Source organism: Clostridium sediminicola (genome assembly GCF_050402865.1).
GTDB classification, from domain to species: domain Bacteria; phylum Bacillota; class Clostridia; order Clostridiales; family Clostridiaceae; genus Clostridium_AF; species Clostridium_AF sediminicola.
Map to the genome: position 1 here is coordinate 1 of NZ_BAABMF010000025.1, position 52,655 is coordinate 52,655.

Consider the following 52,655-nt stretch of genomic DNA (forward strand, 5'->3'; position numbering starts at 1 on the left):
TCTTCAGTGAAAGTGATTTTACTCATTTAAATTCAACCTCTCTTTCTTCTAAATAAAGTATACAAAAAAATACCTATAGAATAAACACCTTTTCTTAGTGTCCATTCTATAGGTACCATTTTAATTTGAGCATACCTTAATTATTGTATCACTTCTATTTCAATTTCCACAATTGGTTGTGGATTTGTTTGTCGAAAGAACCCATCTAAATATACTCTAACTTTTCCAACTTTTTTTGGATAAAATACTGCTACTCTATCAGGGTTTATATTGCAGTCTCCAAAAAGCTTTTCTATCTTTTCTGCGTCCAATGTCTCAACTAGCTCATCATCAAAAAGAATTGTTCCCATATCATCGGGTTGTACATCCCAAAAAACTCTATGAATTTCACTTAATTCTTCTGGAACTTCTAATGCCAATGGAACTTCATCTCCAACATGAATGGCCTTATTTTCTACAACAACCTCGCCTGTCAAATTAGTGTGGTCACATCCGATGAAGATTAAAGAAGATAAGAAAATCATAAAAATTATAACTATTGTTTTCCTAGTTGACAACTATAATCACCTCAACTAATAATTTATTTTTTTTCCGGTTCATAATAAAATTGGGGCTGAATTATATCATTAACAATTTGGAGATTTTCTATGAAATTAGTAATTTCTCTCCCATACATATCATAAGAATCTCCTCTGTTTTTATAAAAAATCTTAACAATTTTATCATATACTCCAAAAGTAACCGAATATACTAGATAAAGTCTAAAAGTTTCTTCTCCAACATAGGGAAATTCATTTGTCTTAAATGTATTAACAATGTATTTTTTAAAACCATAAAACTTCGCAGTAGTAGTAACTCCTAGCTCTGAACGTCTATTAACCGCTTTTGAAAGCAATTTAACTACTAAACCACAAATAAATATTTTAATAATTGATATTGACCAAGGCTGGCTAATAAGTAACCCCAATACTGAAATACCCATAAGAACTATACCAACAGTATTTCCTAGCTTCTCTCCCTTTTCTCCTGAGGTATCTAAATAACCCATTTTATTTGAATCCCAGATTATACATCTTGCCCAGGACGGAGGACTACACTTTACCTCTTCAGAGTATTGTGAATATGAATTGGCTAAATCTTTATCCACATATTCTCCGTTTCCAAGTTTATTAAATATCCAAGTCAACAACTCTTTTTCATGATCCCATAAAGTTTCATGGAGGTCTTTGTTTAGAATCAAAGACCTTTTATCTTTGTCAATTTTTATATACTCTCTTCTAACTAAATCCATGATATTGGCAAGCATATTCTCTAGGTGAACTTTATATATTAAATCATTCCCTTTTCCTCTTTTCTTAAAATTATGAAGCAATCCTGCAACAGCTGGGGTACAGTCTACAGGAATTTTATCCAAAGTTTTTTCTTTGAATTGAGATTTAGCCTCAATCTTATATCTTATAAAAAGATATATTATGAATAAAGTAGCTAAAACAACTATAATATTACCACTAAAATGGTAAATCTTGCCCATAGAAAATTTAATATTCTGCGGAGTATAATAAGCTATTGATCCTAATGCATAAACAAATAGCCCCATAATAAGACCACATGCTGTAAGTATTGCGATAACAATTAAAATGCCTTGTACAATACTAAATCCCTGATAATTATTACTCTCCTTTTTATCTTCAATTTTAGGAATAGGAAAAAGTTTCATTACACCAGTTTTTTCATCTAAGATTTCTCTTACATACTCATTCTTATCACACATTTGATTACCTCTTAACTTTCTTATAGCAATTATAGTAAACAAAAATTTCTATACTTCTTTCCCACAAAAAATACAAAATTTATTATCTCCATTAACTTCTTTACCGCAGTGTTTACAGAAATTCTTCTTTATCTTTTCAATTTTATTTCCACAGCTTGGGCAGAAATTATCATCATTATTCACAACTTGACCACATTTATTGCATTGTAATGTGGATTCTTCTTTTATTTCTTCTATTAATCCTTCTTTAGGTTGTTCACTTTCAGTCTTCACCTGTTCATTTGTTACATTGCCCATTTGGTATTGGCGAATTTCTTCTCTTTTTTCCTCATCTATCTGCGGTGGCTCTGGTGCTGTTATACTAACTACATACTCTTCATTTTGTTTTTTATATCCAGGTATATTTCTTCTAATCCATTCATTATTCAAGTCATCAAACCATAACCAATTACCCGTTTCCTCGTCTAACATCCACTTACCTGTATTTTCATCTTGAACTAAAAGTTCATTTCTAACTTTATTTAAATATTCTGTTTCGTCTATAACACCGTTCTCATAAGCTCTTTTTGCATACCAATACTCTTTTTCTACCTGTTCAAAGTTCATAGAAATACCCCCTTTTTATTAGTTATAAGTTCAAGGATGATTTTCTTGCAGAAAACCTTAAAAAATTAAATTTATCTACAGTTCCTTTGCATAGACCTCAATATGACTACCAAAGATATCTAATATCTTTTCTACAGAATATCCACTCTTTTTCAATGTGTTTTCCATATACTCTATAGACTTATGCCCCTTAATTACTTCATCAGTTAGCTTTTGGAATTGATCAAGGACTTTTGGTGGTGCTTTTAAGTTTGGCTTTTTAATTTTTGCGATATCTTCCATTGGTTTTAATAATGTATTGTATTGTTTATTATATTGTTTTAGTCCTTCTAGCTTACTACTATTAATATCTAAAGCTTTAGCTCCACTCTTTGTTAGATGGTCAGATTTTTCACTCCACCATTCTAACACCTTATGTTTAGCAGTTTTTCCAAAGGCTTGTGGGTCTTTTATATCTAAAGGATTATCGTAATAATATTTCTTATTGCTCTTGATGCCAACTGCCTTATCAACATCATCAGCAAATCCTCCAGCTGCATCTTTTCCCATTGGTTCAATGTCATTTTTAGCTCTTAAATCTTCTGGGCTTATACCTTTTCCGTATTTGTTTCCTATTGTTTCATTGATTGAATCTGTAAGTAGAGGTTTCATATCTTTAGCTTTCATAATCTCTGTTCTAACGCGCCCATTATTATCAATAAAGGTAACCTTTTTACCTACATCCCAGTCAGATCCAACCTTTGCATCCTTTGTTGGGTTTGAACGTCCTGTATCTTCTATTTCAATTACCTTTGAAACATTAGATTTTTTATTATATAAATCTTCTATTTTATTATTTAGCTTGCTGTTTACTGGCTTTTTAACCATATTATCATAAACATCTTCAACTTTGATTTTCATGCTATCAGGATATACTGATTTACCATCTATTTTCTTATTTATCTCAGCAATAGCATACTTGTCTGTCTTAATATCATATACTGCTTTATCAATTGCTTTAGGGTCTCCACTTTCAATTGCATCATGGAGTTTATTTATCTTTTTATTAGCTTGTGAAAATCCTTTTTGGTTAGTCATAGAGTCATTGAAGTCTGCGATATCACCAGCTTTGCCCTTATTATTGGACGCATTATTAATATCTCCCTTAGCTTTTCCTTTACCAATTTTTTTAGATATTCTTCCTGCAGCAAATTTTAATACCTCGGCGTAAACCATATCTTTAATTGCTGCCTTTGCGGCATCAAATACATCCATATCTCTTCTACAGATATTCATTGTTAAGTTATATATGAATAACATTGTGTAAGCTGCTAATTTTAATTTTGGATTTTTCTTAAAGAATTTTTCTAAAACCTTAATCATATTTTCTCGACTTATGGCTTCTTCTCCAATACCTTCAATGATGTCCATTAAGTCGCCATAGAAATACTTATCGTACCATTCACTTAAATCTAAGCCATCTCTATAAGAAACTAAAGCTGATACTATGGCGTCATGACTTTCTCCAACAACCATTCCTAAATATGGACTTCCTGTAACCATTGTACCTGCTATATCTGTAGCCATTCTACCTAGCCAATGAGCAACATTTAAAGTATCTTCAATGTATCCAGCCCATCTTTCAAGGTCTTCATATCCTTTTCCGCCTTCAGCTTCCCAAAGAGTTAGTCCAATTTTCCATATTTTCTTACGAAGCTCATATAGTCCTCTAGCTCCCATTACCTTTGATTTACTTTCTAGAATACTATTCATCTTTGGTTGATATTCATTTGGAATGAGTTTAATAGTATCTCTGCAGTTTTTTAATTCCTTTTGCCAACTTGGACTTCCTGGTCCCATAGATAATACATCTAACACTAATGGTATTTCAAGATTATAAGTTTTATCTTTATTTGATGCACTTACTCTTAATTTCCCTCTATAATTTGAACCATTTCCAGGTATTGCTCTAGTGGTCATAATATCATAGGAGTATGTAGATAAAGTTCTATTTTTATAACCATCAAAATTATCCCAATCACCTTTTCCAAATTGAATTTTCGATGCATCAAATGCATTTTCAGCAAGCTTCTCATCAGTAATAATTTTGGGTTCAATCTTTATACTTGATAGAAGATCATAATCCGTTTTCAGTTCTCCATACTCTGCAGTAACTGCACCTATTTTTATCTTAGATTTTGAAATTCCATCTGCAATTATATTTAGTGCTTGTTCATTTACTACTATTAATCCTTCCCTTGCAATTGTTACTGCTAACTTTTTCTGGAGTAGTTTATTAGTTTTCTCATTAAAAGCTTTTACAATTACAGTATTAGAAACAGACGTTCCTGATCCTTCAGGAAGAATTTCTGGTGATATTTTTAATCCACATTTATCCGCTTCAATATCAATACAATCCACATGCTTTATCCCCATTTCCAGAGATGTTTCAATCTCTGTTGAAAACTTCCACTCTATCTTTTCCATGGATTTAACTCTTACATTTATAGGATAATGTTGATTTTGGTTATCCGCTATTACAATTGATTTTGGTTCTAAAAGTAATTTCATTTCATCTTTTTCTACCTTAAGAATTACTCTCTTAGCAGTAACCTTTGAAGAATCACTATTGACTACCAACGGAATCTCTATTGGGAAGGTAATTCCACTATCGCCTTTATAAAATTTTGAATCCGCTAAATAGGTGAAAGAAATATAATATAGCTTTTCCATTCCACTATTGTGATTTTCTTCTTCAATATAAACATAATCAGAACCAATTGCATCCCCACTAGGAGCTACAGATATAGTTCTAGCTACTTCTGATTTTTCACTTTCCTCAGCATTACCAATTATGGAAACGCTAAGAGTTACACTTTTTCTAGTGTTACCAGCTATTAAAGGTCCACCATGAATTTTAGCCTCTAAACTTAACGTGCTCTCATCTTCTTCACCATCCGGATTATCTACATTATTGCCATTTAGACCACTAGTTCCACCTAATCCAGAAAGACCAGAAGATAAACCAAGTAATCCTAGAATAGATAATAAACTACCTATAAAGGGAAGCATTCCATCTACTAATGGGTTTGTCCCTCCTCCACCTATATTAGTTCCAGATGTATTTCCTCCAGTGGTATCAGGGTTCTCTATACCACCTGTATTCCTATTTCCAACAGTTCTAATAGAAACTCTATAATCTACTGAAACCTGTTCCAACACCTTAAACTCATCCTCAAGATTTAAATAATCTGTAAATACATATTTATCAGTCTTGTACCAGTCTTCTTTCGGAATCCACTCCCCAATACATGGGTCATTCTTTGAATTATAATACAATTCATCAGTATCTGTTTTGAGAAGTTCTATTTGATGAAAAGAAGCATCATAGCCATCATTTGGGAAAAGTACATATGAAAAAATGTCCCCTCTCAATTTATCAACTTTTTCATTAAATATCCCATTAAATACATTTACATGTACTTTTTGAAATTCATTAGGATATGTAGAATAAAAATATACGGTACTAAACATAGTATACTTAGGAAAATCAATTTTTACTTTCCTAACTGATTTTTCCAAACATAGATAACCTAGTTCAAATAATTTACTGAAATCCTCTACTGAATTTACGCCTAACTCAGACCCATCTCCCATAAATTCATTATTCTCTACAGTAAAACTTAAATCAGAATTTTTCTCAGGATGTGAAAAATGATACTCTTCTCTATAAATTAAATATTGGTTCTTTTCAATTTCTTCTTTGGAAAGCTCAAAATCGTATTTCTTGTAGCCTTCTCTATCTTTAATTGTACTAATATTCTCTTCAACATTTCCAAAAGCCTTTGCAGAAATCACAGGTAAAATCAATAATAAAATAAATAATATAGCAAATAATCTTTTCATTATATCTCCTCTCCATTCTTCTTTTTCCTCTTGAAAATGCCAATAATATTAATAATTATAAATAAAATAATTAAAGTTAATCCAAAAGTACCCGCCATTAAATTTCCATTAAATAACCCGTACAGCATAAATCCAAAAGTTGAACCACTCATTAATGAACTTATAGAATTATCACCTTTATTTTTGGACACCGCTCTTATTAATTTTCCAACCACTATATTAAGTACAAAAGCTAATTTACTCTTCTTTATTTCCATTGAAGAAGAAAATAAAGTTAGTGCAGCCATTAAACTAAAAGATGCACTTCCAGTAACACCACTAAAAACTAATGCTATTATAATTCCTACAATATACACCAATTTGGATTCATTCTTCGAAAAAGAAATCATACTTCCAACCACAGGCTTTATTTTATTTAATTGAAATAAATTTTGTTTTTCTCTAATCTTTGAAAAAATATTTACTGCAAACGCACCTGCCAGTGACCAAAATAAAGTGCCACCAAGTCTATTGCCTGATATAGTAAGAGTTGAACTTAGATATGGTCCTAAACCACTGTTTTGAAATTTACTTAAAAGAATAAAATTAAGAATAAAAATCATAATAGAAACTAATAAAGCTTTGATTATGTTCTTTTTAAAATCTTTCTTTAAGCCTTTAATAGTTAAACTAATAACTTGACCCATGTATATACCCCCCTTTTTACATTTGATTCTTTTTTCCAGCTGAAAATTATAAAGCTTAATGTTTCGCCATCACTTTTTGTCCCAACTCTTAAATTCATTTCATTAGGCAATTCATAAGCAGACTCTCTACTATTAATATTTTCAATTTTATTAAAACCACGATCTTTTATCGAATCCTCAAATTTATATACAAACTCATCTTTGCTTATATATAAAGAATCTTCATAATCTGGATTACCCACAATTGTATTTTGAGTACTCATTTTGTAAATAGCCAAAATCACTAAAAGAACAGCTATTATTGAAACTAAAATTATTTTAAATACATTAACTTTTTTTCTTTTCACTTAATTACTCCTTGAATGCACGTATCTCAGAGATACATGTATCATCATAAGTACTACCTTTATAAACATCAACAATAGTAAGCTTTATGAAACTTGTAGTAACCGAATCTACTGGAAGTATGCTTGTATATTCAAACGTATCAGAAAATTGGACATTCATATGACTACCATCAGAGAACTCCAGTAATACATTGAAAGGTCTATTATTTTTAAGATATGTTTCCTTCGACTTCTTATATCCATTATGAAATTCAATTCCATCAATAGTAACTTCACCATCGAAATTCAATTGAATCCATTCTCCACTACCATTACCATTTGCTGCTTCTACCCAAGCTGTTTCTTTATTTTGGTCTTCAACATTTTCCGGAAAATAGTGAGAACTATCTGTGGCATCAAGGTAGGATGATGCATCTATAGAACGAGGTTCATAATATTTTGAAATAGAAAGTATGTCACCTTTATTAGAATTGTCATCTTCAGGATTTGAGTTATCCTCTATGTCATCAGGATTGTTAGAACCATTATTACTTTGACTATCATATTCTTTATCATTAACATCTTTTATATCATCTTTTATATCATCTTTTATATCATCTTTTTTAGTGTCATTAACATCATTACCATTTTTGTCTCTACCCATCATAGAGAACATTGCACCTATCAACAAAACTACTACTATAAAAGCACTCGCTATTGCAATTAGAATAGATTTATTGCTACTTTTCTTTGCTCTAACATTACTCTTTCTCTTGTTTTCTACAGTTTTGGACTTTCTTATATCTTGTGAATGTTCTTTATAGCTAATATTATCTTTTTCAGAACTTTCTTTGTGATTTGTTATCTCTTCTTCAAATCTATAACCACAACCACCACAGAATTTACCATCTCCATTTCTTTTTTTACCACATTTTGGACAAAACATCCAATCCCCCCTTATCAAGTTTAAAACCTATCAGTGCCCCTTTGTTTGTGAATCCTATTTTCAGCATTATTTTCATTATAATTATATAATACTACATTTTTTTCCTTTTTTCCTCAGTTTTTTTAATAAGTCTATAAAAATTCAATAATTCCTTACTTTAGTTTAAAATCTAAAGCTCTTGATAGTTCCTCAATATCTCCATTAAAAGCAAAACAAGATACTTTATCATTATTTTCAAAAACTAAGTAAAATGGCAACTCATTTTCTGGAATTAGTATGAATACTTCTTTTATATTAGCATTCAACACATCTGTTTCTACCTGTACAGATGAATTAAAAGGTATTTTAATTGCATATCCGTCATCTGTTATAGGGTCAAGATTTCCGTAAAAATTTTCAATATTCATCACCCAATTTGAAATCATATCATTTATCTCTGGAGTTAATTGAACCACTTTTACTACCTTATCTTGTTTTGGGTTAAAAATTTCTACATATTTATAATTTGGTGCACAAATAGCCTTTGGGTATATAAACATAATAATTAGTACTGTTATAATCCAAATTTTTTTCTTCATATAAATCACCTCAACGCTAGTATACCCAAATAATTTCTTCATATTGAATTTTCATAAAGAAAAAGATTCCTTTCTCAACAGATCATGGTCAATTTGAATATTTTATGTTCATATCAATTCATGAAGATAAAAATCACATGGAAGAATTTAAATAAATTATAGTTTATATAGTGAAATTAATTTCTCTCAAAAGAAAATTATAAATATAACTAAAAAACCTCCCGTCGTGTGTTTCACGACGGGAGGTTTTTTTATGTTAAACTGTGGAATCCTAAACAAAATTAAGTATTAAATAAATAAAATAAATCCCTGCAAGAAAAAGTCCTTGTGGTTTTGTAATGACCCCTTTTTTATTTTTAGCAAAAATTCTAAAAGCAATTAATACTATTAACATTGTAGGTATCTGCAATATATAAAAGTTTCTAGGAACAATTAACCCTCTTCGTGTTACCGCAGCTGCACTCCCAACAACAAATAAAACATTTAAAATGTCAGCACCAATAATATTTCCTACTGCTAATTCTCCATGCCCTTTTCTAACTGATGTTATCGCTGTTACTAGTTCTGGTAAACTAGTACCAAATGCTACTAATGTTGCAGCAATAACACTTTGTGGAATACCAACACGAGCAGCTGTAACTCCTACTGTAGGTATCAATATTTTAGATGAAGCAATAACCATTACAACGCCAAGTGATAATTTAATAATCTGTAAAAATACTGAATTCTTTTCTTCTTCCAAATCCATAGCTAATGCCTCATTAGATTTTCTTGTACCATTTATTAACATAAATATATAAAAAATCAATAGTGCAATAAAAATCAAACCTGTCCACTGTGTAATTACTCCATGTGGTCCTTTTGATAAAAACGGTAAACTAACAAAAGCCAATAGTACTCCAGCAAGTAATTGAATACGCCCTTGACGATTAATAGTATTTTTATCTATAGGCAATGTTCCTATAAGTGCGGCGATACCAATAATCAACCCTGTATCTGCAATAATAGATCCTATTGCATTTCCTAAAGCTAAATCTGGATTACCATTGATTGCAGCAAAAACCGACACTGTAGCCTCAGGCAATGTAGTACCTAAACTGACAATTGTAGCTCCTATAATCATTTTAGGAACACCCCAATGTATAGAAAGACTTACAGCTTCGTCTACTAAAATATCAGCTCCTTTACTAAGTGTAACAAGGCTAATCACAAAAATGCATAATAAAATAACTAATGAGAACTGACTAAGGGTAGAGTAAATTAATTCATCCATATTATTATCCTTTCAATCACTATTTTAAAAAGGGAAAATAGCTCCCTATACCATGGGAATTATATAGTTTTTGATGTTCTTTGTCAAGAAGCAACATTATCAATATACACCATTATATCCTTTACATCATAACTAGATAAAACCTCCCATTAAATTGAGAGGTTTTCAGCTACTTATTAATATTTAAAACTTTCCATTACTATAGATAGCATAAGCTGTTACTTCTGAAGCATTAACATCATCCAATGTAAACCCAGCAATCCTGTTTCCAACCTTAAATTCTTTTGATACAGGTTCTCTTCCATTATCAGGATCATCCTCAAAAACAGTATCTTCATTAATTATTATCCACTGTTCACCAACTTTAATTTTGCTACCATCTTCACTTATTTCTGTTATTTCTCCGCTAATATTTACAGCAACCTTTGCCATTGGTCTTCTTTCATCTATATTTTCTGGTAAAGCTTCCTTTATATCTTCTTCGTTCTTTTCAGGAATACTAGATTCGATTTCATTATCTTGACTATTCTTAGTAACTATTTCTTCATGATCTTTTGTTGGTTCATTATCAATTATACTTTCATTGTTTGATATTAACTGATTTTTATCTCTATCTAAAATTTCTGTTTCTTTAACTTCGTCCCCTTTTTCATTTAAAGCTACCTCTGGTTGTTGTGATATAGGTGATTTATCATTTTGTAAGAAATCAAAAACTCCTATAAATCCTAAAATCAAAACAAAACCAAAGGTTACTAATGCTAACCCAGCTTTATAAGAATGAAAATTTCTAGCTCTTCCACTTTTCTTTCCATGTAATTCTTCCTTCATCATTTGTGAAGTTTTCTTTACTATTTCATCACTAGGTTTGATATTTTCAAAAGCATCTTTATAGTCTTTTTTATTATTCATAAATAAAATCTCCTTTCAAATTTTCTCCGAGTAATTTTCTTCCTCTATGTAAGTTAGTCTTTATAGTAGCTTCCTTTTTATTAAATAATGCTGCTATTTCTTTAACTAAATAACCTTCATAGTAGTATAAATGTATCACCGTTCTATATTTCTTTGGCAATGCCATTACTGCATCATATAACTGGCTCTTTTCAAATTCATCTTTATTATCAACAATTTCACTATTGAGCTCTGCTCTTTTTTTAAAGTGGGAAGAAAGAAAAATATTCTTGCTACAATTTATTGTGACACGTATTAGCCAAGCTTTTAAATGTTTCTTATTTTCAAATTCTGGCCTCTTCCTTATTAATCTTAAAAAAACTTCCTGAAAAACATCTTCTGCGTGATAACGATCTTTTGTTTGTGAATATGCCACTTTATAAACTGTATCTGAGTATTCTTTTAATATTTCATCCACTTCATCGTCCGTACGTAACGATATATGCATCAAATATCTCCTCCTTTCACTTCTAATACTTTTACCTTGCCCAAAAGGTTTCATACAAATCATAAAAAATTAGCCTATGTTTTGAAACAGTTTTGTATTAATTAAAAAGTTCACACTTGTAATTTATAATTATTGTCCCAAAATCAACAACTACTTAAAAAGTAAAAAATACAAGACTCCCCTGGAATCTTGTATTTTAAACGTAATCATTAAGCTACAATAGTAATTATATTTTCTTCACCTGCTTCAACTTTTTTACCAGCTTCAAATGATACTCTTTCATTTTCTGAAAGGTTTGTAAATACTACTGGCGTTATTATTGAAGGTACCTTACTTTGTATTTTATCTATATCTACTTTCATTATAGTCTGGCCTGCTTCTACCCTATCACCTTGTTTTATAAGAGATTTAAATCCTTCTCCCTCAAGATTAACAGTATCTACTCCAATATGAATCAATATCTCTCGTCCATTATCACCTTGAATGCCTATTGCATGCTTAGTTGGAAATAATGTTACTATTTCACCATTCACAGGCGATACTATTTCTCCATTCTCTGGTTTTATAGCAAACCCATCTCCCATTATTTTCTGAGAAAAAACCTGGTCAGGTACATCTTTTAAATCTAATAACTCTCCATTCAAAGGTGATACAAATAAGTTCTTGTCTCCCTTGTCATTAATTACATCTTTATTTTTCTGCTTCTTAGCTCCAAATAGCTTTTTAAACATAATCAATCCTCCTTCCTTTTTCCATAGACGAATACTTTTTATCTCCTATAATTGTCCGTATTTTCTTTAAACGAGATAATATAAGGACACTTTTTACGTAGTAAAAGCTTTAATCAAATCTAAAGATTTTCTGAAAGAAAATCATCCATTACTGTTAACTGTAGCCTGTGAACTAAATATCTATCCTACAAAGTAGTTTATCTATTTAAGCGTTATTATAGGTTCTCCTAGCAAAATCTACAAATCTAAATTTGTCTGGTCTATGTCTTGATTCAGTATACTGAAATAATCTTGCATCCTTTAAATAAACATAATTTTTAACAACTACAATCATATTAAAATGTCCTAAATCCAGATATTTTTCATCTTCTTCTGTAGCCATTTCTACTGTGATTTCTTTTCTTGCAAAACTTATTTCAATACCTAATTCTTTTTCAAAATATTCATATATTGAATCTTCACAAATATCTTTAGTTAATAAAGATACCATTTCTTTATTAAAAAAATCTTTATCCAATATAATTTTTTCTTTTCCGATTTCTCTAACTCTAATAACCTTCCAAATATCATCATCTTTTTTAACATCAAGCTCTTTTATCAGAAATTCATTAGGTTTTATTAATTCAAACTCCTTCACAATTGTTCTAGATTGTTTACCCATTTCCTTAGACAATTCCTTAAAACTCACTAATCCTGAAACAGGAAAATCCAATTTGTTAATATCCAAAACAAATGAACCCTTGCCTTTTACCTTTTGAATATAACCATTTTGCTCAAGTAAATTCAATGCTTTTCGTATTGTATCCCTAGATACATCATATTGAAGCATTAGTTTGCTCTCTGATGGTAGCTTTGTATTCGATTTTATTGTCTTATTTGCAATTTTGTTTACAATTTCATTGTATATAGCTAAGTATTTACTCATCAATATTCATCACCACATGTATTCTGTCATTTCTAATATTATATCACAAATTGATATACAATTGATTCATATGGCCTTAATGTAATTCTATTAAAACAATTTGGTGAATCATTATAGTTTGAAATTAAAATTTTGCTATTATATTCATGGAAATTAAATTCCCCAGGTAATACAAATTCTGTTTCCCTTCCATAAAAATTATTTATTACAAGTAATTTTTCTTCATTATAGTTCCTTATATATGCAAAAATGTTCTCATGATCCTCTAATATATGCTGAAAATCTCCATAAGCAACAACATCAAATTCTTTTCTAAGCTTTATTAACTTCTGATAATGATAAAAAACTGAATTGGTATCCTTTAATGCCTCTTCAGCATTTATTTCTTTATAATTTTCACTTACAGATATCCACGGTGTTCCATCTGTGAACCCTGCTTTTGCAGAGCTATTCCATTGCATTGGTGTACGTGAATTATCTCTGGATTTAGATTGTAAAATTTTAATTATTTCTTCGTCATTTATACCCTGTTCTTTTAAAATATTATAATAATTTATTGATTCAATATCCTTATATTGCTTAATATCATTGAAATATGGATTTGTTGATCCAAACTCTTCCCCTTGATATATATAAGGTGTTCCCCTTAGCATGTGTATTGCTGTTGCTAACATTTTTGTTGATTCCTTATGATATTTTTTATCATCACCAAAACGTGATACAACACGGGGCTGGTCATGGTTACACCAAAATGCAGCACTCCATCCATTACCATTTTGCATCCCACTCTGCCAAGTACTTAATATTTCTTTTAGTTTCATAAAATCAAAATCCATTAAAGACCACTTTTCTTTATCCTTATAATCAACCTTTAAGTGATGAAAGTTGAATACCATAGATAATTCTTTCTCATCTGGATTTGAATACTTAATACAATTATCTACAGTTGTTGAGGACATCTCACCTACAGTAATAATATCTTTATACTTCCCAAAGGTTTGACTATTTAGTTCTTTCAAATACTCATGTATACGAGGTCCATCTGTATAGAAACGACGACCATCTCCCTCATAATCATCTTCATATTTATCTGGCTTTGAAATAAGATTAATAACATCTAATCTAAATCCCTTTACACCTTTTTCTATCCAAAAATTAACTATGTCGAATATTTCTTTTTTAACCTCATGATTCTCCCAGTTCAAATCAGCTTGAGTTGTATCAAATAAATGTAGATAATGTTCATCTAATTCTTCAATATATTCCCAAGCAGAACCACCAAATTTTGATATCCAATTTGTCGGTGCTCTTTGAGATTTTGTTTTCTTGAATATATAATAATTTTTATATCTTTCATCACCATTTAATGCATTTTTGAACCAAGTATGCTCTGTTGATGTATGATTAAATACCATATCAAGCATAACATCAATTCCACGTTTATTAGCCTCATGAACCATTTCTTGAAAATCTTTCATCGTCCCAAAACGTGGATCTATATTACAATAATCCGCTACATCATATCCATTATCATTTTGTGGAGAAACATAAAAAGGAGTTAGCCAAATATAATCTATACCTAATGTCTTTAAATAATCTAGCTTTTCTGTAACACCCTTTAAATCCCCAAGTCCATCTCCATTAGAATCCTTAAATGATTTTGGGTATATCTGATAGACTACACTTTTCTTAAAATCCTTCATCCATTCATCACCTCTAAATTATTGAAAGAAAAGAGAGAAATTTTATATCTCCCTTAGAGTTTCTAAACTACTTTTTTACTGCTATTTTCTTTTTTGCGAAAATTATTGTTAAGACAAAAGGTACAACTATAGCAATTAGCATAGCAATGGCAAATACCCAAATATACTTTGGTTGAATTGATAGTATACCAGGTAATCCTCCAACCCCTATTGAATTAGCCATAACACCTGAACCAACTGAAACAACTCCTGCTATAGCAGAACCTATCATTGCTGCTAAAAATGGGTACACATATCTTAAATTTATACCAAACATAGCTGGTTCAGTTACCCCTAAATAACAAGATATTGCTGCTGGAATAGACACTTGCTTTTCTTCTTCGTTATCTTTATTCAAATAAATAATTGCAAGTACTGCAGATCCCTGAGCTATATTTGATAAAGCAATCATTGGCCATAGGTTTGTTCCACCGAACTCACTCATCAATTGAAGGTCAATAGCATTAGTCATATGATGCAATCCAGTTATTACGAGTGGTGCATAACTAAATCCAAATACCGCAGCAAATAACCAACCAAATGCTGATGTTAATCCTGCATATACTACATCAGATATAAATGAACCAATTGTCCACCCTAAAGGACCTAAAACAATATGTGCTAGTAACACCGTTGGTACTAACGAAAGGAATGGAACCACTATCATTGAGATATACTCTGGCACTACCTTACGTAATTGAATTTCTAAATACGAAAATACAAATCCTGCAAGTACTGCTGGTATTACCTGTGCTTGATATCCAATCATCTTGATTTGAGCAAATCCAAAGTTCCAAACTGGAGCCTCAGCACCACCTGCAACTGCATAGGCGTTTAACAATTGCGGAGAAACTAATGTAATACCTAGTACTATACCTAGTATTTGTGTTGCTCCCATTTTCTTAGAAATTGACCAAGTAATCCCTACAGGTAAAAAGAAAAATATTGCTTCACCAATTAACCAAAGAAAATGATGAGTACCTGCCCAAAATTGAGAAACCTCTGTTAGCGTTTTTGTTCCCTCTTCTAATAACTTTATATCACCGATTATATTACGAAATCCAAGAATTAAGCCTCCAACAACAATAGCAGGAATAAGTGGTGTAAATATTTCTGCTAAGTGAGAAATCATTCTTTGAAGTATATTCATATTTTGTCTAGCAGTGTTTTTTGCTGCGTTCTTGCTTATTCCCTCTATCCCAGCTACTTTTGTGAATTCATTGTAAAAAGACGGAACTTCATTTCCTATTATTACTTGAAATTGTCCTGCCTGAGTAAATACACCCTTTACATGTTTTAATGCTCTTATCTTCTCAACGTCTGCTTTTTTAGTGTCATTCAATACAAAACGCATACGCGTTACGCAATGTGAAACCGCTGCAATATTCTCTTTTCCACCAATATACTCTAGTAATTGGCTAACATCGTTAGTGAATTTAGACATTATTAAATCCCCCCTAATTTTTGAAAACATAAAAACAGATTAAAAGTTAGCAATTTGTTGAACTTGTACGTACATGTTGTTTGTGTTTTAATTATAACCTGTACGTATAGGATTGTCAATGTATTCGTTTAAATTATTTTATAATAAACACTACAATTTTATATATTTAAAAACACACATTTGACATTAATTCATACTTATACTATAATATTACTAGGTAATAAATATCTAAATACTGGGAATTAATTGTTATGAGTAGCTTGTGTACGAGGTATAGTATGTAAAATGATATTTTTGCAGACAATATTCAAATGCACAACATAAAAGCAAAAATAATGATGAAAACCAAGAAATCAAAGAACTGGGGCTTGTTCAGGATCTATTATTGTTTTATTTAATAGGTAATGACCTATACTACATAAGTGGTATAATATGAGCATTTATGCGAAATATAAGCACTCTAACTCTTATCTTTATGATATGAGTTAGAGTGCTTTTTTGGTTTCGTTATTGAGATTTTATATTTATATTTAAGAAGGGGGCTATAATATATGGATAGTAACGTTAAACTTATTCAAAAATTACATGACCGAAATTATAAAAAATTAGGTTTAGATATGAATCCGTTTGTTTCAATTGTTTCAGCAATATTAGTTTTAGCATTCTCATTTTTCACCATTGCAAGACCTAATGAGTCAGCTACTTTTTTCGATGGAGTGAAAAATTCTATTAACACAAATTTCAACTGGCTTTTTGTACTAACGATTAATTTTGTGTTTTTATTTGCACTTTATTTAGCAGCTTCACGTTTTGGTAAAATTAAACTGGGTGGTTCCAAAGCAAAACCTGAATACTCAAATTTTGCATGGTATTCTATGTTGTTTAGTTCTGGAATTGGTATCGCAGTATTTTTCTATGGTATAGCAGAACCAATTTACCATATGCAAAATCTACCTGAAGCTCTGAAAGGATCAAATCCAGTGATTGATGCTTTTAAAGTTATGTATTTACATTGGGGATTTGCTCCATGGGCTGTATATTCTCTTTCAGCCATTGGATTAGGATACTTTGCTTATAATAAAGGTTTACCACTATCTTTAAGAAGTTTATTCTATCCAATATTTAAAGATAAAATCTTCGGATTTCTTGGTGATCTAATTGATACCTTAGCTGTATTAGCCGTATTATTTGGACTTGCTACTTCATTAGGCTTGGGAGCTCAACAAATCAATTCAGGTCTTAATTATGTTTTTGGCATTCCAATGGGCTTTAGTGTACAAGTTGTACTAATCGCTTGTATTACATTTATAGCGACTTTATCTGTAGTAAGTGGTATTTCTAAAGGAATTAGACTTCTTAGTGAAGCAAATTTTTATATTACTGGAGCGTTTTTATTTCTAATCTTATTACTAGGACCAACTGCTTATATATTTTCAACATATTTTTCAAGTATAGGTGCTTATATCACAGAATACTTTAATCTATCATTATTCACAGCAGTAACTAAAGCTGACATAGATTGGCAAGGTGGTTGGACTGTATTCTATTGGGCTTGGTGGGTTGCTTGGACACCATTCGTAGGAACTTTTATTGCAAGAATTTCTAAAGGTAGAACGATTCGTGAGATCGTAGTTGGAACTATTTTTGTTTCTTCACTTATTATTTTCATGGCTATGACTATTTTAGGAGCTACTGGTATATATCTTAATGGGATCAATAATAATGTTATTGTTGAGGCTGTTAATACTGATATCTCCTCTGCAATGTTTGCAATGATTCAAACTCTTCTACATTCAAAGATTTTAGTAAGTATATTATCCTTATTTGGTATGATTGCTGTAATTCTTTTCTTTGTAACTAGTAGTGATTCTGGTTCATTAGTTGTAGATAATCTAACTAGTGGAGGTAAACTTGATTCTCCTGTATCACAAAGAATTTTCTGGGCAATTATGGAAGGTGTTATTGCTGCTTCTGTTTTAGCTCTTGGTGGTGCTAGAGCTCTTACTACATTACAATCTGCCGTTATTATTACAGGACTACCATTTAGCATACTTATGCTGATTATGTGTTATTCGCTATTTACAGAGTTGAAAAAGGAATTAAAACATCATAAAAAATATGAATTAACAAAACTGAAATCAAAACTAGATAAAATAGCTTAATCATAGACAAGATTAAAAGACACTCAAGCTGTGCTTTTGATTATGATTGATATAAATAAATTTTAGATAATATAAGTGCAACTACGTTAAGAGTTATCCGTTGCACTTATATTATCTTTTATTTTTACTTTTCTATTATTTCCTTATCATTAAGTATTCTTCAAGTTATCTTAATCATTTCATAAACAAAACCAATACCCCCCCCAAAAATTGAATTTTAATACGTATAAATAAAAGATAGAGCTAAAAAATAAAGAAAATATAGGAGGACATATTGTACTAGAGGAACAATTAAGATGAAATAATTTTCGATTAAACAATATCAATGAATGCGAGGAGTGCGTATGAGAAAATTCAAATCAATAAATTCAAACAGTTTAACAACAATATTTACCTTTTGGAGGTTTGGTAAGCAAGACATCTCACAAGATATCCCACTATGTCCTAAATGCAACCGCCCAATGTTACTAAGAGAACCAAAGAGAGGTCCGAATAAAGGCAAAAAGTTTTACGGATGCTCTAATTATCCAGGATGCAAAGAGACTATAAGGATATTAGTATAGCAATTATATTTATATTAACTACATTTTTTTATTTTAAAATAATTTGTTAATGCAGTAAGGTTTGTTTCATCATTGGCATAAAGAAACAATATTTCGTCCCATATTTTTAGCTCTATAAGGTTCTTTATCTGCTATTACTATCATATTAGGTATATTTTTTCAAATTTACGTTCTTCTTTCAAATAATCTAATTCAGTTTTTAAGATTTCAAGTTTATTCCCTATAATCGAAGTTGAAATTTTCTATTCTACAAGGAGGTACTCTTTTAAGTATTCCAATGAATATTTAAAATCACCTGTTTTTTCATAAAAGTCTGCAATTATTTTATATACCGTACTCAACTTTTGCTTTACATTTGTTTTTTAGCATAGAACTTTTTATTTATACTATCTAATCTTCTTATTGCACTAAAGAAATATTCTGCTGCTTTATTGTAATCTTCACTAATATAATAAACTTCTCCTATTGTATATATTTTAAGAACTCTATGATTATCATCCAATTCATTAAATACTAGTCAAGTTGATTTTACATAATAGTTTTTTATGGGGTAGATGGGAATGGGCCTTTTCCTTACCTTTTCAAGATATAAAATCTTTAGGTCACATTGGTATTTGGGAAGATAATGGACACATTGTTGCCGTTGCAACTTATGAGGATAATTTAGGATATGCTTATTTATTAGTAGATCCAAAGCATAACCATTTAAAAAGTGATATGCTAAAATATGCTGAAGAGAATTTATCTAAAGATGGAAAGCTACAAGTTAACATAAATAATAGCGATAGAGAATTCCAGCAAATAGCAGGTTCTGTTGGATACAAGCCTACTGTACACCATGAAAATGACGCACTTATGGATATAGATGCTATTACTTATAGTTTACCATAAGAATATAAACTTGTTAGTTTAGAAGATGAATATAATTTGTATAAGTACAATGCTGTATTATGGCGCGGATTCAATCATGAAGGTGAACCCCCTATAATAGAACAAGCTTTTAAAGAAAGAGAGATTAGTTTATCTGGTCTTGGTGTTAATAAATCTCTTAATATAGCAGTTGTAGCTCCTAATGGTGATTTTGTGTCTTACTGTGGTATGTGGTACAAGGAAGGCACAGATTATGCCCTTGTTGAACCTGTTGCTACTAATCCAGATCACAGAAAAAAAGGTCTTGGAAAAGCAGCAGTATTAGAAGCAATAAAACGTTGTGGTGAATTAGGTGCAAAACGAGCATATGTAGGCTCATCTCAACAATTTTATTATAATATTGGCTTTCACCCTATTCATACAAGAACTTGGTGGGTGAAGAAGTAGAGCTATCGTCTTCCATGGCTTTTCTTAAATTCATTTTTTATTATTAAAAATTGTTCCATATCATTTAGGAACTGAAATAACATTGCTCTGTTTTCAAATTCTTCTCTTGTTGAAGGCAGAGCCATCTTTTTAAAATCCTCTCTTAAGATATTCAAATCACGAAGCAGTTTATCTGCTGGATTCTCTTCATGTAATGAATAAGCAACCTTTTCTGTGAAATCAGAAATCATAATTGTCTGATCATAAGTCATAAAGAACCGTTGAAAATGCTCTCTCATCCTTTGAATAGTTTCAAACTGCTGCATCCTCATTTCCATGTATTGTACATAATAACTCACATCTACTAGAAAATAATTATTAAGATTTTTATAAGAACGTGTTCTAGCTATTTTTAATCGTCCCTTTAGATCATCAAATAAATAGCTTTCTGGTATAGAGTTATCTTGTTTTTTCAAATGCTTTGCCATTTGAAGTAATATTTCCTTTATCTTTTCTTCAATATATATCTGGTCTTCCTTAATCTTACCTTCTATACTTGGCATATAAGAATTAAATAATAATGCTACTCCTACTCCGACAAACATAAGAGCTAATTCATTACAAATAAGATGGATTTCAACTGTTTTTTCTACTAAAAAATGGGTTACAAGTACCGAACTTACCACAATACCCTCTTCAACGTTAAACCTAACTGCCAAAGGAATAAAGATTAACAAAAACATACCAAAAACAATTGGATTAAACCCAAATATTTTAAAAACAACAGAGGAAATAACTACTGCCAGGAGAAAAGCAAAAATACGTTGAGAAGCAATTGTTATAGATTTTATTTTTGTACTTTGTACACTTAAAATAGTAATAATACCAGCAGATACAGCATATTTTAATCCAATCTGTTGCGCAATAATTATTGAAGCTGAAGCTCCTATACATGTTTTTAAGGTTCTATAACCGATAAATTTCATAAAGATTTCCTCTTCATCTTAATATTTGTCCCTATTTTATCATTATAAAACCGTCTATGCAATAAACTTATAAGTTTTGACTTTTATATTTTATAATAATTAAATTAATTAAAAATAATATAACTATGCATACTGACAAATAAATCTTCTCCGTAAAACTATCCTTGAGTAAACTAAACAAATACAATTCTTTAGTGTATTTTCCCTTAGTAGAAAATTCAAAAAAATAGTAACCAAAAGATATCATATATCCAACAGCTAAATTTTTTGTTAAATTATACATAGTCAATGCTACAAGTCCTAAATATATTGCAGTAACTAAACTTCCAATAAAAACTTTACTAAAAGTAAACGCTGCGCCTTGATACTTTGCATACAAAAACAATAAAACAAGTATTAGAATAATAAACACGGTATTTATAAAAAATCTAATTAAAAATATAAAGTTAGAACTTATCTTCTTTACAAAACTCAACTCTTCTATTATATTTGTTTTTTCAATACTTGTAATGTAGGACAATAGTATTATCCCTATTAAAGGAACATATAGTTCAGATATTTTAATAATTTCAACATAATTTATGTTTTTGAAGCTAAATGCTAGAGGAATTAAACACCCATATAGTACTGCTATAATAATATTTACTCCAAATAACACTTCAATATTGTATTTTACAATCTTCATCTTTCCAAAAATATTTATCATCTTTTCACCAACCCTACACGGCCTTCATAATTTGCATGTATGCATCCTCAATAGTGGGCTTTGTTGCAATAGCATTTTCAAAAGGCTTTGTTACACTAAGTACCTTTGTTCGTATACTATCTCCTTCAGACACAGTTGAAATCACTAAATTATTTTTTCTAATTTTATCAATATCTTCTCTATTACAAATAATTGTCCACACTTTATCCTTTGCAAGATTCAACATATCCACAACTTTTCCAGAGTAGAGTATATTCCCCTTATTCAAAATGGCTAGATTTTCACAAGTAAACTCAATATCTTCTACTATATGAGTTGATAAAATAACTATTCGTCCTTGTGAAAAATCCCTTAATAAATTCCTAAACCTTATTCTTTCTTCTGGGTCTAATCCTGCAGTTGGTTCATCAACAATAAGTACTTTAGGATTGTTTACTAATGCTTGAGCTATTCCTAACCTTCTTTTCATACCACCCGAAAGATTCTTAACCTTTTTTCTTAAGTCATTTTCCAAATTAACTTTTTGGATTAATTCATTAACTAATTCTTTTCTATATTTATTATCATTTATTCCTGATAAAAGTGCCATGTAATCAAGTGCTTCATATACAGACATATTAGGATATAAAGAAAACTCCTGTGGTAAATATCCTATAATACCTCTAACTTTTTTCCTTTTTTCAATATCAATATTATCTATCGTTATATTTCCATTACTTTTAGTAACCACAGTAGTTAGTATTCTCATAAGAGTTGTCTTTCCAGCTCCATTTGGCCCTAAAAGTCCAAACATTCCTTCTCCAATATCTAAATTCACATTGTTTAGTGCTACTTTATTGCCGTAAAATTTATTTAAATTATTAATTTTAATATTCATTAATAAACTCCTTTTTTTACAATTTTATTTAAAGATCCACTTCTTTTAATTGACCAGATATAAGCTGTAAGAAATACAAACACTAATGAAACACCAGAAAAAAACAATCTATTTATAATAATTGAATTCCTCCATTGAATATAATTCGAAAACTCACCTAATAAGTTAAATCTTATAATTGTTTTTGTAAGTGAGTAATCTCCTTGGAGAGGCATTAAAGATTTATAGGCTATTATAGCCTGAACTATAATACCAATTATTGCATTATTGAAAAGTGTAGACATTAACATTCCCATAGCCACCGTAAATAAAACTGTAGGAGTTATCCAAGTTAAAGTGTATTTAAAAAATGCAAAATTATCTATTACTAAATTCAACTTATTGGCTACAATTATATACTTAATAGTTGTGAACGTAGCTAAAGCAAAATACCCTGCCATAACACATAAACAAACCGCTATATATTTTGAAAATACATACTCTACAGAAGATACCTTAGAACTATTTATTAATTCATTAGCTCTACTCTTTCTATCCCGTAACAAAACAAATCCTGCAATAAATATAGGAAATAATCCAGCTGTTATGCCCATATAATCTGAAAACAATCTAGCACTAGCATTGGTGAATTTATCTTTTTCTTTTATTTTTTCATACTCTTCTAAAGCCTCTTCATAAGTTTTATTCCTGAAAGTATGTCTATGTTCATCACTATAAACTGTACTCCCCCCCATTAAACTGTCGTATGAATGTACTATATCAATAAATCTATCATATTCCACATTTATATCAGTTTTAGGGTCTTTAACATCTCTACTAGGCGCAATTTCACCTAACCATTCTTCTAACTGACTTTTCTCATCATCACTAAGTTTAACAGTCTTATATAAAGGTGTATATTTCGTAACTTCCCCACTTGATAAATCATTCTCAAGCTTGTTGTAAATTTCTTTCATCTCTTCATATTCATCTGTTATTTCAATATAACCATAGTAATCCATTCCTGGCTCAGGCTTTTGAATTCCTGCTGGGTCAGCAGAAAACTGACTTATGTAAAATAATAGTATTACTCCAAAAAAAACATATATAGTAATAGTTTTAAATTGATATTTTATTTCTTTTAAGATTAATTTCCACAGCATAAAAATATCCCCTTTCATTTAGATGTTTGAATGAAATTATCAAAATAACATGCAACAGACATTAAATAAATTCCTACAATAAATACAATACTTGAATCAAATAAACCATTTATAAGTAAGAATACAGTTACAATGATAGGACAAGCTAAATAAATTAATATCATCTTTATTCTTCTTTGTTTTTCTTCTTGCAACTTCTCCAATCTGTCAACCTTTTGCCAAACCTTATCTATAAATTCTTTATCCTTATAATTCTGTGAATTCATTATCCTAACCTCCATTACAATATAATGTTTTCAATTTTTTTCTTGCTCTATATATCATTATCTTTATTTGAGGAAGAGTTTTCTTCATAATTCTTGCTGTTTCTTTATATGTAAATCCCTCATAATCTATAAGATAAACTACCGTTTTGTAATCATCTTTCAGTTTATTTATGTTTCGATTAATCTCATTATTTTCTTCCTTTTGTATATAAATTTCTTCAGGAGAATTTAGATTAATCTCATTAATTTCAACATCACTACATGGAGAAACTCTATTCCATTTTCTAATGTAATCTATAGATTTATTTTTTATCATTGTGAACAAATAAGTCTTAAATGAAAATTTAATATTATACTTGTCTCTATTTACATATAAGTACGCAAAACATTCCTGAACAATATCTTCTGCAATATAAGAATCATTAAGAAATCTTACTGCAAAATTAGTAGCATTCTGTCTATATTTCAGTATTAACTCTTCAAAAGCTTCTTTATCTCCATTTTGAAATCTAATCATTAAACTTTTATCTTCATCCATATAATCACCTCACTTCTGAGTCGGCTTAAGGATTAGTTCTACTTTTATTTCAAAAATATGCATGGTTTAGGCATTTTTTGAAAGAAATTAGTAGAAGTTATTCTTAAACGATCTCTTACATTAATAGCGCACTGCCCCTTATCACTTGTCACTAATTTTTTAATCTTTCCACTCTTTATTCGTACGAGAATGGAAAAGGTTACACTTTTTATATAAAATTTAGAGAGAATAAATCCAAAGATTTTATCCATATATTCCAAAAGTAATTGTACTAACATGGAAATAAAAAAAGAAAGGACCAGCAAAGCTTCCTCTACTGATTCTCTTAAAAAAATTTTCCAAACCTATTATGAATTAGGTGTAGTTTTATTCTAATCCGATAAAAAACTATAAAATAAACTATAAATTAAAAACAAAAATAAGGTAAATAATAAAGTGAACCCTAACGAAAACATATTTATACTTAAAAATATATTTGTAATTAATGCTATTGGATGTGTTACTATATTCCAACTATTTAATCTCAAATATCTTCCTAGGTAAATCGCAAAACCTGATAAAAAAGTTATAATAAATATTAGTACTAACCCTATTTTCTTTCCTAACTTATCTTTTAAAATTTCATGAACATTGTATAGAGAGTATAATCCCATAAAAAATCCCGTCATTATAAAAATAAAGAATATAATAAGGTCATACCAAATTCTTAGGTCTTTTATTGGCAAAAATCCATCCTGTGTTTTTTGAAAAAAGTCAACAAAACTTAAATGAACAAAATCAGTTATAATATATGGTGCATTTGGGTAAAACAAAAGCCATATAAATCCTATCAGGTATAGCCATACCCCTCTTATTCTACGATTAAAATATAGTAATTTTAATTTTATGGATAAATATAGAGGAATAATACAAAGAAATAGATTCCATGTAAAAAACATGTACGTTATACTTCCTGTTATAACAACTCTTATAAATAACATCATTGTACTCACTATAGTTAGTAGAGAAAACATCCCTATTATTTTTTTATTATTTTCCATATTTACCTCCTTAATTCTAGTATTAACAACTATTAAAATAAACTATTCTGTTAATAGTAATATAAGCTTATATATTGTTATTTTATCATCTATTTATTTAGCGCTAAATACCTATATTTAAAATATAATTAACTTTAAGTATGAAGTTGATGAAATCAAAGGGGAAGTTAAAGTAATAAGAAAAAATTCATGTGATTTTCTTATCTCTTTGTAATTGGGAAAGCAATTACATCCTTAATTGAACTCGCTTCAGTTAAAAACATTATTAGTCTATCAATACCTACACCCAGTCCTCCAGTTGGCGGCATACCAACATCTACAGCTCTAGCAAACTCTTCATCCATTGGTGACGCTGTCTCAAGACCAGCTCTAAGTTTGTCAGATTGTTCTTTTAATAATTCTCTTTGTCTTATTGGATCATTAAGCTCAGAATAAGCATTTCCAAGTTCTACACCTGCTGCAAAAGGTTCAAACCTCTCAATTAATTCAGTGTTTTCTCTATGAGTTTTACACAGTGGGGATGTTTCATATGGATAATCAATTACAAAGGTTGGCTGAATTATTTTACTCTCGCAAAAAGTTTCAAATAGATTTAGTATAAGATATCCTTTGCTCATATCCTCCACCTGGCTTTTATTCAGTTGCATTTGTGGAAAAAGATTATTTTCTGTTACATATTCCTTAATCTGTATCTCATTCATAGAATTCAATTCTATTCCCAACTCTTCATTAACCAAGTCATACATAGTAACTCGTCTCCAAGGGGCTTTAAAATCAACAGACACTCTCTCTATGTTGACTACCGTACTTCCCAATACCTTTCTAAAAGTATTATCATACACGTTTTCCATGAGTTCCATCATATCTCTGTAGTCCGAATATGCTTGATAACACTCAAGTAAAGTGAATTCAGGATAGTGCGTTCTATCTATTCCTTCATTTCTAAAAGCTCTACAGAAAGTGTACACTTTTTCAATTCCACCAACAATAAATCTTTTTAAAAACAATTCAGGTGAAACTGTTAAATATGCATCAGTATTTAAAGCATTAACATGAGTAACAAAAGGTTTAGCTTCTCCACCACCATACTTTGTATCTAAAATTGGTGTATCTACCTCATAGTAACCTCTACTATTCAAAAAATCTCTAATTGCAGTAATAGCCCTTGATCTATTGATAAATCTATTTTTTACATCATCATTCATTATCATATCCAAAGATCTATATCTTTCACGAAGCTCCACATCTTGAATACCATGAAATTTTTCAGGCAAAGGTCTGATTGACTTTGTTAATAAAACAAGTTCTTTTACTCTTAATGTAATTTCACCAGTTTTGGTTTTAAAAATTGTACCTATAGTTCCAATAATATCTCCTACATCTAGATTTTTCACTTCTGAAAAATCTTCCTTTCCTAAAAGTTTTGCATTTAGATATAACTGAATGTTTCCACTCTCATCTTTTATATTCATAAATATAGTTTTACCCATATCCCTGATTAACATTATTCTACCAGCAATACTAAAAATATCTTCATCTTCAATAGCTTCAAATTTATCTAAAATATAGTAAATATGAGTTGTATCTCGAAATGAATAAGGATATGGATTCCTCCCATTTTCATGAATTCTATTTATTTTTGCAATTCTGTTTACATTATACTCATTAGCATCTGGCATAATCTCTTTTAAGTTTTCAATATCTGTGTACCTTGTATACATAATCATTCCTCCATATTCTATCTACAAAATAGTTAACTTTTAAATTTAGATTTTCTGCAAGAAAATCAACCTTACCTTACCTCTTAACACTTAAAACTTAAAACTAAAAAAACTCCCACCCCCAAGACTATTAATCTTGAGGACGAGAGTTGTTAACTTCGTGGTACCACCTCAGTTTGCTGATATGTTGCCACATCAACCTCTTCAGGTACGGCTAAACGCTTATACCCTATCTCAATTTCGGGAGAACCCGTCGCAATATCCCTAATTCCTTAGTTCTGTGCGAAGCTCCAAGACTTTTTTCATTAAGCTAATCCTCTCTCCTTCTCAGCTACCGGAGTTCTCTGTAAAAGTCTTAATTCTTAATTACTCTTCTTTTCATTGCCTTTAAATCTATATTTATTAAACTAATTATAGTTCAACTGTTTATTGTTGTCAATTAGAGATATCCTTTCTATTAACTTATACCTAACATATATATCTAGTATTGACATATATCGAGTATAGATATACAATATATAATATATCTATACTCGATATATGGAGGTTTTAAAATGGCAAGAAAACAACTTCAGACTTTAACAGAACCTATGTATTATATACTACTAAGTTTACTTAAACCTATTCATGGATATGGAATAATGAAAAATGTAGATAAAATGACCGGTGGTAGAGTAAAAGTAGGGGCTGGAACCTTATATTCACTTTTATCAAGATTTGAGAAAGAAGATATTGTTGTAAAAACTTCTACTGAAGACAGCAAGAAAAACTATATTCTTACAGATAAAGGTAGGGAAATTTTAAAACAAGAACATCTTAGACTGAAACAATTAGTGCAGGATGGAAATCTATTGTTAGGAGATGAAAAAAAATGAAGAACAACACAAAAAAAGTAATTAAATTCACTTCTATAACAGAATATAAAACTCTTGAAGAATATCTTGAAAAAATGGCTGCTAAAGGTTTTATGCTTTCCGAAATTAAAAGAGGTAAGTTTATATTTACCAAAATAGAACCTAGAGAATTGACCTTTAATGTAAGCCTTTTTTATCATACAACTCCTTTTGACTATCCTAATCATGAAAAGGATAAAGATTACAAAGAACTATGCGAAGAAAGTGGATGGACATATTGTACAAATACCGATGTTTACCAAATTTTCTATAAAGAAAAAAACAACAACGCAACTCCAATACACACTGATAGTGAAGAAGAATATAAAATTATAAAAAACACATTTATGAAAACTGATTTCATAAGTATGATATTATTGACGTTTGTAGTAGGTATGCAATTTATCAATACCCTAAATTTTAATTATGAATATCTACTTAACAACACTTTTTTACTCACTCTAATTGGTCCAATTTTTTTAATTCTAATAATGTCATCAATATATATACCTCCAATTGTTTGGCTCATAAAAAACAAGATTAATCTTACAAGAGGAAAAGAATTGGAATTTTCTACAAACAAAGAAAGGATCATTCGAAGTATTATAACTTGGAGCTTAATTAGTTTATATTTCATATTAACTATTTTTACAATCACCGATATGTTTACTAATAGCTCCATACTAGTTATTGCTTTCGCTCCTATTCTTATTTCATTTATTATAGCAACATATTGTATTAAAAGATTCAAAACTAAAAAAAATACACGTAAACATAATATTATTTTCTTTTCCATAATATTAACACTAACACTAGTTATAGTTAATGGTATAATTATGAGCTTCTTATTTTCAAATATATCAAAGGATTTTAAAGAAAATCATAATAAACCTAAAAATATTACAGTGCTAGAACTTTCAGACTTTGGCACAAATGATACTCCAGAAAGAACTAGAATTCATGAACAATCCAGTATTCTTATACCTATTAGCTTTGATTATTATGAAAGTCTCGGAAGAAAAGCAAAAGATACTGAAATTATGTCAGTAAGCACTGAGTACATTGAATGTAAAAACAAAGATATTGCAGATTATTATTTTGATGGATTCATGGATAAGAAAAGAAAAAGACTTGAAGAAACCATATCAGAGTATTTAGAATTTGGAGATAAAGCAAAAGCTGAAGAATACAAAAATGATATAAGTGAAATTTCTGATTTGTGGAATGTTAATAGAGGATACTATTTATATAGCAGTAAATCAGCAATTATACTTCAAAAGAATAATCTTATATATATTTTAGATGGTGATATTGATTTTTCAAAAAAAGAAATTATTGATATTTGCAAACAAAAATTAGGATTATAAACTAAGTTGCTTCATAAAAACAGCTGCTTAAAAACAGCTGTTTTAAATTTACTATTTCATTTTTCTAAGCACTTCATTTAGTTCTTTTGTTCTTTTCTCCCAATATTTTTTAAATGAAATCCAAATAATAAAGTATATCAGTATATAGACTATTATAAAAGATATAATACCAATTGTGTTTCTAGGCATCCATCCTGCATAAACTGCTACTGGAAGATATGGTAACATAGCTATAAAGTGAGTAATAGTTTGTCTTAATAAACTCCATTCTTCTACATCAAAAATCACACTTACACCTGCTAGATAGAAACCTGTCAAAGCTGCTATTATAAATTGTGATATTACTATTTCTGATGGTACTTCAGTAATAAGTCCTGCCAAAGAAAAAATTACACAAAATACTTGATTAATAGTTACCCCTATTGTAATTCCAAATAAACCTCTTTTAATAAATTGTTTAATATAATCCATATTATTTACCTCCTAGACCAATAAATTTTTTAACTTTAGACACATATCTTCTTGATATTGTTTCTTGCTTTCCATTATTAAAATTAACTACTAAACTTCCATTGAAGAACATTTCTATATTTTTTATTTCATTTACATTAGCTATTGCAAATTTTGATATCCTAACAAAGGAATAACCTTTCAATAATTCTTCTAATTCATATAGCTTTTCTTTTACCTCAAATGTTTGCTCTTTTGTATCCGCATAAATTTTTTGATTATTACTATAAAACAAAGTTATCTCTTTAGGGTTTAAAATATACATCTTTTGATTTAACTTCCCAATAATCGTTTTTTCCTTTTTGTTTTGAAGTTTTTCCATAATTTCTTTTACTTCATCTGTAATTCTTTTTGCTTTTACTACTATTGTCAGTTCATCGTATTCCTCATTTATATCCATATGGACTTTCATTATTTGACACTCCCTCTCCTGTGTTTATAGTATATTTTAAATATAATTTTATTTCTATATTTTTTATATAAGTGGTTGTTTTTCTTAAGTAAACGGCTATTTATCAGTGCACTAAAAAAGCTCTCTAACCATTAAAGGCTAGAGAGTTTATTTATTTCACTCTATTTAAACTTTACTTCGCTTTTGATATTATATCATTCCAATTACTAACGTATTTCTTGTAAGACCACTGCTGTGAAACTATACTCTCTCCATCAGCAATATCTATTGTTAAATCAGGTTTCGTCAAATCTTTATTATTACTAAATACAAGAACCTGGTTATTTGTAATAACTGCTAGAAGCTCTCCATTTCTTGAACTTACTGCATCAGTAGCTTTTGGAATTACCTCTTTTATTTTACTAAGTTCAATACTTAAACTATCATTTGCTTCAATATTTTCTGGTAATTCATTATTAAGGCTTAAAAATTCCCTTGGATAAGAAAAATTACTTCCATTTCCATGATGTTCACTTTCAGTAATTACAGGCACTTGTGCTATCCAATACCCATTATCTCTTCCAATGATGATATTATCCCAATCTACTTTTTGATTTTCTAAATAAAAAATGCCACCATCATCTGTTTTTGCTTCATTTAAAATCTTGTTGAACTTCTTATTATAATCTCCAATTTGCTTATCCTTTTCACTAATCACTGAATCAGCTAATTTCTTTGGATTCTTTTGTTTGTTAAAATCTGATATTTTATAAAACTTCACATAATAATGCCCACTATTATATGTTCCGCCACCTGTTTCAAAACTATCTCCGATTACAGAAATATATTCATTCCCCACATATGTGACTTTCTCATTAATTTCTCCAATAGGCCAATCAATTGAAGAAAGTTGTTTTTCCATAGATTCCTTAGTATATAAAGGTACTTCTTTCTCATTAATCTTGTTGACACCAATGGTATTATAATTAAATTTGTATTCATAATCATATAAACCATACTCAGATTTATTTTTTTCTGACCAGTCTCCTAATTTATCCATTATGAAATTATAATTTTTTATCTTATAAAAATCATTTCCATGTGGAACTAACACCATATCATTCTTTAGGTTATATGAAAGTTTTCCATCTATGGATGAAATCCAAATTGTTTTATACTGTGCCAAAAATTTACTTGTTTCATCTGATTTTGAAAGTCCTAATAATAGTCCAACATTATCATAGCTTGTTTTTATATCATCCTTTGAATCATCTTTAGCTTTTGTAACCTCTGTATCTTTATTGTTGTCTTTTTCTTCGGATGGCTCTAATTCCTCAGACTCATTTTGAATATTTGTTGTTTGATTTTTATATACCTTTTCAGCATTATTTTCTTTTGTACATCCAATTAAAAATATACTCATAACTAGTAATAATGAAAGAATTCCTCTAAATTTACCTTTATTCATTTTGAATACCTCCTATGATTATTTTTATGAAGTTATTATAAATTCTATCTCTTAAACACTTTTAAAACCAGTTTATCATATGATTCCAATTGATACGTTACGATATTGTTACATACTACCAAATTCTCAAAAAACAAAAAACCTGAAGATTTCTCTTCAGGTCTTAATTAGTCTAATATAATTAGATTACTGTGATACTTTCAGCTTGAGGTCCTTTAGGTCCATCAACAACGTTGAAAGATACTTTTTCGCCTTCTTCTAAAGTTTTGAATCCATCTTTATTGATTTGTGAAAAATGAGCAAATACGTCATTTCCCTCTTCTGTAGTAATAAATCCAAATCCTTTTTCACTGTTAAACCATTTTACTGTTCCTGTCATGTTTTTCTACCTCCGAAATTTTTATTCCTTTAATTCTTTGAAAAAATAAATCATCAATAAAAATTTCGAAATCTATGTATTTAAGTTATTCTTATCTATATACAATTCGAAAATTATTCTAATAATAAATTATTTGCTTCTGAATTAAGGTACTATATAAGTATACACCATATTTGAAATAGCACAAGGGTTTTTTCGATATTGTTATAAATTATTTTTTTCAAATATTACCTATTACTAGTATTTGAATATAAATTAAGTAAAGACATCTTAAATATGTCTTCTTGACATTAAAAATCTAACATGCTAAACTCTAATAAAGAACGGGTGATTTTTAATGCAAATAAAAAAAGAAGAACTTAAAGCTGCAATACTAAAAGCAGCAGAAGAACAATTTTATATTCATGGTTTTGAAAAAGCCTCTATCAGAAAAATAGTTAAACTAGCAGGTACTACCATAGGTAATTTTTATAATTATTTTGATAATAAAGAAGCACTTTTTGAAGCTGTAGTTATTGATGAATATAACAATTTTATCTATTTTATGAAACATCATAACGAAGAAGAAAGACCTAATTATTTATGGGATACCACAAATACAACATTATGGAAAGAAATATTGTCTCAGCTAGCCAAAGATATTATGCCAAGACTTACAAGAAAATTTGTCATTCTACTCCAGGGCAGCGCTGGTACAAAATATGCATCAACAAGACAATTAATTATTGATTTAATTATTGAGCATTTCCAAGAACATATTAAAGAATATAATCCTAACTACCAATTACCTAATATAGGCGAAATATTAGCTGAAGAATTAATTAACGGTATTATTCTCATTATCCGGAAATATAAAGATGATGAAGAGAAAAAAAATAGTATGTTAGCAGAATACATTTTATTTTACTTTATGGGATCAATGGGAATAATCAGTAAATTATAATTTTTTTTAATCTAAAAAAGAACAGTTGATTTTTAAAGGAGGCATTAATATGATCAAAGTTAAAAAAGTTAACTTCAATTATGAAAAATCTAAAAAGAAAACATTAAAAAATCTTAACTTTGAAATAAAAAAAGGTGAAATTTTTGGATTTCTTGGTCCAAGTGGCGCTGGAAAAACTACTACTCAAAGACTCATAATAGGTTTATTAAGAGGATATGAAGGTAATATCGAGGTTTTAGGAAAAGAAAGAAGTGAGTGGAATAAAGATTTCTACGAAAAAATCGGTGTAGCATTCGACTTCCCTAATTTATACATTAAGTTAACTGCAAAAGAAAATTTAGAATTAATCGGCTCCTATTATAAAAATCCTCTCGAGGATATTAATAAACTATTAGATAGAGTAGGTTTACTACCTAATCAACACCAAAGAGTTGAAGGATACTCAAAAGGAATGAAAATGCGTTTGAATTTTATAAGATCTCTTATGCATAAACCAGACTTAATGTTTTTTGATGAACCCACATCAGGTCTTGATCCCGTTAATGCAAAGATTATTAAAGATATGATTATTGAACAGAAAGAAAGAGGTAAAACTGTGTTTTTAACAACCCATAATATGACTGTAGCTGAACAATTATGTGACCGGGTAGCATTTATTGTTGATGGAAATATATCTGTCATAGATAATCCTAAAAATCTTAAACTAAAGTACGGTAAAAAATCTGTAAAAGTAGAATATATGATTAACGGACAACTTATTGCTGATACCTTTAATCTTCAAACAATCAATAAAGATAAAAAATACTTCGATATTATGAAAAATAATGAAATTAAAACTATTCATACTCAAGAAGCAAGTCTTGAAGATATCTTTATTGAATTAACAGGGAGGAAGCTTTCATGAGACTAGTAAATGCAATAAAAAATGATATCAAGTTTCAATACAGACAGGGTTTCTTTTTCATATATATACTCATAACATTATTTTATATCATTATATTATCTAGACTTGCACAAAGTATATTAAAATTCGCAGTACCTCTAGTGATATTTTCAGATCCTTCTGTTTTAGGTTTGTTTTTTATTGGTGGTCTTATTATGTTAGAAAAATCTCAAGGAATCATCAATTATATAGTTGTAACTCCTCTTAAAACAGAGGAATATATGCTATCAAAACTAATATCTCTAACTTTAATCGCTGTTATTGCTGGAACTTTCATTACTATTGTAACCTATGGTTTTTATGTAAATTGGCTATTATTAATATTAGTAATTATCCTTACTTCCATCTTTTTTACTCTATGTGGATTCTTAATTAGCGCAAATTGCAATACTCTCAACCAGTACTTTATAAAGATGATACCATGGATGCTCCTTCTTATAATACCGTGCTTCTCAATCTTTGGATTTAAATATTCTTATATATTCACAGTATTACCAAGCGTTTCGATTTTAAGACTTTTTTTAGGTACATTTAATGGTATAAATATATTTGAAGCTTTTATATTAATTCTATATTTGTGTATTATAAATTATTGTTTTTTTAATATTGTGAAAAAAATTTTTGAGAATAAAGTCATAGGTTAGGGGTAATAAATATGATTAATTATAAACATATAAAAAATGATTACAGGCAAATTATAAGAGAACCCATTATGCTTTTATTATTTATATTGCCAATTTTTATTCCAATTATTTTTAAGTTGCTTCTGATTTTTTCTATTCCCTTTATAGAAAATTATTTTAAATTTAGCATAACACCATATCATAGTTGTATTCTTTCTCTTACACTAGTCCTAATCCCTGGCATGTTAGGTGTAGTTACTGGGTTTATGATGTTGGATGAAAAAGATGGTAAAATAAGTGAACTAATGTCTATAACCCCTTTGGGTAAAATGGGATATTTATTAAATAGACTTTCCTTTAGTTTTATTGGAACCTTCATATATACTATATTCACCTATTATCTACTAAATGTTTATCATGTTCCAATATTAACTTTACTTTTTATAGCTATACTTCTAGGTATATATTCATTTGTTATAGGTAGTATTTTATTTGTATTGTCTGATGATAAGGTTAAGGGTTTAACTTATGCAAAAGCCTTAAACATAATGCTTCTATTTTCCATATCGGATTTACTAAACGAAAGATGGGTAACAATACTTTCTAATATATTTCCTCCTTACTGGATAACAAAAATTATACAAAATCCTAATAATATATTGATATTATTAATTGCTCTATTTATTCATGTTATATGGTTATTGATTGTAATAAAAAAAAATAATTAAAAGAAAAAGCCATATATAAATTTTTAGGCAAAAAATATAACGGAAGCTATACTATTTTTTGTAGTATAGCCTCCGTTACATTGCATATATTTTAAAGAAAAAGTCATCTAAGTTATTTTATTATTTTTCCCTTAACCCTAATAATTAAACATTCTATCTCCTGCACTATCATTACCAATTCTTTTTAATAACACTGTTCGAGCATTTTTATCTATTGAGACTATATCAAATGCGAATTCATCATAAGAAAACACATGTCTACTAATTTGTTCCCATTCAGAATTATAGTTAACTGATGTAAAAGCTTCACTACAAACCAATGTTATTCCATCTTTCATTTGCATTTGGTCATTATGAAAATGTCCATAAAAACAACCAACTACATTCATAGCACCTTGTTCTCCAAAATCTTTAGTTAATCCTGATAAGTTGTGTACAGGATTACTTCGTATTGTAGAACTTATTGAAACACTTGTACCATATTTAAATGCTTTTATTATTTCCCACATTTCATCTCCATTCTCACAGGATTCAGCGGCGCTTCCTTTAGTGCCTTCAAAATTAAACGGATAGTGAGAGAAAAAGCACGTATGCCAATTTATTTTATCTTCACCCTTACTTGAAAAATCTAATGCTACATTAGCTACAAATTCTAATTGTTTTTGATTAATATATCCTTTTCTTGCCGTATCTTCTCTTATCTCTCCATTAACAATTGTATAATCATTTTCGTGTGTATTTAAAAATACTAATCTTATTTTACTTTCCTTATTATCAGCAAAATAATATAAACCATCATCAGAAAAAGTTATTTCATATCCTTTAGGATTCATCTTATTTAAAATTAATTCTCTTAATTCACTTTCAAAAACAATGTCAGAAACTAATCTACTTTGTAGACTATTATCATCATGATTTCCCTTACACCATAGGAAATTTTTCCCTAACATATTTACTATACTTTTTAATGTGTTTTTGTGAATCATATTATTTGAATCACTAAACATGTCACCATCTTGATTAGCAATATCTCCATTTGTAATAATAGTCATATCTTTAACTTTTTGAATATCCTTTAAAAGTTCAATTCCTTTTGGAACCCTTGAATCAATTATACTTGAATGAATATCAGGCACAAATAAAAAATTAAATTTAGATTCATCCAAAGATAAGACTTTTTTATTTATTTGCTTATATGTAATACTTTTATCAAAAAATTCCCAATATTTTTTAGCCTCTATAGAAACTTCTTCACCAACAATAATTTCATTATAATCTTCTTTGTGCATATATAAATAATAATACCCATCATTTGATTTTTTTAATACTAGTTTAATAGGTCGAGATGTTGATAAATCATTTGTATTACAATAATACCCTTTATCAAAGTTTATACTGTGATTTATAACTCCCATTACCGCACCATTTCTAACTATTTCAAAATTTGAAATCTGATATTGTGGTTTGTTACCTACATTAAAACCAGGCTGAGACATTCTTGCTATAGCTATAGTACTATCAGTGACATTTTCTTTAGCTGTTAACATAATTTTACCGTGAATTTTTACATTCCCATTATCAAATATATCAAGTTTTAAACGTTCACTATATGTTGTTGTAAAATTGTTCATCGGTTCAAAGTTAATCACTATCATGTTTTTATTATTAGAAGAATCAATAGTAAGAGTGTTTGGTGCTGATTTATTTAAAATATCCTGCAATGCAGGCGATTCACTTACATTTCTATTATTTTCAGCATATGTATTTATACTAAATAATAAAGTTATAATTACTGTTATCATTAATGAAAAAATCTTTTGTTTAAATTTCAAGTCTAATCTCTCCCATAGCACAATTTTTTGTCATTTTTATTATAATCTAAAAACCCACTCTCGATACCTAGATTATTATTATTCTCCAAACTTGAATCAGTTAAATTATACCATAATTTATCTTGTTTTGCTCATAATTTACATAAATTTTATATTTATTATCTGTTGCGTATATAGTTAAATAACTCCAATCAATCTCCACCATGGAACTTCTATTAAGATAACACTAATAAACGTTACTAAAGTCATTAATAGCCCATATCTAAAAACTTGCCTGCTACCATAAAAATCCTCTCCATATCCAATCATTATAGTAGCATGTTGAAAAGGTAGTAGATAATGCATATTTACTACACTATATACCATAAGTGTAAGTATGGGAGATCCTGTATCAAACAAACTCATTTTCATAAATATTGGTAGTACTATAGCTGATGTTGTTACTGCGCTTCCTAAAAATATGTGTAAAATCATTGATATAATAACAATAACCATGATTTGATAATTCAAATTAGATTTCGGTATTAATATTAATAATTTATTGCATAAAATATCAACTACACCTGAATAAGTTAAGACACCACCAATGGAAAAAGCAGCAACAAAAAATATTAACAATTTCCAATTAACTTTTTTGAAAGATGATAAATCTATTATTTTTCCAAAGTACATTGCTATACTACCTAAAAGCAATATCCATTGAGCTCTTATTCCAGTAATAGATTGAGTTGTGAAAAGAATAAATATACCAATTAGTACAGATATTGTTATATATTTTTCCTTCGTCATTTTTATTTGTTTATCATTTATTTTAAGTGATTCAAACTTTACACCTTTTAACTCTTTTCTGAATACTAGTTTAAATAAAAAATAAGTAATTATACATATTAAAATAGATGGTACAGTCATATACATTGACCATTGTTGCCAATTTATATAACTATTCCCCATTTCCATAGCTACAAAATGTAACAAAAGATCTCCATTTAAAAACATCATAGATGTGAATGTTGCGGCTGTAAATATACTAAACATTAATACTGACTTTGAGTCTCTAGATATTTTTTGTCCTTTTAAATACTCTATATAAAATGCTGATAAAAGAATTACTCTAGGGAATGGTTGAGGTATAAAAAATATAAGAATTATACCCGCTATATATGAAAAAAGAATCATATTATTTGGTGTCTTAACTATTTTATTCATTAATTTTCTAGAAGTATATTCAGCAAGTCCAGATTTGACTACCCCTTCAGAAATAACAAAAGAAAAAACAATGATATAAAAATTCTCCGTCATAGGAAATTTGAATATTACCTTTGCAGGAGCTAGTCCCATTATAAATGCCATAAAAACAAAGAATAATGCTACTACTGTCCTATCCACAGCATTAGTAGCCCATAACATTATCGTCAATAAAGATAATGCTATAGCCATTTTTATTGAAAAGTTAAAATTCAACACAATGTATAAAATCCCAGTTAATGCAATACTAAATATCAGTTCTTTTTTCTTTTTTATAATTTTAACCATTTTACTCTCCATTTTTCCTATATTTTTCAATTACATATACAGGATACACTTTTCAGAATAGTTTATCAATAAGAACAAATGATAGAATTTATAAATTTCTGCACAATAAAAAAGGTAGGCAAAATTACTCTGCATACCTTTTTATAATCTACTATAATTAAACATTTTTTTTATTGTAAATGAACAATTCTAACAAAATACCAAAAAGGCCCATTAACATAATCACCAATCCCAAATAACCTTTTATATTTTGTCCCTTTAACACTAAATAAACTGAAAGAATAAAAAAGAGCGCTGCAACAATAGCTTTTACTTTTTTCATTTTATCACCCACTACATTTCAGCCCATCGAATCTCACAGGCTTTCAGATTTACTTCAAAATTATTACCTTCCCCATCATAGATTATAGATTTTTGAGCAATATCTGAATTGTTTACTATAGCATATTTCTTAATTTCAGGGTATGCATGAACTTCTACATAGATATTTTGTGCAAACCATTTATATAGTTCTTTTTCTCTATTAGCAGAATAGAAAATACTTCTTAATAATAATCGAGTATTATCTTCGTTATATGGTAGTCCTGCTATATATACGCATTTACCTTTCCCATATTTATTAGCTGATAAATGTATTTCTCCATCGCTATACTGGAGAATTTCTGTATCTTTGCTCAATGAATAAATATTCTTCATACTTTCTCCAAAATCTATTGGTGTTTTTATATCCTCAGTTATAAAGTGCTGTTTATTCTCCTCTTTAAAATATTTATTTGTACTTAGTGAGAAACCTAGTTCCTTTTCTACTCCTAAAGCATCAGCTAATTGAAAATATCTACCCTGATGATGATTAGCTGATGGCTCTCCTACCCCTATAAACCCTCCACCATTATATATCCACGCTCTAATGGTCGCTGTAAGTTTTTCGTCAAGCCATTCCTCGCCTCCACTAAATGCTGTATCATGATCCCCAGCATTTAATATTACATCTATATCCTTTGGTATTCCTTTTGCTTTTACTTCACTAAAACTAATAAAAGATACATCTACACTAGTACCACTTAAACATTCAAGTATTCCAAGATATGAATAAATCTGCTTATACCATAGTGCATGAGCAACCATATAAGTTTGCCACGATCTGATTTTTCCCCAAGAATTTAGAATTGCGACCTTTAACCCACAATAAGGTTTAACATCTTTTATATTGTAGTAAATTTCTCTAAACTCATTGCACACATTTTCGATATAGTCTATAAACTTAGGAAATTTATAAGCTAATGATAAATACCCTCCATAACCAATTCTATCCACAGGCTTTCTCATAATAGCACGTCTTGCTGATATCCAATTTGTTCTAGCTTCAACTGTAGGGTCATTGCCTTCTCTAAAAGTATCAGGAAAGAAATATGGCAAGAATCTTCCCTCGGTATATTTAACTCCAGGAATTTCAGAAATCATTCTTAGCGTTGCACCGCTATTTACAGAACCAACAACCCCATCTATTCCTATATTACTGAAGTATTTTCCATAGGGTTCAGTTCCAATCCAGTTATCTCCTAAAAACATCATAGCCTCTTTGCCTGCTTTATGAACCTTATCAACTAACTTCTTAGCCGTTTTCGATACAAATTGTTGTTGAAAATCCATAAAATCCAAAAATTCTTTAGAAGGTCTTCTAAAGGACGTGTTATAGTATCCTTCATCAATTATATCTTCTGGTCTTAATCTATATCCCATTTCTTTTTCAAATGCTTCTAAAGCTTCTATAGATACACTTGCACTATATCCAAACCAATCCACAAATTTCTCTTTACCCATGTTATTAAATATAAGGGTAAAATGATAAAAGAATGTTGTAAATCTTACTACGTCTGTATTTTTATTCTCCTCTAACCACTTATCAATATAATCTATTATATATTTTGATGATTCAGGTTTTCTTACATCAAAAGGAATATCATGCTCCTTATCTCCCCAGTTATTCGTTATATGGTTATACATTTGTGTTGGGTCCCATATAGCATATACTAAAAAAGAAACAGTATATTCATGAAATTGCTCTGTATTAAAAATTATCACCTTGTTTTTACTTTTATCTATATCCCAATCATCTATATCTACTACTTGTCCTGTAGTTCTATCTATTACTTCCCACCATTTCTTTGGATTATGGTCATAATCAGGTTTTACTTGTTCTGAAAAATAACCCTCCATAAATAATATTTCTAGTTTTTCTGAATTTGCTAAATTGAACTTACTCATCAAATAAATCTGTTGACATTCATTCATATTTTCTTTGGCAAATTCATTATGCCCTCTACTCACAAAATATGTGGTATAAATTTTTGCATTTAAACTTTTTATATCTTCTGAAAGTTTTGTACCATCACTATCCCTAATAGCATCTGCTCCTAATCTTTCTAAGATTTCCTTTGTTTCTTTTAAGAACCCTGCTTCGCTAGGAAGTGTTATATTCCCTTTAAGTTTTGACATACCCATCACCCCTTTACTCCTCCAAGACTCATTCCTTGAGTTAATTTCTTTTGAACTAAGATGTATAAGACCAATGTAGGAATCATTACAATTACTAACCCCGCATACATTTGTCCATAATTAGCTGCAGCTTTTTGAGACTGCATTAAATTTATTAATCCTACTGGTAAAGTTTTTGATTTTCCTGGCATCAAAGTTAGCGCTATAATATACTCATTCCAAAAAGATAGGAAATTAAATAATATAACCGTTATTATGCTAGGTCTTATCATAGGAATCATTATACTAATCATAGTTCTAAAATATCCACAACCATCTATAGAAGCTGCTTCTTCATACGTCTTCGGTAATGTCTTGAAATAATTAGATACTAAATAAATTGTAAAAGGGATTGCTGATGAAGCATAAACTATAGCTAAAACAACAATATTGTCTAAGAATATCCCCTTTCCAAATATCTTCATAATATATCCATCCCATCCTAGAAGCATTAAAAATATTGGAACAACAATATAGTTTACATTGATAAATAAACCTGCCATGAATAACCTATTTATAATTTTTTTACCTTTAAATTCAAACCTAGCTAAAACATATGCTGCTGGAATAGCAACAACTAACAATATAGCTAAAGCTAATGTGGTAACTGTAACAGAGTTTAAAAAGTACTCACCCATTTTTGCCTTTTCTATTGCATCAACAAAGTTTTTAAAGTAGAATCCTTTTGGTAATGCCCATGGATTACCATAGAATTCAGAGTTTTCTTTAATAGATGCCAAAAATACCCACAATACCGGTACTATTATACTAATAGCCAAGGTTATTAACGCAACATATATAAATAATCTATAAATATTATCTGCTTTCTTTATGTTCTTTTTCTTATTCATATAAGCCTCCTAATATTGTAAGGTTTCACGTTTTGTAATTTTGTTAATAATTCCTGATAATAAAAATGAAAATAAGAAAACTGTAACACCTATAGCCATACCATAACCATAACTTGCATTGTTATATGCTTGCTTATACATATAGCTTAAAAATACTTCCGAGGAACCATCTGGTCCTCCACTAGTCATTACCTTTACAAATAAGAAACTTAGATTAATAGAACTTATGATAAAAAAGGTTAGTGTTGTCCTTATAGTATCCCAAACTAAAGGAAGGGTAATATTAAAAAACTGGCTTATTTTACCCGATCCATCAAGCTCGGCCGCTTCATATAAATGAACCGGTATTGAGCTCATACTTGCCATATACATTACCATATAATATCCTATTGCTTGCCAAATCATTGCTCCAGCAATAGAATAGATTACAATTCTTTGATTTCCGAGAAACTGAATGTTTACCCAGTTCTCAGGTTTTAATATTCTAAAAAAACTATTTATAAGTCCTTGGCTAGGATCATATATTGCTGAAAATATAGATGATATAACTACAACTGATAAAATATTGGGTACATAAAATATAACTCTGAAAAAGTTTTGACCTTTGATATCTTCACGTACTAGAATGGATGCAAAGATTATTGCTATTGTCATTGTTATTATAGTTACTATTACAATAATAAAAATTGTATTTTGAAAAGATCTTAAAAAGTTAGCATCTCTTATTAAAATTTTAAAATTATTCAATCCCACAAAAGCTTTTTTTGCAGATAGCCCTCCCCACTTATATAGTGACATTTTAAATACACTTAGAGTTGGAACTATCATAAAAATAGAAAATAAAATGAGTGCAGGAGTTAGACAAATAAAAATAAATAATTTTAAACTTCTGTTATTCACAATTTTCCCTCCTCATAATAAACAATATGGCGGATATTTTATCCACCATATTATCAATCTACTTTATTGCTTCTTTAATCTTAGCTGCAGCTTCAACAACTTCCTTTTGCCACTGCTCTACAGTTTTATTCTTTGAAACAATAGAGTTAACAGTTCCGAAAAGAATTCCATCTCCACTTGTTAAATCAACACCTTCTACTGGAGGAGCTGCCGCAAATCCACCCATAGCTGCCTTTGCACCATCATTATAAACTGAGAAGTATAATTTATTTGGATCTTCTTCTTTCATTAATTTTTCTGCGCCTACTATTGGCTGAACTGCACCAGCTTTTTCATATATTATTTTTGCTGCTTCATCTGAATACATATAAGCCATAAATTTCTTAGCTAGTTCAACTTCCTTTGCTCCCTCTGGTATATACATCTGTTCAAAGAATGTATAAGAATAGGCATCTCCACTCTCTGTAACCTTTGGTAGCGCTGTAAATCCCCATTCAAATCCATCTGCTCTAGGTGCATCTTTCATTTCACCTGGTAACCAAGTTCCATTAGGTACAAATAAAGCTTTATTATCTAATATTAGTTGTTGATTCTTTGTAAATCCCTCTCCATTTGCCTGAGAAACTGTATCTGGGTGAGTATACTTAGCTAATTCACCTACTAATTCAAAAGCTTTAGCAGCTTCAGCGCTAGTCCAAGCCTCTTCTTCATAATTCATCGTTTTATTAAATAAATCAGCTCCTCCTACTTCATTAAGAAGTGCATAGAAGAATGCATCAAAGTATCCTGTTGTAGGATAAGTAAATAATGAGATACCATCCTTCTTAGCTGTTTCTCCAAGTGCTAATAATTCATCCCAAGTCTCAGGGAATTTATATTTTCCTTCTCCAAAAAGGTTTTTATTATAGAAAAGTCCACATGGTGAATAAAATAATGGTGCTAAATATGTCTTACCATCTCCATATGGATTTGTTATTAGAGTATCTGTAAAACCAGGTATTATTTTTTCCTTAACCTTAACACCCTCACCTGGTACTTCCATATCAAGTACATCTGTTATATCGTGTATAGCTTGTTCCTTTATTAATGTATCTGTTAACTTACCTTCCGCACCAACAGCTAAGTATATAATATCTGGAAGATTTCTAGCTTGAATTTGAGGTCTTAAAACTTCAGCAATATTCTTCTCAAGAGTTAATTCAATTTTAACCCCAGGATTTGCAGCTTCAAATTTAGAAACTAACTCTTTCCAATGCTCATCTCCATATCCACCATTTAAACCTGCAATTTTTAAAACCTTTTCTTCTACCTTAGATGTGTCACTAGATTCACCATCCGTAGTAGTCGATTCAGTCTTGGCTGAACAAGCTACTAATGATACAAGTAAACAAATTGAAATTAATAAACCTAATACTCTTTTCATAATTATCCCCCTAATGTAATTATTTTCTTGTTAGTATAAGTATAAGACTATCATCCTTTTTTTTCTATAATTATGTTGCTTGTTTTTTTAGTTATATTGTTATTTAGATTTTAAAGCAATATAATAAAATTATATGGATTTGTTTTTAGAGAATACAGCTTTAAGAAGAGAATTTATAATTGGAATAAAAAGCGAATTAAATCAGTGACAAGTTAAGGATCTGAAATAATGTTCTTTTACTGATGCAAAAGGAATCTTTATATCTTTTATTTAGTTAAAAGCTTTCGCTTGCGAAAGATATCCACAACTTGTAACTATAAATTTCGAACTTGTTCGCAATTTATAATCATTGCGTCAAATTATTCTTAATCAATAATAATTTATAACTCCCGGAGGTGTACATCTGTGTCAAATACTTTATTTGAATTTAAAAGTAATGAAATTAGTAAAACAAATGCTAAACTTCGATATGCTTCGAAATCAAAGTATGAGGATGATTGGCATAGTACCATGCACTTGCATCCTTTTACTGAATTATTTTATGTAGTTCATGGAAGTGGGCATTTTAAAATAGAAGATAAAGATTTTACTGTAAAAGAAAATGATTTAGTTATAGTAAATGCAAATGTACTTCATACTGAATCATCCAAAGATTCAAATCCCTTAGAATATATAGTATTAGGAATAGATGGAATCTCTCTTATGATTGATGGAAGTGCTGATGATTCTGAATTAACAAATTCCTACAGTATTCATAACTATAATAAATATAAACATGAAATCCTATTTTATCTAGATAATCTACTACGTGAAGTTGAAAGAAAAGAAGAACATTACCAATCAATTTGCCAAAATCTTTTAGAAATTTTGATTCTTAATGTAATAAGAAGAACAAAATCAAATTTAGTATTATCTTCAACAAAAAATATTAATAAAGAATGTGCTTATATAAAAAAATACATAGATGTTCATTATGCTTCAAACTTATCCTTAGATTCCTTAGCCACAATAGCCTTTATGAATAAATATTATTTAGTACATGAGTTTAAAAAGTATACTGGAACTTCTCCCATTGACTACCTCATTGAAAAAAGGATATCTGTATCAAAAATGCTTTTAGAAACCACCAGATATTCTATGGAGCAAATCACTGAGATTATTGGTTTCAGTAGTCAATCATATTTCAACCAAGTCTTCAAGAAAAAAGTAGGGACATCTCCTTCAAAATATAGAAAATCTTATGGAAATAACAAAAAAGATAATTAAAACTCATACTTTAGGTTGATGTAAAAGTAAAATAACTTTGTATAATAAAATAAGGAAAATAGTGCTCGAAAGGAGATAATATATGTCAGGAAAAAATTATGTTGTTATCACACATGCGCCAAAAATGAACTATATGAGAGACTATGTAGCATTACCTAAAAATTATGGACAAGCAGAATATTACCAACGTAAAGATATTGCAAGTATTCAAAATATTGTTTTAATAATTTGAATGAATTAGATGCCAAAATTCACTTTACTGACAAAATCAAAGAAAAAAAAGTTATCATTAAACCAAATTTAGTATCTGTATATTTTGACATTGGATTTAAAGATAAGGAGTATCCTGAAAGTACTGATCCTAGAGTTTTAGATGCAGTTATATGCTATGTTCAGCAATTCACTAAAAATATTGTTATTGTTGAATCATCAGGTAGGAGTATGCCTACTTGGGTATCCTTCAAAACTGCAGGTATTGATAGAATTGCAAATGTTAGAAACGTTAAATGTATTGCATTAGAAGAGCAACCGGTAGAACGTTATATATTACCTAAGGCTCAAGTAATGAAAGAAATATTCATCCCAAAGATTTTGACTGAGGTTGTAAATGGAGATGCCTTTTATATCTCTTTACCCAAAATGAAAACTAATTTATTTACCGGTGTTACCTTAGGATTTAAAAATGCTATGGGTTCTATTCCTTATAATTTAAGACAAAGAAATCATAATTATCATATTAATAACAAATTAGTAGATATTCTATATTTGTATAAACCTGATTTAGTTATAATTGACGGCCTCATTGGCGGAGAAGGAAATACTCCTGCGCCAGTTGATCCAGTACAAAGTCATGTTATTATTAGTGGAAATAATAGTGTAGAAACTGACATGGTTGCTACTCGAATGATGGGAATTGATCCGGATACTATTCCATTGATGGTTGAAGCTAAAAAAATGGGATTTGGAGATGATAAAGTAACAATTATTGGTAAATAGAGGGTAACCCCTTTTAGAAAAGCTGATCAATCGTTGCTCAGTGATTATTTTAAAAATCAATTTCCTAATATTAAATATTTAGTAGGACATTCAGTGAATAACCATATCAAATTCACCGATCCAAGCAAAGTAACTCCTGATATAGTAAAAGCAAATGAAAAGGCCTGTAAAGGTGGTTGTTTAGCAGCAGTACGTCAAGGGTTTGAGATACCAAGTTATTTTGATGATAGAATCCATGAAATACCTAATCTATCTGAAGAAGATAAGAATAAAGACTACATACTTTTTCTTCAAAAAAATACTCCACCTCAATGAATACACAAGAACTTTATAAAGTATATTTTATATATACAGACAAGCCAAAGTTTCAAAAATTTAGATAAATTATTGGAGGGATGAACTTGGTTGAAATCCACAAGAATACGATTTTGCGAGAAGAATGGCATAATTTTATAAAGAATGGACAAGTACCCCATTCTTTGACAAAAGAAGTACTAAGCTCATGGGAAAGAAGTAAAGAATTCAAAGTAAATCCTTTTGACGGAAAATCTGAAATTATATTATCTAAAGATAATTTGGATAAAAAACTAAATGATAACAAAACACTTATACATATAACAAAACCATTTATGCAAAAGATTTACCAAAATATTAAAGGTTTTGGGTATATTATTTTTCTAACAGATAATAACGGTAATCTATTACATACCATTGGTGATGAAAAAGTAAAAAAATCATTTAAAGAAAATCTAAACTTTACTATTGGTGCATCTTGGAGTGAGCAAGCTGTGGGTACTACAGCCGTTTCTATGGCAATCTGTAAACAAAATTCAATCCCTTTTATGGCGGAAGAAAAATATTGCTTTGAATTAAAAAAAAGAGCTTGTTCAGCAGTGCCTATTAAAAATATCGATGATGAAATGATTGGTATACTCGGTGTTGCAGCTAATTTTCCAGACCCAAATCATCAAATTTATGGTATACTACTTGGAGCACAAATGGCAATTGAAAATCAATTAAGAATAATGAAAACTAATACAAGCCTTCACATTATTAGTCATTATTATAAAGCTATATTCCATTCAGTTTCAGACCCAATCATCACTATTGACAATAAAGGAATTATTACAGACATAAATGAAAAAGCAAAAGAATCTTTAAATAATAAATCCGGAAATATTGTAGGTAAAAAAGTTAAAGAAGTTTTGAATTGCTATCCAGTTATACTAGATGCAATGAAGTCAGGGAAAACCTACTCCAATGATAATCCCTTCTTAATAGATTTTAAAGATAAAAAATTCCATTATAATTTAAAAAATGCTATTCCAATAATAGGCGGAAATGGTGAAATTCATGGTTGTATAAATATACTTAAAAAAATTAAAAAAGATAAAATTAGAATAGTAAAAAAATCTCTAATAGATTCAAAAGCTAAGTATACCTTCAATAATATTATAGGTAGTAGCAAAAATATGAAAAAAATAAAAACCATTGCAAAGACAGCTGCCAAAAGCTTATCAAATATTCTCATTACAGGTGAAAGTGGTACAGGTAAAGAATATTTCGCACAAGCTATTCATAATGCTAGCTCTAGAGCTAAAGGCCCGTTTATTGCTATTAATTGTGGTGCTATACCTAATGAACTAATAGATAGCGAATTCTTTGGTTATGAAGGAGGCTCTTTCACTGGAGCTCGTAAAGAAGGTTCTGCTGGAAAGTTTGAACTTGCTTCAGGAGGTACAATATTTTTAGATGAAATAGGTGAAATGCCAAAAGATTTACAAATAAGGTTACTTAGAATTTTACAAGAAAGAGAAGTTACACGAATAGGCGGATCAAAACGGATTTCAGTAGATATTAGAATAATCGCGGCTACTAATAAAAATTTAACTCAAGAAATAAAGGTAGGTAGTTTTAGACAAGATCTTTTTTGGCGATTGAATGTTATCTCAATAAATATTCCTAAATTATCACAGCGTAAAGAGGATATTCCTCTCCTAACAAAACACTTTATTGAAAAACATTCTAAGAAAATAGAAAGAAAATATATTTTGAGTAAAGATTCCCTTCATATACTTCTAAATTATAATTGGCCTGGAAATGTGAGAGAATTAGAAAATTGTATTGAAAGAGCTTTATTATTTGTAGATAACAATGTAATATTACCTGAACATCTTCCTGAGTATTTAACATATGCGCCTGAGAAAGTTGATTTTTATGGTAGTTTTTCTTTAACTGAAACAGAAAAACAAACAATCGAGCGTGTATTACATGAGAGCGGAAAAAATTTAACAAAAGCTGCTAAACTATTAGGCATTTCTAGACCTACTTTATATAGCAAATTAAAAAAATACAAAATTAGTTGTTAAAATATTTTACAATCGTTAGATAAATTTACGATTTTAATATCGAAAATAATTAAAGATAAACATTAAAATTCCTTTTTATCGCCTCTATAAGCAATTCTATATAGGGGCTTTTTGTTTTGGCATGTATATTGCTATTATATGGTAATGAATTGTTTTTTACAAAACCAAAAGGAGGTAGAGTCAAAAATGAGTGAAAGTAAAAAAGCTAATTATATGCTTGGAACTGATGAACAGCTAAAATGGAAGGAAGAATATTTTTTTGGTCCAAAGGGGATAGGTTATTTAGAACCTGGTATTGTACCATTAGATCATGCAACTATGAGTGCTTATAATGTAGCAAAATCATCTTACCAAATACATCCAGATGTTTTTAATATGGATTACTTATCAAAAACTACAGGATTGGATAAGAAAGACATTATCAAACGTATGCATAGACTTTATGATGAACATTTAATAATGTTTGTTATGAATCCAGCTACACAAGTATATGGTTGGGGACTTTATTATTGGTTTGTAAAACTAAAAGAAGGTACTTCTAAAGAAACAAAATCTAAGTTAGCTGAATGGTACCAAAATAAAGATGATATTTGCACAGGTTTTGAAATGGAAGGCGATTTTGATTTCTTCAATGGTAATCACATGCGTGTTTTGGATAATTTATTAGCTAGTGTTATAGAACCATGGAAAAACAATCCTGAAATAGAATATGTTCATATCTGCCCTATTCGTCGAGATGTTCGTGAAAGCCATATAAATATGTGGGATGCACCTAAAGATGACTATAGAAAAGCATTTTGGGGTGAAGGACAATTAGAAAAGTTAGCAAAAATCCAGGACAAAATGGACTTAAATGATTTAAAAATTTTCCAAGCATTGAATGCAGAAAGACCTGTTGAAGACATATTTGATTTTGATGTATTGTCTAATATTTCAGGCCTAGATCCAAAAGATATGCTGGAAGGGATGAAAGAAATTGTTGAAGAAAAACGTATATTAGTTCCAGTATTTTTCTTAAACTTTATGAAATTAAACGTTACAAATCATACTTATGTAATAAGAACATTCCAAAACATACCATCTTATCGTAAGTCACAAATTGTTGATGAACTATCTAAAATTCCTGAGTTCAACATAGTTCTTGAATTTAGTGATTCATTCTACGATATATTAGTTTCTGCTTATAATGAAATTTCAGATATTGATGCCTTAAGAGATAAGATTTCTACCTATGCAGAAATTGAAGATATTAAAGAAGCTGATATAACAAGACAGTTTAGACGTTGGGTTTGTAGGCTCGATGAGAAAAACGGATTCTGGGAGGAATGTGTATTTACCGATGACTTCCTTGAAGACCGTACGGACAAAAAATCACCAGTTTCTTGTCAATTTGCAAAGGAGGGGAAATAGATGAAAATAAGTGCTCCTCGTAAATATGTTGTTGAAAATTTAAAATATGCACTAAGTCCTGCATCAATTGCAGTTGTTGGAGCTTCACGCTATGATGGAAAAGTTGGTTACAAAGTTATAGAAGGGCTAAATAAATGGGGTTATAAAGGTAAAATATATCCTGTCAATCCTAGAGCCGAAAAAGTACATGGATTAAAAGCCTATAAAACCATTGTCGATATTCCTGATACTGTGGACTTAGTCTTTGTAGCTGTCCCAGCTCATCTAGTAAAAATGGTTTTAGAACATGCTGTAGCTAAAAAAGCAAAAATAGCAGTTATTGCAACAAGTGCATTTAAAGAAATTGGTAGAGGAAAATTACAAGATGAATTGACACAATATTGTCGTGATAATAAATTACCATTAATAGGTCCAAATCTTGTTGGAATGGGAAGTCCTTATCTGAATTTTAATTGTGGATTCATCCCTTACCTTCCTGTAGAAGGCCCTGTAGCTATGATTTCTCAATCTGGAGCAAATCTTTTAGCTGCCCTTGGTACATCGCAAATGTTGAACTATGGAATGAGTTTCTTTGTAGGCCTCGGAAATAAAGCAGATGTTGATTTTTCTGAATTTATTGCCTATGGCGCAGAAGATCCTAATACAAAATGCATAGCTACTTACATTGAAGGATTAGATTGTCCAGAAGCTTATATAAAAGCTTGTAAAACAGTTGTTCCAAATAAACCTGTTGTTACTATTAAAGTAGGGGGTTCAAAAATTGGAGTTAAAGCAGCTTTTGCGCATACTGCTTCTGAAAACCAAGGTACTACGGATACGTTGTACGATGAAATTTTTGAAAAAGCTGGAGCAATTCGTGCGACTACTTGGCAGGAATTTTTAGATATTTCACTAGCGCTTGGATTACAACCTCCATTAAGTGGAGATAATGTAGTTATGATTACAAATGGTGGCGGATCTGGACTATTATCCTGTGATCATTTCGAAAGAATAGGAATGCCAATGCGTGAATTAAAAGAAATTTCTCCTCTACTAGTAGATAGGATTAGAGCTTATATGCCTATGTTTGGATCACCACTAAACCCTGTAGATATAGCAGGGACTGCTTCTCCAAAACAATATAAAGGTGCTATTACACAAGCTATACGTGACCCTAATGTAGACGCAGTTTATGGCTCTATCTGTCCAACATCAGTCACTGACGTTGCTGCAGTAACTGATATCTATATTGAAATATATGAAAAATATAAATATCTAGGAAAACCACTTATTATGGAAGCACAAGGTGGAGAAGAATGTAACGATGCAATCATGAAATTAAGAAAACATGGTATACCTGCTTATCCAACAGCAGAACAAGCTGTAAATGCTATTGTTGCACTTAGAAAATATGGGGAAATAAAAGAAAATATGAAATAGCCTTATTTTAACTATAAAAATTCCCTGTACAACCAACTCTAAAAATTGCTAGTCCTTACAATAATAATAAATAAAAAAAAGACTTTACTATTAAGTAAAGTCTTTTTACCTGGCAACGTCCTACTCTCCCACACAGTCTCCCATGCAGTACCATCAGCGTGTTGAAGCTTAACCTTCGTGTTCGGAATGGGAACGGGTGTTACCTTCAAGCTATAATCACCAGATATATAGTTGTATGTGTTTGTTTGAATTATTCATTCAAAATTGCAT

52 protein-coding genes, 1 rRNA gene and 1 other annotated feature are annotated in these 52,655 nt (G+C 29.6%); of the genes, 17 read left to right on the plus strand and 36 right to left on the minus strand.

From position 1 onward, the window contains the following. Positions 1–140 precede the first annotated feature (140 nt). From ACQ3F0_RS23745 to treP, 15 genes are all read right to left on the minus strand, one after another. Positions 141–557: a hypothetical protein gene (locus ACQ3F0_RS23745; protein WP_428868280.1), complete on the minus strand. Its 417-nt coding sequence runs from the start codon at positions 555–557 to the stop codon at positions 141–143. Between the two features lie 23 nt (positions 558–580). After that, positions 581–1,771, minus strand: a complete 1,191-nt coding sequence (locus tag ACQ3F0_RS23750; protein ID WP_428868281.1) for a DUF2207 family protein — start codon at positions 1,769–1,771, stop codon at positions 581–583. Positions 1,772–1,819: 48 nt separating this feature from the next. Beyond that, positions 1,820–2,377 carry a zinc ribbon domain-containing protein gene (locus ACQ3F0_RS23755; RefSeq protein ID WP_428868282.1) on the minus strand — a complete coding sequence of 186 codons (558 nt, stop codon included), beginning with the start codon at positions 2,375–2,377 and terminating at the stop codon, positions 1,820–1,822. 75 nt (positions 2,378–2,452) lie between these two features. After that, entirely contained in the window at positions 2,453–6,262 is a 3,810-nt protein-coding gene (locus ACQ3F0_RS23760; protein WP_428868283.1) for a hypothetical protein, read from the minus strand. After that, complete coding sequence (locus ACQ3F0_RS23765) at positions 6,262–6,948, minus strand: hypothetical protein (RefSeq protein ID WP_428868284.1); 687 nt, start codon at positions 6,946–6,948, stop codon at positions 6,262–6,264. The genes ACQ3F0_RS23760 and ACQ3F0_RS23765 overlap by 1 nt, the downstream gene beginning before the upstream one ends. Next, positions 6,927–7,295, minus strand: a complete 369-nt coding sequence (locus tag ACQ3F0_RS23770) for a hypothetical protein (protein WP_428868285.1) — start codon at positions 7,293–7,295, stop codon at positions 6,927–6,929. Before ACQ3F0_RS23770 ends, ACQ3F0_RS23765 begins: the two co-directional genes overlap by 22 nt. Positions 7,296–7,299: 4 nt before the next feature. Further along, entirely contained in the window at positions 7,300–8,220 is a 921-nt protein-coding gene (locus ACQ3F0_RS23775; protein WP_428868286.1) for a discoidin domain-containing protein, read from the minus strand. A 152-nt stretch (positions 8,221–8,372) separates the two neighbouring features. Continuing rightward, entirely contained in the window at positions 8,373–8,798 is a 426-nt protein-coding gene (locus ACQ3F0_RS23780) for a hypothetical protein (RefSeq protein WP_428868287.1), read from the minus strand. Between the two features lie 271 nt (positions 8,799–9,069). Next, positions 9,070–10,071 carry a calcium/sodium antiporter gene (locus ACQ3F0_RS23785; protein WP_428868288.1) on the minus strand — a complete coding sequence of 334 codons (1,002 nt, stop codon included), beginning with the start codon at positions 10,069–10,071 and terminating at the stop codon, positions 9,070–9,072. Between the two features lie 183 nt (positions 10,072–10,254). Next, entirely contained in the window at positions 10,255–10,980 is a 726-nt protein-coding gene (locus ACQ3F0_RS23790) for a hypothetical protein (protein WP_428868289.1), read from the minus strand. Beyond that, entirely contained in the window at positions 10,973–11,467 is a 495-nt protein-coding gene (locus ACQ3F0_RS23795; RefSeq protein WP_428868290.1) for an RNA polymerase sigma factor, read from the minus strand. Before ACQ3F0_RS23795 ends, ACQ3F0_RS23790 begins: the two co-directional genes overlap by 8 nt. Before the next feature lie 209 nt (positions 11,468–11,676). Next, on the minus strand, positions 11,677–12,198 hold the full coding sequence (locus tag ACQ3F0_RS23800; RefSeq protein WP_428868291.1) for a PTS sugar transporter subunit IIA: 522 nt from the start codon (positions 12,196–12,198) through the stop codon (positions 11,677–11,679). 205 nt (positions 12,199–12,403) lie between these two features. After that, complete coding sequence (gene treR / locus ACQ3F0_RS23805) at positions 12,404–13,126, minus strand: trehalose operon repressor (protein ID WP_428868292.1); 723 nt, start codon at positions 13,124–13,126, stop codon at positions 12,404–12,406. Positions 13,127–13,161: 35 nt separating this feature from the next. Beyond that, positions 13,162–14,826, minus strand: coding sequence for an alpha,alpha-phosphotrehalase (gene treC, locus ACQ3F0_RS23810; protein WP_428868293.1), 1,665 nt, complete (start codon positions 14,824–14,826; stop codon positions 13,162–13,164). A 67-nt stretch (positions 14,827–14,893) separates the two neighbouring features. Beyond that, entirely contained in the window at positions 14,894–16,309 is a 1,416-nt protein-coding gene (treP, locus tag ACQ3F0_RS23815; protein ID WP_428868294.1) for a PTS system trehalose-specific EIIBC component, read from the minus strand. Positions 16,310–16,860: 551 nt separating this feature from the next. Between treP and ACQ3F0_RS23820 the strand changes: the two genes are divergently transcribed. Continuing rightward, positions 16,861–18,471, plus strand: a complete 1,611-nt coding sequence (locus tag ACQ3F0_RS23820) for a BCCT family transporter (RefSeq protein WP_428868295.1) — start codon at positions 16,861–16,863, stop codon at positions 18,469–18,471. Between the two features lie 344 nt (positions 18,472–18,815). Continuing rightward, the gene (locus tag ACQ3F0_RS23825) at positions 18,816–19,034 is read left to right on the plus strand and encodes a topoisomerase DNA-binding C4 zinc finger domain-containing protein (protein ID WP_428868296.1); all 219 of its coding nucleotides are present in this window, start codon (positions 18,816–18,818) and stop codon (positions 19,032–19,034) included. A 349-nt stretch (positions 19,035–19,383) separates the two neighbouring features. On the opposite strand, the gene ACQ3F0_RS23830 is transcribed toward ACQ3F0_RS23825, so the two are convergent. Next, entirely contained in the window at positions 19,384–19,536 is a 153-nt protein-coding gene (locus ACQ3F0_RS23830; protein WP_428868297.1) for a hypothetical protein, read from the minus strand. 20 nt (positions 19,537–19,556) lie between these two features. Here ACQ3F0_RS23830 and ACQ3F0_RS23835 point away from each other — a divergent pair, with 20 nt between their 5' ends. Both ACQ3F0_RS23835 and ACQ3F0_RS23840 read left to right on the plus strand, forming a co-directional pair. Then, positions 19,557–19,925: a hypothetical protein gene (locus tag ACQ3F0_RS23835; protein ID WP_428868298.1), complete on the plus strand. Its 369-nt coding sequence runs from the start codon at positions 19,557–19,559 to the stop codon at positions 19,923–19,925. Positions 19,926–19,961: 36 nt separating this feature from the next. Continuing rightward, complete coding sequence (locus ACQ3F0_RS23840; protein ID WP_428868299.1) at positions 19,962–20,351, plus strand: GNAT family N-acetyltransferase; 390 nt, start codon at positions 19,962–19,964, stop codon at positions 20,349–20,351. Between the two features lie 2 nt (positions 20,352–20,353). Here the strand turns inward: ACQ3F0_RS23840 and ACQ3F0_RS23845 are convergent, their stop codons facing one another. From ACQ3F0_RS23845 to lysS, 8 genes are all read right to left on the minus strand, one after another. After that, positions 20,354–21,316, minus strand: a complete 963-nt coding sequence (locus ACQ3F0_RS23845; RefSeq protein ID WP_428868300.1) for an aromatic acid exporter family protein — start codon at positions 21,314–21,316, stop codon at positions 20,354–20,356. A gap of 67 nt (positions 21,317–21,383) precedes the next feature. Further along, the gene (locus ACQ3F0_RS23850; protein WP_428868301.1) at positions 21,384–22,022 is read right to left on the minus strand and encodes a hypothetical protein; all 639 of its coding nucleotides are present in this window, start codon (positions 22,020–22,022) and stop codon (positions 21,384–21,386) included. 13 nt (positions 22,023–22,035) lie between these two features. After that, complete coding sequence (locus tag ACQ3F0_RS23855; RefSeq protein ID WP_428868302.1) at positions 22,036–22,899, minus strand: ABC transporter ATP-binding protein; 864 nt, start codon at positions 22,897–22,899, stop codon at positions 22,036–22,038. Next, the gene (locus ACQ3F0_RS23860; RefSeq protein WP_428868303.1) at positions 22,899–24,041 is read right to left on the minus strand and encodes a hypothetical protein; all 1,143 of its coding nucleotides are present in this window, start codon (positions 24,039–24,041) and stop codon (positions 22,899–22,901) included. Before ACQ3F0_RS23860 ends, ACQ3F0_RS23855 begins: the two co-directional genes overlap by 1 nt. 14 nt (positions 24,042–24,055) lie before the next feature. Continuing rightward, a complete protein-coding gene (locus tag ACQ3F0_RS23865; RefSeq protein ID WP_428868304.1) occupies positions 24,056–24,307 on the minus strand; it encodes a hypothetical protein in 252 nt (83 codons plus the stop codon). 4 nt (positions 24,308–24,311) lie between these two features. Then, positions 24,312–24,845, minus strand: coding sequence for an RNA polymerase sigma factor (locus tag ACQ3F0_RS23870; protein ID WP_428868305.1), 534 nt, complete (start codon positions 24,843–24,845; stop codon positions 24,312–24,314). 371 nt (positions 24,846–25,216) lie between these two features. Then, complete coding sequence (locus ACQ3F0_RS23875) at positions 25,217–25,885, minus strand: DUF1361 domain-containing protein (RefSeq protein ID WP_428868306.1); 669 nt, start codon at positions 25,883–25,885, stop codon at positions 25,217–25,219. Positions 25,886–26,085: 200 nt separating this feature from the next. Then, positions 26,086–27,606 (minus strand): lysine--tRNA ligase, encoded by a 1,521-nt coding sequence (lysS, locus tag ACQ3F0_RS23880; protein ID WP_428868307.1) that lies wholly within the window; start codon positions 27,604–27,606, stop codon positions 26,086–26,088. Between the two features lie 135 nt (positions 27,607–27,741). Beyond that, positions 27,742–27,997 (minus strand) — a binding site (T-box leader). Between the two features lie 163 nt (positions 27,998–28,160). On the opposite strand from lysS, the gene ACQ3F0_RS23885 reads away from it, so the two are divergent. Continuing rightward, positions 28,161–28,481: a PadR family transcriptional regulator gene (locus tag ACQ3F0_RS23885; RefSeq protein WP_428868308.1), complete on the plus strand. Its 321-nt coding sequence runs from the start codon at positions 28,161–28,163 to the stop codon at positions 28,479–28,481. Continuing rightward, complete coding sequence (locus ACQ3F0_RS23890; protein WP_428868309.1) at positions 28,478–29,866, plus strand: DUF2812 domain-containing protein; 1,389 nt, start codon at positions 28,478–28,480, stop codon at positions 29,864–29,866. Before ACQ3F0_RS23885 ends, ACQ3F0_RS23890 begins: the two co-directional genes overlap by 4 nt. Before the next feature lie 51 nt (positions 29,867–29,917). Here ACQ3F0_RS23890 and ACQ3F0_RS23895 read toward each other — a convergent pair whose 3' ends face one another. From ACQ3F0_RS23895 to ACQ3F0_RS23910, 4 genes are all read right to left on the minus strand, one after another. Further along, positions 29,918–30,337 (minus strand): DUF3021 domain-containing protein, encoded by a 420-nt coding sequence (locus ACQ3F0_RS23895; RefSeq protein ID WP_428868310.1) that lies wholly within the window; start codon positions 30,335–30,337, stop codon positions 29,918–29,920. A gap of 1 nt (position 30,338) precedes the next feature. After that, positions 30,339–30,788, minus strand: coding sequence for a LytTR family DNA-binding domain-containing protein (locus ACQ3F0_RS23900; protein ID WP_428868311.1), 450 nt, complete (start codon positions 30,786–30,788; stop codon positions 30,339–30,341). 172 nt (positions 30,789–30,960) lie between these two features. Continuing rightward, positions 30,961–32,235, minus strand: a complete 1,275-nt coding sequence (locus ACQ3F0_RS23905) for a hypothetical protein (RefSeq protein WP_428868312.1) — start codon at positions 32,233–32,235, stop codon at positions 30,961–30,963. Positions 32,236–32,416: 181 nt separating this feature from the next. Continuing rightward, positions 32,417–32,614 (minus strand): cold-shock protein, encoded by a 198-nt coding sequence (locus ACQ3F0_RS23910; RefSeq protein ID WP_428868313.1) that lies wholly within the window; start codon positions 32,612–32,614, stop codon positions 32,417–32,419. Between the two features lie 337 nt (positions 32,615–32,951). On the opposite strand from ACQ3F0_RS23910, the gene ACQ3F0_RS23915 reads away from it, so the two are divergent. The 4 genes from ACQ3F0_RS23915 to ACQ3F0_RS23930 are packed head-to-tail and all read left to right on the plus strand — an operon-like array spanning position 32,952 to position 35,851. Further along, the gene (locus ACQ3F0_RS23915) at positions 32,952–33,557 is read left to right on the plus strand and encodes a TetR/AcrR family transcriptional regulator (RefSeq protein ID WP_428868314.1); all 606 of its coding nucleotides are present in this window, start codon (positions 32,952–32,954) and stop codon (positions 33,555–33,557) included. 49 nt (positions 33,558–33,606) lie between these two features. Further along, the gene (locus tag ACQ3F0_RS23920) at positions 33,607–34,461 is read left to right on the plus strand and encodes an ABC transporter ATP-binding protein (protein WP_428868315.1); all 855 of its coding nucleotides are present in this window, start codon (positions 33,607–33,609) and stop codon (positions 34,459–34,461) included. Beyond that, complete coding sequence (locus tag ACQ3F0_RS23925) at positions 34,458–35,144, plus strand: fluoroquinolone export ABC transporter permease subunit (RefSeq protein ID WP_428868316.1); 687 nt, start codon at positions 34,458–34,460, stop codon at positions 35,142–35,144. Before ACQ3F0_RS23920 ends, ACQ3F0_RS23925 begins: the two co-directional genes overlap by 4 nt. Before the next feature lie 11 nt (positions 35,145–35,155). Further along, positions 35,156–35,851 carry a hypothetical protein gene (locus tag ACQ3F0_RS23930; protein WP_428868317.1) on the plus strand — a complete coding sequence of 232 codons (696 nt, stop codon included), beginning with the start codon at positions 35,156–35,158 and terminating at the stop codon, positions 35,849–35,851. Positions 35,852–35,988: 137 nt separating this feature from the next. On the opposite strand, the gene ACQ3F0_RS23935 is transcribed toward ACQ3F0_RS23930, so the two are convergent. The 7 genes from ACQ3F0_RS23935 to ACQ3F0_RS23965 all read right to left on the minus strand — a co-directional run bounded on the left by ACQ3F0_RS23935 (position 35,989) and on the right by ACQ3F0_RS23965 (position 44,925). Then, positions 35,989–37,683 carry a metallophosphoesterase gene (locus ACQ3F0_RS23935; RefSeq protein ID WP_428868318.1) on the minus strand — a complete coding sequence of 565 codons (1,695 nt, stop codon included), beginning with the start codon at positions 37,681–37,683 and terminating at the stop codon, positions 35,989–35,991. A gap of 177 nt (positions 37,684–37,860) precedes the next feature. Next, positions 37,861–39,216: an SLC13 family permease gene (locus ACQ3F0_RS23940; protein WP_428868319.1), complete on the minus strand. Its 1,356-nt coding sequence runs from the start codon at positions 39,214–39,216 to the stop codon at positions 37,861–37,863. A gap of 157 nt (positions 39,217–39,373) precedes the next feature. After that, entirely contained in the window at positions 39,374–39,538 is a 165-nt protein-coding gene (locus ACQ3F0_RS23945; protein ID WP_428868320.1) for a DUF6903 family protein, read from the minus strand. Between the two features lie 11 nt (positions 39,539–39,549). After that, positions 39,550–41,712: a 1,3-beta-galactosyl-N-acetylhexosamine phosphorylase gene (gene gnpA, locus ACQ3F0_RS23950; RefSeq protein ID WP_428868321.1), complete on the minus strand. Its 2,163-nt coding sequence runs from the start codon at positions 41,710–41,712 to the stop codon at positions 39,550–39,552. A 5-nt stretch (positions 41,713–41,717) separates the two neighbouring features. Then, a complete protein-coding gene (locus ACQ3F0_RS23955; protein WP_428868322.1) occupies positions 41,718–42,602 on the minus strand; it encodes a carbohydrate ABC transporter permease in 885 nt (294 codons plus the stop codon). Positions 42,603–42,611: 9 nt separating this feature from the next. Beyond that, a complete protein-coding gene (locus tag ACQ3F0_RS23960) occupies positions 42,612–43,505 on the minus strand; it encodes a carbohydrate ABC transporter permease (protein WP_428868331.1) in 894 nt (297 codons plus the stop codon). 55 nt (positions 43,506–43,560) lie between these two features. Continuing rightward, positions 43,561–44,925: a carbohydrate ABC transporter substrate-binding protein gene (locus tag ACQ3F0_RS23965; RefSeq protein ID WP_428868323.1), complete on the minus strand. Its 1,365-nt coding sequence runs from the start codon at positions 44,923–44,925 to the stop codon at positions 43,561–43,563. 405 nt (positions 44,926–45,330) lie between these two features. On the opposite strand from ACQ3F0_RS23965, the gene ACQ3F0_RS23970 reads away from it, so the two are divergent. From ACQ3F0_RS23970 to ACQ3F0_RS24000, 7 genes are all read left to right on the plus strand, one after another. Continuing rightward, positions 45,331–46,191 (plus strand): AraC family transcriptional regulator, encoded by an 861-nt coding sequence (locus tag ACQ3F0_RS23970; RefSeq protein ID WP_428868324.1) that lies wholly within the window; start codon positions 45,331–45,333, stop codon positions 46,189–46,191. 82 nt (positions 46,192–46,273) lie between these two features. After that, positions 46,274–46,423 carry a hypothetical protein gene (locus ACQ3F0_RS23975; protein ID WP_428868325.1) on the plus strand — a complete coding sequence of 50 codons (150 nt, stop codon included), beginning with the start codon at positions 46,274–46,276 and terminating at the stop codon, positions 46,421–46,423. Continuing rightward, positions 46,420–47,187, plus strand: a complete 768-nt coding sequence (locus tag ACQ3F0_RS23980; RefSeq protein WP_428868326.1) for a DUF362 domain-containing protein — start codon at positions 46,420–46,422, stop codon at positions 47,185–47,187. Before ACQ3F0_RS23975 ends, ACQ3F0_RS23980 begins: the two co-directional genes overlap by 4 nt. Before the next feature lie 93 nt (positions 47,188–47,280). Then, on the plus strand, positions 47,281–47,502 hold the full coding sequence (locus ACQ3F0_RS23985; protein WP_428868327.1) for a hypothetical protein: 222 nt from the start codon (positions 47,281–47,283) through the stop codon (positions 47,500–47,502). 86 nt (positions 47,503–47,588) lie between these two features. Next, entirely contained in the window at positions 47,589–49,556 is a 1,968-nt protein-coding gene (locus ACQ3F0_RS23990) for a sigma-54 interaction domain-containing protein (RefSeq protein ID WP_428868328.1), read from the plus strand. 186 nt (positions 49,557–49,742) lie between these two features. Beyond that, positions 49,743–50,966 (plus strand): AsnC family transcriptional regulator, encoded by a 1,224-nt coding sequence (locus ACQ3F0_RS23995; RefSeq protein WP_428868329.1) that lies wholly within the window; start codon positions 49,743–49,745, stop codon positions 50,964–50,966. After that, positions 50,967–52,385, plus strand: coding sequence for an acetate--CoA ligase family protein (locus ACQ3F0_RS24000; RefSeq protein ID WP_428868330.1), 1,419 nt, complete (start codon positions 50,967–50,969; stop codon positions 52,383–52,385). It begins immediately after the preceding gene. Between the two features lie 107 nt (positions 52,386–52,492). Here the strand turns inward: ACQ3F0_RS24000 and rrf are convergent. Beyond that, positions 52,493–52,609, minus strand: a 5S ribosomal RNA gene (gene rrf / locus ACQ3F0_RS24005). Positions 52,610–52,655 lie beyond the last annotated feature (46 nt).

Coding starts and splice junctions, on each gene's coding strand:
- ACQ3F0_RS23750 (WP_428868281.1), bottom strand. CDS start 1,771: ATGTGTGATAAGAATGAGTATGTAAGAGAAATCTTAGATGAAAAAACT.
- ACQ3F0_RS23755 (WP_428868282.1), bottom strand. CDS start 2,377: ATGAACTTTGAACAGGTAGAAAAAGAGTATTGGTATGCAAAAAGAGCT.
- ACQ3F0_RS23760 (WP_428868283.1), bottom strand. CDS start 6,262: ATGAAAAGATTATTTGCTATATTATTTATTTTATTATTGATTTTACCT.
- ACQ3F0_RS23765 (WP_428868284.1), bottom strand. CDS start 6,948: ATGGGTCAAGTTATTAGTTTAACTATTAAAGGCTTAAAGAAAGATTTT.
- ACQ3F0_RS23775 (WP_428868286.1), bottom strand. CDS start 8,220: ATGTTTTGTCCAAAATGTGGTAAAAAAAGAAATGGAGATGGTAAATTC.
- ACQ3F0_RS23780 (WP_428868287.1), bottom strand. CDS start 8,798: ATGAAGAAAAAAATTTGGATTATAACAGTACTAATTATTATGTTTATA.
- ACQ3F0_RS23785 (WP_428868288.1), bottom strand. CDS start 10,071: ATGGATGAATTAATTTACTCTACCCTTAGTCAGTTCTCATTAGTTATT.
- ACQ3F0_RS23790 (WP_428868289.1), bottom strand. CDS start 10,980: ATGAATAATAAAAAAGACTATAAAGATGCTTTTGAAAATATCAAACCT.
- ACQ3F0_RS23795 (WP_428868290.1), bottom strand. CDS start 11,467: ATGCATATATCGTTACGTACGGACGATGAAGTGGATGAAATATTAAAA.
- ACQ3F0_RS23800 (WP_428868291.1), bottom strand. CDS start 12,198: ATGTTTAAAAAGCTATTTGGAGCTAAGAAGCAGAAAAATAAAGATGTA.
- treC (WP_428868293.1), bottom strand. CDS start 14,826: ATGAAGGATTTTAAGAAAAGTGTAGTCTATCAGATATACCCAAAATCA.
- treP (WP_428868294.1), bottom strand. CDS start 16,309: ATGTCTAAATTCACTAACGATGTTAGCCAATTACTAGAGTATATTGGT.
- ACQ3F0_RS23820 (WP_428868295.1), top strand. CDS start 16,861: ATGGATAGTAACGTTAAACTTATTCAAAAATTACATGACCGAAATTAT.
- ACQ3F0_RS23825 (WP_428868296.1), top strand. CDS start 18,816: ATGAGAAAATTCAAATCAATAAATTCAAACAGTTTAACAACAATATTT.
- ACQ3F0_RS23845 (WP_428868300.1), bottom strand. CDS start 21,316: ATGAAATTTATCGGTTATAGAACCTTAAAAACATGTATAGGAGCTTCA.
- ACQ3F0_RS23850 (WP_428868301.1), bottom strand. CDS start 22,022: ATGATAAATATTTTTGGAAAGATGAAGATTGTAAAATACAATATTGAA.
- ACQ3F0_RS23855 (WP_428868302.1), bottom strand. CDS start 22,899: ATGAATATTAAAATTAATAATTTAAATAAATTTTACGGCAATAAAGTA.
- ACQ3F0_RS23860 (WP_428868303.1), bottom strand. CDS start 24,041: ATGCTGTGGAAATTAATCTTAAAAGAAATAAAATATCAATTTAAAACT.
- ACQ3F0_RS23865 (WP_428868304.1), bottom strand. CDS start 24,307: ATGAATTCACAGAATTATAAGGATAAAGAATTTATAGATAAGGTTTGG.
- ACQ3F0_RS23870 (WP_428868305.1), bottom strand. CDS start 24,845: ATGGATGAAGATAAAAGTTTAATGATTAGATTTCAAAATGGAGATAAA.
- ACQ3F0_RS23875 (WP_428868306.1), bottom strand. CDS start 25,885: ATGGAAAATAATAAAAAAATAATAGGGATGTTTTCTCTACTAACTATA.
- lysS (WP_428868307.1), bottom strand. CDS start 27,606: ATGTATACAAGGTACACAGATATTGAAAACTTAAAAGAGATTATGCCA.
- ACQ3F0_RS23885 (WP_428868308.1), top strand. CDS start 28,161: ATGGCAAGAAAACAACTTCAGACTTTAACAGAACCTATGTATTATATA.
- ACQ3F0_RS23890 (WP_428868309.1), top strand. CDS start 28,478: ATGAAGAACAACACAAAAAAAGTAATTAAATTCACTTCTATAACAGAA.
- ACQ3F0_RS23895 (WP_428868310.1), bottom strand. CDS start 30,337: ATGGATTATATTAAACAATTTATTAAAAGAGGTTTATTTGGAATTACA.
- ACQ3F0_RS23900 (WP_428868311.1), bottom strand. CDS start 30,788: ATGAAAGTCCATATGGATATAAATGAGGAATACGATGAACTGACAATA.
- ACQ3F0_RS23905 (WP_428868312.1), bottom strand. CDS start 32,235: ATGAATAAAGGTAAATTTAGAGGAATTCTTTCATTATTACTAGTTATG.
- ACQ3F0_RS23910 (WP_428868313.1), bottom strand. CDS start 32,614: ATGACAGGAACAGTAAAATGGTTTAACAGTGAAAAAGGATTTGGATTT.
- ACQ3F0_RS23915 (WP_428868314.1), top strand. CDS start 32,952: ATGCAAATAAAAAAAGAAGAACTTAAAGCTGCAATACTAAAAGCAGCA.
- ACQ3F0_RS23920 (WP_428868315.1), top strand. CDS start 33,607: ATGATCAAAGTTAAAAAAGTTAACTTCAATTATGAAAAATCTAAAAAG.
- ACQ3F0_RS23925 (WP_428868316.1), top strand. CDS start 34,458: ATGAGACTAGTAAATGCAATAAAAAATGATATCAAGTTTCAATACAGA.
- ACQ3F0_RS23930 (WP_428868317.1), top strand. CDS start 35,156: ATGATTAATTATAAACATATAAAAAATGATTACAGGCAAATTATAAGA.
- ACQ3F0_RS23940 (WP_428868319.1), bottom strand. CDS start 39,216: ATGGTTAAAATTATAAAAAAGAAAAAAGAACTGATATTTAGTATTGCA.
- ACQ3F0_RS23945 (WP_428868320.1), bottom strand. CDS start 39,538: ATGAAAAAAGTAAAAGCTATTGTTGCAGCGCTCTTTTTTATTCTTTCA.
- gnpA (WP_428868321.1), bottom strand. CDS start 41,712: ATGTCAAAACTTAAAGGGAATATAACACTTCCTAGCGAAGCAGGGTTC.
- ACQ3F0_RS23955 (WP_428868322.1), bottom strand. CDS start 42,602: ATGAATAAGAAAAAGAACATAAAGAAAGCAGATAATATTTATAGATTA.
- ACQ3F0_RS23965 (WP_428868323.1), bottom strand. CDS start 44,925: ATGAAAAGAGTATTAGGTTTATTAATTTCAATTTGTTTACTTGTATCA.
- ACQ3F0_RS23975 (WP_428868325.1), top strand. CDS start 46,274: ATGTCAGGAAAAAATTATGTTGTTATCACACATGCGCCAAAAATGAAC.
- ACQ3F0_RS23995 (WP_428868329.1), top strand. CDS start 49,743: ATGAGTGAAAGTAAAAAAGCTAATTATATGCTTGGAACTGATGAACAG.
- ACQ3F0_RS24000 (WP_428868330.1), top strand. CDS start 50,967: ATGAAAATAAGTGCTCCTCGTAAATATGTTGTTGAAAATTTAAAATAT.